This is a genomic window from Bacillus cereus group sp. BceL062 (assembly GCF_051780025.1).
Taxonomy (GTDB): domain Bacteria; phylum Bacillota; class Bacilli; order Bacillales; family Bacillaceae_G; genus Bacillus_A; species Bacillus_A toyonensis.
Genome location: NZ_JBPWGY010000021.1, coordinates 1 through 44,420, shown reverse-complemented (window position 1 = coordinate 44,420; position 44,420 = coordinate 1). Strand labels below are relative to the sequence as shown.

Here is a 44,420-nt window from a genome sequence, read left to right as displayed (position 1 = left end):
GTGTAAAGAAAAAACTTACACTATAAAAGCATTATATCACTTATACCGCAGGGTTTAACCTTCTTGTTTTTCTTCATTGACCACTTTTTGACCACTTCGACCACTTTTTAGTACATTTCCGAGCATTTCAGTTACTTCAATTTGACGTTCTTCATAAACATCAGTATAAATATTTAAAGTTGTAGAAACATTTGTATGACCAAGTAATTTCGAAACAACCTTTGCATTTGCACCAGAATCGATTAAAATAGTTGTAAACGTTCTTCGGATATCGTGGAATCTAATATACGGTACGTCAATTGCTTCGCACAAAGCTTTCATTTGATAGCGTATCGTATATGGATGCACGATTTTTTTATTTCTTGTACAAATTAATAGGTCTAAAGAATTTTCTTTTTTGTGATTTTGATATTCTAACAACTCTCCCATTAAATCTTCTGTCATTGGAATCATGCGATTAGATGCTTCGGTTTTTGTTTCACCTAGCTCATATTTACCATCCACAAGCGTTAATGTTCTTTGTACATGAATAGTCTTGTTTTCGAAATTAATATCATCCCACTGTAAAGCTAATACTTCACCGATACGCATACCTGTATGCAAAGCTAAAATGAATGTAATATAATAGCTTCCTTGTATTTTTGCATACTCCATAAACTTCATTGCTTCTTCAACTGTCCAACTAGCTTGCGCTTTCTTTTTAACCTTTGGCCGCTTTGCTTTCTTAGCAGGGTTAGAGTTAATCATTTCTAATTCTACGCCTTTATCTAGGATTTGTTTTAACATAACATCAACGGATGAAATGTATTTCGTTGTTAGACCCTCTTTAAGTAGCTTCTGATGAAAATTATGCACAGTCAGAGGTTTTATATCTGATAACCTCTTCTCGCCGAATTCAGGGTTGACACGCGAGCGTAGAATACGTTTATATTGATACAACGTCGATGGTCTACATGATGATTCTTTCTCTTGCATCCAGATTTCTACGAGTTGAGAGAAGAGAATATCACTATTCTCATAATCCCCATTTGCTAAATCATTTGTTACTCTAGCTACTTCTTCTTGAGCAGCTTTCTTTGTTTTAAAACCACCTTTAGTGATTTGTTTTCGTTTACCTGTGAGCGGGTCTTTGCCGACATCCATAGTAAAAGACCACTTCTCACCACGTTTACGAAAGTATGCCATGATTCTCACCTCGTCATAATTATTTTCTAGATACAAGCTGTGATATGTGGTAGTGGTATAAAAAATGATAGCATAGATAATTAGTTTTTTGTAAAAATATAGCGGGATTTGAATAAAAGTACTCTACATATTAGTACAAAATGGATATAATGGATTATATATATAATTGCGGATGAAATAAAATAGACAATAAAGTTAATTAGAGTGCAAGAAAATTTTGTAAAACTCCCATTACTACGCGTTTTAAATCAAAAACTAATTAGCATTATATATAAAAAGGAGAATACAGAATGAGAAAATAATTATGATCGACATGCAAAAGGGGACATCGTTAAATGGAAATCGTGACAGCAAAAATAGCACACAAAGAAATCACCAATGGCGTTACAAAACCATATATTATTACATGTGATAATAGTGAACAGTACGTTGTTAAGTTCAAAGAAAATCCAGAGGGAAAAAGAATATTAGCAAATGAATATGTATGTGCGAAGATAGCAGAAATTCTTGAGTTGCCCCTTGCTTCTCCGTCTTTGGTACAAGTTAATGAAGAATTTATTGAAGATTTCGGTGAACAAATTTCAGAGCATACAGAAGATGATGTAACTGCAGGGCTTCATTTTGGAACTAAAAGAATAAAAAAGGCATTCCAAATTTCTTCAGCAGGGATGCTGGAATTAGCGAAGAATATTGAGTGTATACCAGGTATAATTTTATTCGACCAGTTAGTTTGTAATTGCGATAGAGAGTGTAATGGTGGTAATCTATTGTTTGACCAATCGAAAATGGAAATCGTAGTTCTGGATCATACGCACGCATTCGATATAGGACCATTGTGGGATGAACATAATTTGAACTTTAAAATTGGGGAAGATTTCAAACCCCTTCAACCAGATGGGTATGTATATAGAAAATTAATCCCCCATGTAAAGGGTCATAATCCGTTTAACTCAATTTTAGAGAAAATGGGAAGACTAGATAATAATTCTTTGTGGAATATTATAAATAATATTCCACAAGAATGGGGCGTTACTGGTGCCCAAAAAGAAAAGTTACTTGAATATATAGGGGATAGGCTGAATAGAATTGAAACAGCTTTACCTATATTAAAACCAGGATTACCTTATTGGAAAGGAGGGTCATAGATGGAAAGTATGTGTAAGTACGCTGTTCTTAGATATGTGCCAGATGATATTAGAGAAGAATTTATCAATATCGGTTTAGTTTTCCATTCTCCAGAACATAAATATGTTAATTTACAATTGACGACTAACTTTAGTCGTGTTAGTCAATTTGATGATGAATCAGATGTTAAGTTTTTAAAACTGGTACTAGAAGGAGTAAAAGACGATTTTACACAGTCCATTACCGACGGTCCTTCTCTTCAACAGGCAAAAGATCCTAAATTTCTAGAAAAGGCAACATCCATATATGTAAATCAACTTCAATTTTCTCCAATTAGAACTATTAGAAGTCGTGATTATTTAAAAGACGAAATAGACCTTTTTAGAACATATGTATATTTTGATCCTCATAAATCCAAACGTATAACAGATACAGAAGTTAAAAGTATTATGAGTCGAGTATTTAGAAACCATGGAAAGAATATATCTGGAAATTTAGAGCGTAATGTTGAAGTGGATATTGGGGCTGAAGATATAAAGTTAGATTTTGCTTTTAAAAAGAATTGCAAAGCTCAATTTGTAAAAACACTATCTTTTGACTATGCTTTAAAAAATAGTAAAAAAGCTACACAATTAGCAAAAGAATGGGCATGGAATTATGAGAAAATGTTACAGGATAAATACAAAATAAATAGTAACTTAATAACTGAAGATGAATTTGATATTGTGACAGTCATTTATTTTAAATCCGAGAATAAAAACATTAAAGCTGCTTTAGATATATTAAGTGAAGTTTCTCATATTGTAGAGGCAACGAATGAAGAAAAAATTATGGCTTTTGCTGATGAAATTATAGGGAATATTTCAACACCGGTTATTAACTAATAAAAAAGAGCCATGTGGCTCTTTTTATTTTGCATAATTTACAGTTGCAAAGAAGATAAGCTACAATATTCATATATTAAGCAAGAGGGGGAAGAACATGGAAGAATTCACAAAGGACCCTGGTGGGCATAAAGTTGCTTATCCAGGGGGTGGAGTTAGATACACTGATCCTGGTGTAGGTTGGCATAATGAACCGGGCGGTGGAATGGGTATGTATGACCCTGGTGCAGGCAGAGGATACATGAAAGACCCAGGAACGGGAATATAAAAAAGGGAAAAAGCACAGTGCATATTTCACTGTGCTTTTTATTGTAAGTTTGTATTTTTAATCATATTAATTTAGTTATTTTGTTTTTTAAATATCTATCTCTGTATCTACTCCAATCTCTTCTAGGAATTTTAGATAATTATCAATATGTTTTGGACTTAAATAGACTATAATTTCAGCTAGTCCTCCCGTACAAAGTGCCCTTATTGGTGATGTATCGGTTGGATGAATGTTGTATGTAATTGATTTAAGCAAAAGTGGCTTATCAATTAATGTAAGGTAATTTGTGTCTTTTAACGAATTGTATCCATGCGCTTCTTTAGATAATGAGCCGTAGTATGTGGAAATTAATGTGTCTTTTGTAATTAAACTTAATGCTAATTGGTTTATATTTGGTGGACCATCAAATAATGAATGCCATTTGGGATTAATTTCTTTTCCTTTTTTTCGATTTCTGTTAATTTTTTCTCGTTTATTATCCCATTCATTTAGAACTTGTTTAAAGACCGTGTTATCTAAAATAATTGAAATATGTTTTAAATCTTTTTCAATATCTTCTTTAAGTGATTTATCTACTGAAGAAGATTTCGCCCAATCATATGTTTCTGTTTGTATATTTTGAAGGAAACCGATGTAATAACTATAGGCTCTTTCTTGTATTAATGTGTCTTCTTGTAAGATGTACTTTAGGGCTAAGTATGTTTCAAAGGCAGATCTCTCCATTATTTTTAAAGGCCCGCCTAGTTTATTAATTGCTAAAGTATATCCACCACAAGTTTGTTCTAATAATTGTCTATAAAGTGAAATTACTATTTTGTGCTCTAGTTTTAAGCTACTGCACTGTGTTAACTCGATAAGAATTTCTTCTGCAAAAGCTATACTCTTTTTTAAATTTTGTAAGTTTTCTTCCATATGTATCTCCTTTACTCTTTAGCACATAAGGTATGCGTTAGTATATTTGATAATATAAGTTATGTAAAATTAAAAAAGAGAGTATTATACTCTCTTTTTTTGTTGATAAAAATTTGTTGATTTTTACCGTTGCGATTGGAAATGTTTTCTACTACAATCTACTCATAACAATTCTTTTTTCTCGTTTAAAAATTGCGTGTAAAACTTGAGTTGTTTACAGAACTGTTCTCGTTGGGATTCATTCAGGCCTGCGAAAACCGTTTGAATTTCATCGAGAACATTTTCTAAGTTCTTTTCACTGGTTGTGAACTTTCGACCCATTAGTGTATCAACAGAGATATCAAAGAATGTAGCGATACGATCTAACGAATCCAAGTCGGGCTCATTGAAGCTTGTTTCCAGATTGCTAATCTGACTACGGCTTAATTGAACTTTATCGCCTAATTCAGCTTGTGTTAAAGAACGAGTATTTCTAAACTTTTTTAAATGTTCTCCAAATGTATTCATGCCTTTATTATAAATAAGGCATTATTTTTAGACTATATATACCAAATAATTTGGCTTAAATATCATTTTAGCTTAATTATTTGGTTCTAAATCGAAAATGAACTAGAACAAGTGTTCCTTTGATGGTAAAATATTCTTAGTGAAAAAATGGACTTTTTGAAAAAACTTTCTCAACATGATTTGACTTTAAACGGAATGAAGATTCTTAATCTTGTGATAAACTGATTTTAAAGATGAAAATTTAAGAACAAAAAAGACCCATAGCGCAGCAAAAGTAGTGTGCAGCCACTCTTATGCTGTTCCCCTAATACGGTAGGGAAAACACTTGCCATGAGTCAGCACAAGTATAACACATTAAATATAAAAAAACTTAGATGGTATAGTTTTTCTATTGAGAAAATTCAGGGAAGGTGTCTCGCGTTCAAAGGAGGCTTCATTATGAATAAAGTAGCTAGTTTAGGCGGTATTGTTTCAGGTGATGAGTTAAATTCGGTAAAGCTTTCAAGAATAACAAATTTATCACAGTCAAATTTGTGGAAGACACTGAATGGAAAAGTGCCAATGACTTTTGCAAAGTTAGTTAAAATATTAAGTGGACTTGATTCTGAAGAGCAGAAAATGGAAGTGGTTCAAGAATTCTTAAAGTATACAGATAAAGAAGCAGATATAAGAATTGCAATGTATTATTTATATCTTTCAGGCTATACAGAGTTACTTCATGATCTTGTTGAGAAAGAATATAGACAATCAGTAACTAATAATTACAGAGATATATTCCGTGTCTGTTTAGATAGACAAACTCATTTATTAAGATCAGGAGCATTCCTTAAAGAGATTGAAAAATTACGCACAAAGATAAATTTAAACAAGACAGGTGTGAATATACTTGTAAACACGTTAAGTATATATGGTTATTTTGATTTAGGTGCATATAATGTTTTAACGGTTTTACAAGGAATGATACAAGAAAAAATTAATGAAATGCCTAAAGGTCTGGAAAAGACATTAAACGAAGCAGAATTAAATATAATCTGTGCATATGCAAAATTAATGCAAGACGAAGTAACAATGGCTAGAGAATTATTGCAGAATGTGCTAGAAAAACAAGAGATTCCATGTTTATTGAAAGCTACAGCACTTAGCATATTTGCTGAAAGTTATATTTTCAGTGAGCCGAATAAAGCATTGTATTTTTTCGAACTCTCACTTTCAGAATTAAGGAAGATTGAAAATAACAAATCATTACTAAAAAGAAAATTAGTGGAAAATACAGTTGCTTTTTGTTGTATTATTCATAATATTCCTGTAAAATCAGAATATATACATGATGATGCTGAAAGGGCGTTACAGTATATTCGCCAAAACAAGAACAGTGATGCTTGCGAAATATTAAATCAAATCAGTAATCGAACTGCAATTCAAGATTTTTATTTATCTATCGCAACGAAGGATGAAGAGTTGCGCAGAAAAGCATATCATCGATTCTTGAAAGACGGAAATTTATTTTACATAAAAATTTTTGATATCTTAAAGTGAGGGACAGTGAGAATGAAAAAAATAGTTGCTAGTGTAGTTATTGCATGTACGCTCGCATTATCAGTGTTATCGATCGGTTCGGTATCAACTAAAGATAATCAAGCTGCAGTAAAAGTAAAAGAAGTACAACTAATGAAAATGGACCCAGGTACTTTAGGATAATAAATAAATTTAAATGCCATTGCATCTTAGGATGCGATGGCATTTCGTACGTTTAAGGGGTTATTCATTTTCTGCATTTTGGTATTTTTGAATAATAAAGGGTGATGGGGGAAGGGCTAGATGGGGAATCTAATAAAAGAAAACAACGATATGATTATAGTTGAAAGCAAGATAGAAGCAACATTAGAAAAAATATATAAAGGCGATAAAGAAGCAATGAAAAAACTTGAGAGAATAAAAAAAGCGATGGTTAGCAAATAAGCTATCTATCGCTTTTTTCTTATAACTCACCCTTAATCATAGCTATTATTTCTTCACGCTTTTTTGGATCAAGGTCATTAATTTGTAGCATTATTTCTTTAAGTTCGTCTTTTAAGTCTTTTGAATCATTTGAGTTCAAACTTTTATATTCAGAAATTCCCATGATGTAATCTGCTGAAACACCAGATAAACGAGACATCTTTTCAACTGTCTCTCTTGATGGATTTCTACGACCGTTTTCATATAAAGAAATCATAGTCTTCTTTGCATCTAGAGCTTCAGCGAATTCACGTTGGCTCATCTTGAGAAGTTCTACTCGTATTTCTTTAATTCTAATACCAATTACATTTTCACCCATATTAAAAATTCCTCCCCTAAAATCCATTAACTATAGTTTATGAACCCTCTATATAGAATGTATCAAAAAGGTTTGCTACAAGACAACTAATTTTTTTGAATAAAAGGGTTGCTTGAAGCAAACCCTTAGTATATAATCAAATTAACCAAACAAGATGAAGGTGATAAAACATGATGATACTTGATACTGACAAAGTTAAAGCCTTAAGGACACAGCTGGGATATAGTCAAAGTGATGTTGCTGAAAGCATCGGTTATCGAAACAAATCAATTTACTGCAACTTGGAATTAGGAAACAGACAACCAAGTATTACTAAATTAGTTAAGTTAGCAAAATTTTTAAATGTAACGACAGAAGAGATTTTGAAGGAGTCAGTATAAGATGACTTATTTTTTTACCTATAGGTTTGCTTGAAGCAAACGTATAGGTGTTGTTACTTATCATGTAGTATCCCGATTAAATAAAGCACTATGCACTAAATATAAAGGAGTGAAAATCATGTACCAAATTAAACAACTACCATTCTCACTTAAGGCGGAGGATATACAGGAAGTTTTAAACATTTCCAGATCAGCCGCATACGCACTTATGAAGAGAAAGGATTTCCCAACAATCGTAATTGGAAAAAGTAAACGTGTTAAAGCTGAAGATTTTCTAAAATGGGTTGATGCACAAAAGGTGGAATCAAACGTTGGTTGAAAGTACATTTAGTCTTTGCATTGTAGCGGTTGTTATAGTGTCATTTGTGGGTGGCGGAACGCTATTAGGTACTTTTATTGAAAAAATTATCAACGAGAACGAACAGCTGGATAAGGAAAATGAACAATTAAGGAAGGTGAAAAGAATATGAGCATGACAGCACCAGTTCTATCAAAAGACATGCAAAAGAAACAAGTGCTAGATGAGTTCTTAAAGTATTGTGAAACGATGCAAATCGAAGCGTTAAAGCAACATGATTCAATTGCATTTTGCACATGGATTAAAGAAGCACGTTTGGCAAGACGAGAACTCGCAGCACTATATCGAGCAAAAGAAAAGCATGATGTAGAATGCGAAAGGGACCGTGAAAATATCCTTGGAGTCATTCAGCGGTTAAGAAGTCAGGGTGTTGACGCAAGTGTGGTGGAAAGAGCTCATTACATAACTCTTTCAGAGGAGGTGAGTTAGTTGGAAAGCATAACAAACCGCCCTACCCCTAGAACGGTTTGCAAAAAAATGACGCAGCACTATTATATCATATCGCTTACTTCCTATGAAACAAGCATATGTGGCTGTTTGTACGAGGAGGCAAATTAATGGCTAAATACAGACATGTTCAAACTACGTTTTGGTCAGACCCAAAGGTTACTGAAGAGATGACACCAGAGGATAGATATTTTTATCTGTACCTAATGACAAATGAACATACAACTCAAATCGGTGTATATCAGATTACAAGGAAACAAATGGCTTTCGAATTAGGTTATTCCATAGAAAGTGCTAAAGCTTTGCTAGATCGTTTTACAAAACATCATGGATTAATAGTGTACAACGAAGAAACCAGAGAAATATGCATACTTAACTGGGGGAAATATAACTTAATTAAAGGCGGAAAGCCCATCGAGGATTGTATTCAAAAAGAGTTAAAAACAATTAAAGATTTATCTTTAGTTAAACTTATATTAGATAGAACCAAAAACGAGAAATTGGTTCAAAGAATTAGTGTTTTTGCAGGATTCGACGATACGTCTAACGATACGTCCACGATACGTGGACAAAAAGAAAAAGAAAAAGAAAAAGAAAAAGAAAAAGAAAAAGAAAAAGAAAAAGAAAAAGAAAAATTACAACAAGAAGGTCCGCTAGTAGTAGAAAATCTCGCAATTGATTTTTATATGAAGAATTTCGGACATATATCTCCATTCATGGGGGAAGAAATTAATCAATGGATAGATGATCTTAATCAATCGTTAGTAGTTGAAGCAATGAAAATCACATTAGAAAACAATAAACGTAATTGGTCTTATACAAAAGGGATTCTAAAAGATTGGCATCAACAAGGCTATAAAACAATTCAAGATGTAGAAGCAGCACAAGCGGAATTCCGAAGACAGCAACAAAGTAAAAAACGTACTGGTAAAGGCTACGGAAAACGAACAGAAATAGTACCTGATTGGTTACGTGAGCAGGAAGAACCTGAGCCAACACAACAATTACAGCAAACTCAAAGTGATAATCCTGAAGATAACCAAAAACGTTTAGATGAGCTATTAAATAAATATAAAAATACCAAAGGGGAGTAAGGTATGAAAAACACAGGTGTTGCAAGAAAAGTGGACGAGCTAGGGCGTGTAGTAATTCCAGTAGAGTTACGCAGAACTATGGGGATTGCTGAAGGTACAGCATTAGGCTTTCATGTTGAAGGGGAAAACATCGTTTTAAGAAAGCAAGAAAAGTCATGTTTGGTAACGGGTGAAGTTTCTGAATCAAATATGGAATTACTGGGCGGTCGAATGTTTTTGAGCAAGGAAGGCGCAAGAGAATTGCTGGACATTCTTCAAAAGAGTGAAAAGGCTCATGCCTAAGCAATTAAATATTTTTGATGTAGAGCCAGCAATTTGTGAGTTTGATGTAATGAAAGCCAATATTAAGAAAGGAACTGGACGCGTTACATATGCAGATGTACGTGTCCAAGTTCCAAGAAATGCAAAGGGTACAGATGAATTACCACGCACAACTAAACAAGATGATCGTTATGACATCTTTGAACAATATGCAATGGCAATTTGGAGATTTCAAAGAGCTGTAGATAAATTTTTTAACTGGGAAACAGCGGAAGAATTGTGTAAGGCAGCAAGGGATAAAAAAGAAATAATTCCGATACGGATTTACTTAGGAAGTGGATTTAAACCTGATGTTGTCGAGTACATGAAGTGAGAAAAGGGAGAGGAACTTATGAAAAAAGAAATTGATGTAACAAACAATAAACTCCTTGTGGTAAAGGATGGCGAAGTCCTTTCATTTAATCCGCCAGCCAGCGGTTTTGGTGAACAAGTTGTAATTTGGGTTAATGGTAAGGTTGGTCATGTTAAAACTACTTCTAATGAAATGATAAAGTAATTAGTTTTTAAAAGGAGTGTGTGAAATGTCGGCTTTTAAAGTTCATGTTGCTTTAGAGGAAGTTAATTTCTTATGGGACCAAAGAGAGGTATTTCAATTTCGAGAGCTTTGGAATAGTAACTATACTCTTTTAGAGATTTCCAAAAGATTTAAAAGAAAACAAATAGAAGTAGCGGCACTTATTGTTGATCAAGTCGATAAGTTAAAAATCCATAATCGGAAAATGGGTTTAGGAGAAATTGGCGACAAGAGTATTCGGAATAAAAAGAAAAAAGAAATACCGCCTTACGTTTATATCGCCTTAGAAGAAGTAAATTTTATTTGGAATGAGGATGAAATAGAACGTTTTAAAGATTTATGGAAAAAACGATTTAATGCTGAAGATATAGCAAACAGGTTGGGAAGGCATCAAGTTGAAGTAGCAACATTAATAATGGATCAATTTGGCTTAGAATACATGCTTAATTGTTTAATAGATACGGAAAAAAGAGTTGCTTAATTAAATTATTGAGGGAGCGAATGAAAATGAACTTAGCTAGAATATTCGAAATGCAAAAGGTGTTAGATACAAGGATTGTTAAGGAGCATGGATTGGAAGGGCAAAATTTATTTTATAATATGATCCTTGCTTTACAGGTTGAAATTGGAGAGCTTGCAAATGAAACGAGATGTTTTAAGCATTGGAGCAATAAAGGCCCTAGCGAAAAAGAAGTCATTTTAATGGAATATGTAGACGGGTTGCACTTTGTAGCATCATTAGGAAATGGTATTGGATTTAACCCTAAAAAGTATAACTTAGCAATGTTGGAGCTTAAATCAAGAGTTTACGCATCAAATTCGCTAGTCAATCAATTTAACAATGTATATGAAGCTGTATCGGAATTTCGTGCAACTCAAGATATCGAACTATATGAAGAGTTATTATACTCCTTCTTAGGATTAGGTAGGGAATTAGGATTTACATTCGAAGAAATTGAACAAGGCTATTACAAGAAGAACGAAGTAAACCATCAACGTCAGAATCATGGGTATTAGGCAATGAAAGGTATATGCATAGATGTAGACCATTCAGCGCTACTGGGAATAAATGAAGAATATTTTTTATTCTCAGCAAAGCCCAATCATTATTTTGTCAGCAAATTTGATTGTAAAGAATCGCATTTTGGATGTTATCCAGCGGAGAGATTTCAAGTGGTGGAAAAAGAGGTTTGGACAACAGAACCGCAAGATAATACACCTAAATTAGACAAAAGTTTATTTTATAGAGCGCAACTGATTTGGCGAACAAAAGGTTATAAAAATAAACCGCTTAAGGATTACATTATAAAGCCTAAAGGTAATCATTGTTTCTTCTGGCATGATCGTGAACGCAAAAAATTATGTGGATGTTTTCCAATACATTGGTTTGCTAATTTTGAGGAATTAGCAGCAGAGAAAGAAGAAATAAAAGAAACACCAGAGCAGGAACTTGTTTCATTGTTAGAAAGACCGGGTGGTCAACTAGCATTCTTTTAAAATTTGAATTTTATTAAGAAATGGGGAACGAGAAATGGCTATTGAAGCACATAAATGTAACGTTAAAGGATGTAATGGTCTTGTAGTTTTTGAAAATGCTGATTTTGATTTGCAAAATCCTGACACAATTAAAGGAGTTTATGCACTTGATGATCCTACTTGTAACGTTTGCGGAAAAGAATTTTTAGTAGTACCTAGCTATTCTGTCATTGATCTTGATGTAGAAACACAAGAATTTGAAGAAATTGAACCAGCTTGTATTACTGAATGGCAGAATCAAAGATTTTAACCAAAGCGTTATTTTATTAGAAAATGAGGGGGAAAGAGGAATGCAGTTGGATTTATTTCGCGAAATCATAGTCGACAACTTCGCTGGGGGTGGCGGAGCAAGCACTGGAATTGAACTTGCTACAGGTCTTTCGGTAGATATTGCTATCAATCATGATCCGGCTGCCATTGCGATGCATAAAGCAAATCATCCTGATACAGAACATTATTGTGAGAGTGTTTGGGAAGTTAATCCGGTAGACGCTGTTAAGGGGAGAAAAGTAGGACTTGCCTGGTTCTCCCCAGACTGTAAACACTTTAGTAAGGCTAAAGGTGGTAAACCTGTAGAAAAGAAAATAAGAGGACTAGCATGGGTTGCTGTTAAGTGGGCAATCGCTGTTAAACCGAGAGTTATTATGTTGGAAAACGTAGAGGAATTTAAAACATGGGGACCTTTAAAAAACGGTTATCCTGATGAAGATAAAAAAGGTCTTACTTTTATATCATTTGTAAAATCTTTAGAAGCATTGGGATATGAGGTCCAATTTAAAGAATTGAGAGCATGTGATTACGGAGCACCTACAATAAGAAAAAGGTTCTTTTTAATAGCACGATGTGACGGTCATCCGATTGTATGGCCAAAGCAAACTCATGGCGATCCAAAAAGTGAAGATGTGCGGAAAGGGAAATTAAAACCATGGAGAACAGCAGCCGAAGTAATAGATTGGTCGATAGAGTGTCCTTCAATTTTTAGTCGTAAAAAGCCACTTTCTGATAATACATTACGAAGAATAGCTAGAGGGATTCAGAGATTTGTAGTTGAAAATCCAAGCCCTTTCATTGTGAGGATAGGGCATACAGGATTCGGTGGAGATAGGCTGCAATACTCATTAAATAAACCATTAACAACAATCACAACTAAAGCAGAACATTGCTTAATTAGTCCTACAGTTGCTCAAATTGGAGACGGTAATGTAGATGTTACAACTGCATTTGTAGCGCAGCACTTTGGCACTTCAACTGGTCATGTTTTAGAAAAGCCATTAAATACAGTTACAGCTGTAAATAAAGCTAGTATAGTAACTACATTTTTAACTAAGTATTATGGTTCAGATACAGGACAGCAAATAGATCAGCCTTTACATACAGTTACTACAAAAGACAGGTTTGGGATTGTAACTGTAAAAGGACAAGATTATCGGATTGTTGATATTGGAATGAGGATGTTGCAGCCACACGAGTTATTTGCAGCTCAAGGTTTTCCAGAGAACTATGTGATTGATACAGATTATAAAGGGAACCGATATTCAAAAAAGGACCAGGTAGCGAGATGTGGAAATGCAGTACCACCACCATTTGCAGAACAATTAGTAAGGGCGAATTTACCGGAAATGTGTGTAGCAGTAGAAGACAATAAATTTAAACGTGCAATGGCAATATAAATTTGAATAAAAACTTCATTTTAGTAAAAAGCGAGGTGAAAAGATGAGTCTTACTTTTATAGACTTATTCGCAGGAATCGGAACGTTCCGGATAGGAATGGAGAAAGCCGGACATAAATGCATCGGTTGGGTTGAGTGGAATAAATCTGCAAGAAAAAGTTATGGAGCTATGCATGATACGAAGGGAGAATGGACCGAAAATGACATTAGAAACGTTACAGGAGCAGGAATACCAGCAGCCGATGTGTGGTGTGCAGGATTCCCATGTCAAGACATTTCAAAGAACGGAAAGCAAGAAGGACTTGCAGGAGAAAAATCAGGACTCTTTAGAGAAGTTATACGAATCATTAGGGAAACAGAAGAAGCTAAAAAACCCTCAAGATTATTCCTTGAAAACGTTGAGAACTTGCTATCAGTCAATAAAGGATGGGACCTCTTCCGTATTTTCGATTACTTGGATGAAGTCGGGTATGATCCAGAATGGAAAACTATCAATTCTACCGAATGTGGAGTGGACCAAAATAGAACGAGAGTCTTCATTGTTGGACATCTTAGAGGACGAAACACCAGACGAGTATTTAGTTGATTTAGAGAAATATAAGGATTGTGTAATTGGTATCTGTGAAGGAAAAGTGTTCGTTCGCGAAGCTACAAAGCAAGGATATAACGTTGCGTATCGTGGTGACACAGTGAATTTGGCTCAACCTAAAAGCAAAACGAGAAGAGGGCGTGTTGGTAGGGGAGTAGCAAATACTCTTCTCACATCTAGAGAACAAGCTGTCTTAACTAGTGATGATAAGCTGCGGTGGCTCACTGAAAGAGAATCATGGCGCTTACAAAGTATACCGGATTCATATTTCGAAAAGGCAGCTGCAGTTACTACAAAGAATCAGCTTTATAAGCAAGCTGGTAATGGCGTAACAGTAGATGTGGTGTATGAGATAGCAAAGCGATTTTAATAAAAATTTCATTTTGTAGAAAAGGGGAATGGATATGAAATACGGAGTTTATTTAGATGGGGAAGTAATGACAACTAATGAGGACTATTTCAAGGCACTTGAGGAGGCAGAATATTTAACGAAGGATACTGGTGTAGTTCATTGGGTTATGCCGATTAAGGAAGAAGCTAAGTGGGATGAGCAAAGAGTTAAAGCGTATATGCGATATGTAGAAAATAGCGAAAAGAAAATAATGAAGTTAGAAAGTGATTATATAAATGCACAGAAAGAGCTTAGAGGGATCTTAGAACGTATTGAAAGCGAAAAGCGAAGCAAGGAGAACTCACAAAAAGAATTGTACGTTCATGGCGGTTGGATGTTATATGACGGCGAATGGGTTGAAGTGGACAAGCAATAAAAGAGCAGCTAGCAAAAGCTAACTGCTCAGGTAATGGAATATGGTTCGAAATGGGTTGTCTACAGTATTGACGGAATATTGAGTTTTATTCGGGGGAGGAAGGGGAAAATGGTTCAAATTTGTCCGATGTGCAAAAAGGAAACGGTTGATCCAAATAATGAAGAAATTGATGTGGATTTCTGTAATGAATGTGAAACGAAAATAATATTTGATGGTACAGGTGGTGAAGCGTGAAAAAGTTTATTTCTTAATAAAATAATCCTTTGAATAGAAAGTGAGGTTAGGAGAATGAAATCTTTGAAGAAAAGAAAAATTAGAAAAGCAATTGCTCGTCGTACAAAAGAGGTGGAGAAGTATCAAGTTAATAAAGCGTGGAGAAACATCTTTGTACGAGCTGGTATCTTAAAGTGAAAGAAAAGTAAATATCGTCCGGCTAGAAAACTAGAGGACACCAATTCATTAAAGCAGCCATTAAAGCTGTTTTAGGAATAGGTGTCCTTTTTAATTTAAAAAGGGAGATGGGGAAATGAAGGTGTTAAAGGATCAGCTACGTGAGTGGAAAAAGCAATCAAAACAAGCAAAGAAGAAAGGCAAGAAAAAGCGAAAAGAAAAATTTAGTACTCGTGAAATTGAAGAGTTAATGGGAGTTCATGGACCACGTTATGAACGTAGACGTGGAGCATTAAGACAAAAATAATAACAATGGAGGAATTTAATATGAATAAACAATTATCATTTAAAATGCCTGTTTTAGATGAAGAAGAGACAAAAAATGAAGTTGAAAAAGTGTTTGAGGAGTATCGTATGTATTTATCTCAAATGCCAAGTGATATTTTACCTAAAGTAACTGCATCTTATTCAATTGTTCCTCCATCTGTAACGAATGAATTCAACAGTTCTACCGAAAACATAGCAATTGAAAGGGTACAATATGAGATGGCTAGAGATAAATTTATGAATTGGGTTCATAGAGCTGTCAACAGGCTACCCAAAAGAGAAAGACAGATTATTCATATGTATTATATGGAGGAAGAGAAGGGTTACGATCCAGACATTATGGATGAAGTGAGATTAGGTAGAACCACGTATTATAAAGTGAAAGGAAAAGCTTTATTACGTTTAGCTTTCAGTCTGCGAAAAGAAGTGTTTAAACAAAAGGCGCAAGCTGAAGAGGTAGAAATAGTATGAACATTGTACAGCCGATTCGAAATAAAGAAATCATACAAGAAATAAAAGAATTCTATAAGAAGCAGAATGAAAGAAACTACATTCTGTTTCTTCTTGGTATTAATACTGGATTTAGGATATCAGATATATTGCGTTTACGTGTTCGTGATGTAGAGGGTTGGAATATTGTTATACGTGAAAAGAAAACAAGAAAAATAAAAGATATTAAGATGCCATCAGAATTAAAGAAGGCGATTCGTGATTATACAAAAGGGAAACCTAAAAATGAGTATTTGATTAAAAGTAGGAATGGGAAAAACAAACCGATTACAAGGGCAATGGCTTATGTGATATTGAATCAAGCAGCACAAGAGTTTGGATTAGAACGTATTGGGACACATTCTTTACGTAAAACGTACGGATATCATCATTATCAACAGTTTAGAGATGTAGCAGTTTTACAACAAATGCTAAATCATACAGAGCAAAAAGAAACATTGAGATATATCGGAATCGAACAAGATACATTAAACGATTATCAAAGGAAATTTAAAATCTAATTTCTTTCTTTTTTTATCGATTTTTGAATTAGCTACAAACTGAACGTGTCAAATTCATTTCTGTAATAATACATAAAGGCTTGATACATATGAGGTAAATGCGTACAGATGAGTTTAACACACTCTAGGTTATAGCTAATTCATTTTAAGAGATTAAAGACTATATTTGATGAAAACTATGTGAAATAGGTTGAAAAATGAAACAGCATTAATTCGTTTTATAGTATTTGAAATGATATATGAGATTTTATTTGACACAAAAATTAGTTGTACAGATAATTAGAAAGGTTAATATTGGAAGGAGGGCATAAAAATGAAGGATTTCAAAGTTACATTTTATTTTGAGAAAGAACATTCAAGAAGTGTATTACTAGGTGCAGATAATCGTAACGTCATAATCCAAGAGATTAAAAAGAGCAATTGGTTTGGAAACGATGAAACTCAAGTTAATTTGGCGAATGTAACAGCCTACAAAATCGAAGAAATGTGATGAGTTATATTTTAAAAAGCTACTTGTATAAAGTAGCTTTTTTCTTTTTATAAAACGCGAACTATTCGCGGACTATTTGCGAACTATTTACGGACACGTTTTGGTTTTTAACGTGATATATTTGTAGTGTGAGAAGTGGCGGAAAACACAACTCACTATGTTGTTTCTAAATTTCTAAACGGCTTTATATTTGCGGCACATAAAATCCGAAACCAGCAGATGGTACTGATTGGATGTTACCGTTAATAAGGAGAGCTTTTGCTCTTCTTTGAGCTAACAACATCCTAGGTAGATGGAATGAGGGAAACCTGATAAGTTTGCCAATAGTGTCTGTCGTGGTTGTTAGCTGAACGAAGAATAAAACTTCACATACCGTAATTAAAAGATAAATAAGTAAACGTTAGCAAAGCATCCATTCGGGTGCTTTTTTATGTTGAGGAGGATGAATGATGGAGTTATTCGGACTGAATCTATTAACTGAAAAGCAACTGAACAAGTTACTAACTGAAGCGCATGATAAAGGATTTGATGCAGGTAAAAACTTAGGGTATGAGCGTGGATATGCGGATGGGCATCACAAAGGGATGACAACAGACAAAAAAGGAACAATGCTTACTCATTCTGGAATTTATGTATTCGCGGATGAAAAATGTGTTGGTGCTATTGATATCGATAAGTCAGTAAAGAATGAGATGGAACAACTGAAGGCGATGTGGAACGATAAGGAGTGAGGATAGATGGATGGTGTATATGAACAGAAGGCTGAATTTAAAAGTGTAATAGAATTGTTATCTAAGTTCTCAACTGAAGAATTAATTGAAGCCTTAAAGCTAAAGCAAGATGTGCAAATCAATGACACAACAGAAGAAACATGGGCTATTAAATATGATTTAACTAAAGTGAAAAAGTATTGTTTGCTAATTAATAATTGCAATCCTGCTTACATTGAGAGTTATAAAAGATCTTTAGAGTTTGATCAGCGTATGCTTGAACGCATATATGATGGTGGTTGTTGTGAATGATGAATACAAAACTAAGCAACAACGTAAGTTCTACGATAAATATAAACGAGACAAAGAAGCGAAGAAGTTCTATGATAGCACAGCTTGGCGAAGGTGTAGAGAGCTCGCACTGATACGAGACAGCTACCGTTGCCAAGAGTGTATGAAGCATGAACCATTGATACCTGTACCTGCTGATATGGTCCATCATATCAAAGAGAGAAGTGAATATCCTGAACTTGCATTAACTTTAGATAACTTAATTAGTTTATGTAATGCATGTCATAACAAAGAACATCCTGAAAAAGGTGGAGGGAAAAAGAAGGAAAAAAGAAAGATATCAATTGTAAAAGCAAAAGCAAATACAGAATTGATATAGCCCCCCACCTTTTAAAGTACAAAGTCATTTTCACCCAGACCGGATGCCACCTTCGTGCGTAGCGCAAGTGGTTTTTCTAAAGGGGGGTAAACCCTAAAAACAGAGGACTTTTATTTTTGAGACAACACTTTTTATCCATAAAATGTAAGTGAGGTGATATCGTGGATAAAGGATTGAATGAGAGAAAACCACCTACCCATTTAAAAAAGGTAGGAAAAGATACTTGGATTCGTATTTGGTCTGTTTTAGAAGGTGAAGGGAAGGCTGATATCAATGATCCTATTGTAGTTGAAACGATTGCTTTCAGTTATCAAATGTTTAGAGAGATGGCAGCTAATGTTAAAAAAGAAGGGCTGACAATGGAGCATACAAATAAAGCTAATGCTACAAATCTGACTAAGCACCCTTTGATATCAGAGATACCTAAGTATTTACAGCAGATACGTCAATATTTAGGGGAGCTAGGGTTGACTGGGGCAAGCCGTAAAAAGCTTCAGGAAGAGCTAACTGGAGACTCTGATGATGATTTCGACGACTTCTAAGCCATCTGAAATATCCAAGTGGTATAAAAATTGGCGAAATGAACAGATAAAGCATTTTTATATTTTGGTAGATCCCTCTCCTGAACTAAGAACAACTTGGTATGCAGAACAAGTTGTGAAGGGAAATATAAAAGCTAGTAAGAAAAATATCTTGTCTTGTCAACGTCATCTAAATGATTTGAAGAGACAGGGTACTGAGGAGTTTCCTTGGATATTCGATGAAGAAAAAGCTCATCGACCTATAAGATATATTGAAAAGTTCTGTCGTCCGTCAAAAGGTGACTATAAAAGGCTAGTTCTACAACCGTGGCAGCACTTTGTTATAGGTTCTTTGTATGGATGGATTCATAAAGATGCAGGTTATAGGCGCTTTCGTGAGGGCCTTATTTTTATTGGTCGTAAAAACGGAAAAACAACAATGATTTCTGGTTTGTCTAATTATGCTGTAGCTAAAGATAATGAGCCGGGTGCTCGTGTTTATGTTTTGGCAAATACAAAACAACAAGCTGGAGAACTATTTGATGAAAGTCGTGCAATGGTTCAAAAATCACCCTTTCTTCGGAAACATTTACGCGAAAATCAGAAAGGGATTTTTCATGATAAAACTCATTCTAAAATTGAACCTCGTGCATCAGATAGTAAGAAATTAGACGGATTAAATACACACCTTGGTATTTTTGATGAAATACATGAATTTAAAAACTTTAAGTTAATTAATGTTATTAAAAAATCACGTGGCGCACGTAAACAGCCAATGATTGTTTACATCACTACAGCAGGATATCAGCTTGAAGGACCGCTTGTTCAATACTATGAAATTGCAACTGATGTTTTGGAAGGAGTTATCGACCAAGATAGAAAGTTTTATTTCATGGCTGAAATGGATAGCGTGGAGGAAATTGAGAATCCTGAACTATGGATTAAAGCAAATCCTAATATGGGAGTTTCGCTAGATCTTCCATCGCTTATTGATGATTGGAATACAGACAAGCATACGGATGCTGAAAAGAATGACTGGATTACAAAACAATTTAATCTCTTTGTTGATAATGATGAAATGTCCTTTGTTGGCATTGAGATATTAAAAAGAAATGAGGAAGTTATTGATATAAAGGGATTAGCTGGTAAAGAATGTGTTGCAGGTTATGATTTGTCTGCAACAGAGGATTTTACAAGCGCTTGTTTAGAGTTTCCTTTAGATGACGGAAAGGTTTTTGTATTATCTCATAGTTGGGTTCCGCAGGCTAAAGTTGATCGTGATAACGAGAATATTAGCTTTAAAGAGTTTAAAGACAAGGGTTGGCTCACTATTATACCTGGTGAGTATGTGAAATATGAGTATGTTTATGATTGGTTTGTTAAGCAATCTGAACAATATTTCATAAAGAAAATCACTTATGATCCAGCTAATGCTTACCGTTTAAATGAAGATTTGAAAGCGTATGGTTTTAAAACCGAGACAGTTCGACAAGGACATTTAACTTTAAGTCCAGCATTAAAGGATGTAAAAGAGTTGTTGTTGGATGGAAAAATAATCAGTAATAAAAACCGTCTTTTCCGTTGGTATATGAATAATGTAAAGCTTGTGGAAGACAGAAACGGGAACTTTTTACCATCTAAACAGAGTAAATATCGAAAGATTGATGGCTTTGCAGCATTTCTAAATGCTCATACAGAAGTAATCCCGATGTTAACTCAATTACAAGGTGATGGAAATATTGAATTTATATCAGTTAATGATCTTTTTAAATAGAAAGGCGGTGAGAAATTGAATTTGATTAATCGTGTTAAAGGAGCGATTAAGGGAGCATCATTAGGATGGAAAGGGGCTGGATATAACTTCACTTCATGGTTTGGAAGGAAGTTTTGGGGTATTGATAATGCAAAGCTAGCTACAAATGAGACGATTTTTAGTGTGATTAGCAGATTATCTAATACGGTCGCATCTTTGCCATTAAAGCTTTATAAGGATTATGACACTGTTGTTAATCAAGTGTCTGATGTTGTAATGAATGAACCTAATCCAAACATGACCGGATTTGAATGGATAAATAAAATTGAAGTTTCAAGAAATGAAACTGGAAATGGATATGCAGCTATCATTCGTGATATCCGGTTTCAAGTGGAATCATTAATCCCTATTGAATCCGCTTATGTAACACCTTTTTTGAATAAGGATGATAATAATTTGTGGTATGAGGTACGTGGGATTGAAGGTACGTATTACATCCACAATATGAACATATTTCATGTCAAACACATCACAGGTATTTCAAGATGGAAAGGTATTTGTCCAATTGATGTTTTGCGAAATACTCTTGAATATGATAAGGCAGTACAAGAATTTAGTTTGTCAGAAATGCAGAAGAAAGATAGTTTTATTTTGGATTATGCGACGCAGGTAGATAGTGATAAGAGGCAAAAAATCATTGATGATTTTAAACGATTTTATCAAGAAAATGGTGGCATTTTATTTAGAGAACCCGGTGTAAATATTGAAGAAATGGAGCGGAAATATTTCGCTTCAGACACGTTAGCATCAGAACGAATTACACGTTCACGAGTTGCTAACGTTTTTAATGTTCCGGTTACATTTTTAAATGACACTGAAGGCCAGAGTTATAGCAGTAATGAACAGTTGATGATTCAGTTTGTTCAAATGACTCTAACTCCTATTGTTCGTCAGTATGAGCAAGAAATGAACCGTAAGTTGTTAAATAAAAAAGAACGGCAAGAGGGATATTATTTTAAATTTAACCTTGGAGGGCTGTTAAGAGGTGATACAGCTTCAAGAACAGCTTATTATCAAGCCGCAATTAGGAGTGGTTGGTTATCACAAGATGATGTGCGCCAAAAAGAAGACGAGCCACCTGTTGGTGGTAATGCTTCGAAACTTTGGGTAAGTGGTGATCTATATCCAATTGACATGGAGCCAACTCAACGGAAGGGGGTGAAAAACGGTGGCAAAGAACAAACAGAATAAGTTTTTCCAAATGAAAGCATCCGCCAATGGTAAAACGGCTGATGTTTTTATTTATGGAGAAATTACAAAGTATGCATGGGAAGAGTATGGCGAGATATCGTCTATTACTTTTAAAAATGAACTCGATGAATTAGGTGACGGCATTGAAACGATTAACCTTTACATCAATAGTCCAGGTGGATCTGTCTTTGAAACAATGGCTATTATCGCAATGTTACAGCGACATCCAGCGAAGGTTATTTCCTATATTGATGGCATAGGTGCTTCTTGCGCATCAGTATTACCTATGATTTCAGACAAAATCATTATGTATGCTAATTCAATGTTAATGGTACACAATGCGTGGACATATGCATCAGGAAATGCTGATCAGCTACGTAAAGCAGCGGATGACATTGAACGTATTAACCAATCGATGGTGCAACACTATTTAACTCGTGCTGGTGATAAGTTAGATGAAGATATATTAAAACAATTACTAGATGCAGAGACGTGGTTATCAGCTGAGGAAGCGATGGAGTATGGACTTTGTGATGAAATTATCTCAGCAAATAATGCCGCAGCATGTCTAGATGAAAAGTGGAGGAAGGAATACAAAAATGTTCCACAACAATTAGTAAATACACAAGCAAACATATCACCAAACGAAATGTTAGAACGACAAAAAATTGCCGAAGAAGCGAAAGCTAACGCGGACTATATAAACACAATTTTAGGGGGAATTCATTAATGAAAAATAAATTTCGATTATCTATTGGTAACATTCAATACTTCTCAAAAAATACATTGTTTGAACTAAAACAAAATTTATCTACTATTGGTCAACAGCTACAAAAAGTAGAGAGTGAGCTTTCTCAGAAGGCGATTGATCCATCCGCAACCATGGAGAGTCTTCAAGTGTTACAGCAATCCAAGAAAGACCTTCAAATGCGTTTCAATGTAATTAAAGAACAACATGACACGATGGAAGCTGAACAAAAAGCACAATTTCAAACTCAAACTGGTTTGCAATCTATTGAAGATCCAAAACAAAAGGTAGTTGCAGCGAAAGCGGAGTTGGTTCGAGCTACGATTCGTGGAGGTACCTTATCACAAGAAGCACGAGCAGTTCTTGGGGATAAAAATTCAACAGGCGGAGAAAAGATTCTCCCAACTACAATGACGAATGAATTATTACATGAACCATTTGTTAAAAACCCATTAAGAGACGTATCTACATTTACAAGTGTAACGAATCTCGAAATCCCTAAAGTTACATTTACATTAGATGACGATGATTTTATTGCTGATACAGCAACAGCAAAAGAATTAAAAGCGGAAGGTGATGTTGTAACCTTCGGACGTAATAAATTTAAGGTGTTTGTACCTATTTCAGAGACTGTTTTAGCAGCAACTGATACAAACTTAGTACAAACTGTAGATCAAGCGTTAGAAAGTGGTTTAGCAGCAAAAGAGAAGAAAGTAGCGTTTGCTACAACACCTAAAACTGGGGAAGAATCTATGTCATTCTATAAAGCTGGCATTAAATCTGTTAATGGTCAGAATTTATATGAAGCTATTACAGCAGCGGTTGCAGATTTGCACGAGGATTTTCGTGAAAATGCAACAATTGAAATGCGTTATGCTGATTACATGGCAATCATTAAAACACTGGCTAATGGTAGTGCTACGTTATATAATGCACAACCAGAACAAGTTTTAGGAAAACCAGTTAAATTCTGTGACTCGGCAGTAAATCCTGTTGTTGGTGATTTCAGATATTCTCACTTTAACTATGATCCTAATATGATTTATGATCGCGATAAAGATGTGAAAACAGGCATTGAACTATTTGTTTTAACTGCTTGGTTTGACCATAAGATTAAACTAAAATCAGCATTCCGTATCGCAGAAGTCAAAGTTACACCCTAATCCACCCCAAGCGCCAACAGGGTTAAAAGTTGATTCTACAACAGTAACAACGGCCAATATTAGTTGGTCTCCTGTTGTGTATGATGGGGGCATTAAAGAGTATCAAATACTTCGCAATGGAAAACAAGTAGGGACATCAGTAACAGCGACCTATAAAGACACAGGCCTAACTGGTGATACAACATATTCTTATCAAGTGAAAGCAGTTGGAAATAACGGATCAAATTCTCCGTTAAGCGTTGAGTTATCAGTGAAAACCAATGCTTCAGGATCATAGGTGATTATATGTTAGAACTATTAAAAAGAAAAATGAAAATCGATGGAAATGAAGAGGATACAGATATTCAACTTCTAATCGATGGAGCAAAAGAATCCTTATTACAATCTGGTGTTCCTGAAAGTGAAAAGGCACTATATAAAATTGCGGTAATAACGCATGTTTTATTAAACTATGAGAATCAAGATAAATCATTAAATGTCCCGGCATTAAAGCATTCATTGGAAACAACCATATTACAATTAAGGGACTATAATTACGGTGATAATCATGAATCCAAGTAAATTAAATAAACGAATAACAATTCAGCAAGAAATCACAAATAAAAAAGATGAAGAAGGGAATCCAGTTCCGTCAGAATGGAAAGATGTTGTCACTGTTTGGGCAAGAGCAAAAACACCATTCGGAAAAGGATTCAATTATGAAATATTCACTGGAAACACAGAAAATGCGGTGCGCACAGTGAATTTTTTTATGCGATTTCGTAGAGGGATTGATACGAAAATGCGCGTCTTATATGACGGGCGTTTATTTGAAATTAGAGCTGTTATAGATGTTGATGAACAGCATAAAGAAATCTGTTTAGTGTGCGAGGAGAGATCCATATGGCAGAAATAACGACCTTTGGGATCCAGGAAGCTATTCAGCGTTTCGAAGCATTGGGAAGAAACGTAAAAACAGTTGAAAATACGGCGTTAAAAAAGGGCGCTGAAGTAGTGAAAGATGCATTAGAGGTAGAAAGTCCAGCTAGTGCATCGCCTAAACCACCTTCACCTAAAGAATCTTGGCGAACAGGGAAGCATGCAAAAGATGAAGTACTTGTTGGTAAAGTGAAGAATCGAAATGGAGTCAAATCTATTAGTGTGGGATGGGAAAAAGATGATAATTCTCCACACTTTTATATGAAATTCCAAAACTGGGGAACCAGTAAAATGCCACATCCACCGCACAAAGGATTCATAGAAAAGACCGTAACCCATACAGAAATAAAGGCAGTTCATGAAATGAGAAATGTCTTTGCAGCGGCGTTGCATATCGTATGAGATTTCTAGAAAAAGATGTGTTGCGTGCTCTTACGACTCCTTTTATTGTGGAAAAGCTAGGCGGAGAATACATTTATAACATGGTTCGTGGAGATGACAACGGCAAAACATGGATCACTTATTCTGAATTAGATAATGGTGCTGGAAGATACGCTGAAGGAGCGGAATCTACCAGTACTATTTTATTTCAAGTTGATATTTGGTCTTTCATGCCAGTTAAGGGTGATTTAAAAGAAGCGGTAAATAGTTCTATGAAAAATATAGGTCTTAAGCGTATTACAACAGCAAATTTATATGAAGCTGATACGAAAATATATCATTACGGTATGAGGTTTCGTACAGAATTAAAAGTATAGGAGGAAGATATATGATTATAGATTTTAGGGATTTACATTTTTCGATTTTAACAGAGAAAGACGATGAAACGTTTGATTACGGTCCAATCGAGAGAATTGGTAAAACAGTAAGTGGTAAAGCAGATACAAAATCTGAATCAGGGACTTTCTTTGCAGAAGGTGGACCAAGTGCAACAGCGTCTTCCTTTGGTGGTACTGAAATTGAATTAGAAGTGGATAAACTCCCTTTACAAGTTTACGCAAAATTATTAGGTAAAAAAGTCGTTAAAGGACAAGTTATCGATAATGTTAACGATATTGCTCCATATGTAGCGTTATTATATCGCCTACCTTATCTCAGTGGAAAGAATCTATATGTATGCTATTACAAAATGAAATTTGAGATTCCGAGTGATGAACATAAAACAGCTGAAGATAAACCGAATTTCCAATCGGCTAAAATAAAAGGAAAAGCAATTCAACGTTCTGATGGGAATTGGAGAAATCGTTTGGATGAAGAAGATCCAGAACACGATAAAACAGTTGCGGCAAATTGGTTTAAAAAAGTTCCAGCCCCACCTACAGTAACAACAGCCCCAACTGGTCAATAAAAAAATAGAGAAGGTACAGCGTAATGCTGTGCCTTTTATTTATGGGAGGAGAATCAATTATGCAAGAAACACAAAAAACAGAAACGTTTAAATTGGTTTTAAATTTATCTACTGGTAAAAAAACTTTCTTTTTACCTAATTTTATTTCAGCTACTGATGCCTTTGCAGCAGCGGAGTGGACAGAAAAGTTAAATGCTGAAACTGTTCAATTTGATTTATTAAAAGAAGCTACTCAATTTGTTGTTAAATTGTTTGGTAATCGTTTTACGGTAGAGGATTTCCTTAATGGTATACATGCTTGGTTTTTAACTTCAACTATTTACTCTATTTGTTTAGCGATTATAGGGCGTATTGCTGAAGCTGTTGCTATTATCAATGCTATTGATTCAAAGACAAATTCATCAAAAAAAAAGAAACAGAGAAACAGAAGGAATCATTCAAACCAACAGAAATGATGTTGGGTATTTATAGCATGCTTCAAGATGCTGGTATATCTCAAGCAGATATAAACCAAATGGATTTAGTCCTCTTTTTTAAAACATTAGGGTACAAACAACAGCAAGAAGATAAGAAAGTTGTTCGAACAGCAGATCAAGCGCCAGCTTGGTTATAAAGGTAGGTGAGATAAATGGCTGGAGATATGGAAATTGGTGCCCGAGTCACACTTGACACCCAACGTTTTGAAAATGGAGTTGCAGGAATTAATCGTGGTTTACGCTTAATAGACTCAGAGTTTAATTTAACGAGTGAGCGTGCTAGGTTACTTGGGAATTCTGTAGAGCAGTTACAAAATAAATTAACGTATTTGAATGAAAAGTTCACTCTACAAGGACAAAAAGTAGAGCATTACCGTCAAAAAATTGAACAAGCAAGACAAAAGCAAGAACAATTACAAGCATCCAATTTAACATTGGCAGCATCGATGGAACGCCTTGAAACACAGTATAACCAAGCTGTACAAAACTTCGGACGTAATTCACAAGAAGCTAAACAATTGAAGCAAGAATTAAAGCAGCTTCAAGCTGAATATACATCAAACGGCCAGGCATTACAGCGATTAAATACGCAAATCGATAACAATACAATTGCTATGAATCGTGCTGAAACAGCTCAAGAGCGTATTCAAAATGAGATAAGAGAAACAAACCGCGAATTAGCGGAACAACAGAATCGCCTGCATCGTACTGGGGAACGGATGCGTGATACAGGGAACAAAATGCAGGACGTTGGCGGTCAAGTCGGAACAACCTTTGCAGCAATGACTGGTGTTATCGGAGCTGGGCTTGCGGTGGCTGTGAAAGAATCGATGAACTTTGAGCAGAAGATGGCGGATATTCAAGCAGTTTCTGGTGCAACTGGCGATGAAATGAAAAAGATTAGTGAACTTGCTGTAGAAATGGGAGAAAAAACAAAATATTCTTCTGTACAAGCAGGACAAGGGATTGAAGAGTTAATTAAAGCTGGGGTAAGTCTAACTGACATTATTAATGGTGGTTTAGAAGGCGCTCTTAACCTAGCGACAGCTGGGGAATTGGAATTGGGAGATGCAGCAGAAATTGCTTCGACAGCTCTAAATGCGTTCAAGGATGATAATTTATCAGTAGCTCAAGCAGCTGATCTATTGGCTGGTGCGGCAAATGCTTCCGCAACGAATGTTAGTGAATTGAAATTTGGCTTATCGATGGTTTCAGCGGTGGCAGCGGGTGTAGGACTAAGTTTTAAAGATACTACAACAGCCTTAGCTTTATTTGCACAGAACGGTTTAAAAGGTTCTGATGCAGGTACTTCACTGAAAACAATGCTGGCAAACTTAATTCCTAAATCTAACGAAGCATATGAAATGTTTAGCGAGTTGGGATTAATAACAATTGATACTGGAAAGGCAATGCAGTTTCTTGGAGAAAAAGGTATTAAGCCAACTTCAACGTCATTTCAAGATGTAACTGGATCTTTATCTGAATACGCAGCTAATCAAGCTGGTGTAAAAGTTGGTTCTGAAAAAGCTGAGAAAGCATTTCAGAAGTTAACCTTCTCAACTGGTATCATGACAAACGCCTTTTTTGATTCAAATGGAAACTTAAAAAACATGTCCGATATTGCTGAAGTTCTCCAAATGGCAATGCAAGGGTTAACGGCTGAACAAAGACAATCTTACATGTATACGTTATTTGGATCTGATGCTATTCGTGCCGCTAACATCCTTTATAAAGAGGGCGCAAATGGTGTGAAAAATATGTATACGGAAATGTCAAAGGTAACAGCATTAGAAGTTGCTGAGACGAAGATGAACACGACTAAAGGTAAAATGGAGCAGCTAAGTGGTGCTGTAGATACACTGAAAAAATCATTCGGTGATGCTTTGTTGCCAATATTAGTTGATGTGGTAGAAGGTGTTCAAGGTGTAGTAGATTGGTTTAATAATTTAGATGAATCCACACAAAGCACGATTGCTAAAAGTGCATTATTAGCTTTTGGGATAGCTGGTGTAACTACAGCGTTAGGCTTTCTTGCTATGGGCGTAGGAGCTTTATTGGCAAATCCAATTGCTTTAGCGATTACAGGAGCAGTCCTTGCTGTAGGAGCGCTTGGTATAGCAATAGTGGACCTAAATGAAAAATCAAATCAAGCTCAAACAAATATGTCTAAGTTTGGTCAGAATGTAAGTGAAGCAACAAGTAAAGCAGCTAGCGCTTATGTAGATTTAAAAGATAAAGCTATTAATAATATGATGGATTTGAAACTTAAAACAGGAGAAGAAGCAAATAAAGCAGCTGATGAAACAATTAAAGCTTTCCAACGTATGACGAATGAAGTCATTAAAGAATTAGAAGGAAAGAAAAGCGAGTTTAATAAGATGTTTAGTCAGTTGATGGGAACAGTTCCTGAAAGTGCAAAACAAACTTTGGAACAAGTTAAGAATAATGTGATTGAATCCATCAATAAAGAAATCGAAGTTGCTACACAGGCTGAAAAGATTTTGGAAGAAGGTATTAAAAGGTATCAAGGCGATACTATGAAAATGCCAAAAGATTTTGCTCAAAAATTTGAACAAGCATTACAGGTTGCAGACAAGAATGTTCAACAATTCTATACAAAAGCGAAAGAAATAACGTCAATTTCAAAAGAAATCGAATCTGGTGGGATGCTCTCATTAGATGCTGGTAAAAAGCGTTTCGAAAGCATCATAAAAGTATATGAAGATGGCGTTAAATCTTTAGAAAAACAAACTAAAGGATGGCGTGAAAATGTAGAGAAGGCTTTTAAACTGGGTGAAATTAAACCAGAGGAAAGAAAAGCTACATTAGATGCTATTGCACTTTACGAATCAAAACATGTGAATGATCTACAAGGAATCAGGAACGATGGATTTAAAGTGTTACAGCAACATATGAAGGACGAAGATGCAGAAGTCTTAGCATCACAGGCTAAGCGAATTGAAGCAGAAGATAAGGGATGGGGCGAACGTATTAAAGCGGCCTGGGGTTATCGAGAGAAATCTACAGATTTAGAGAATCGATTCAGAAGTGATCAAGAAAAAGCGGAAAAAGATTATCAGGATAAATTACTTAAATATGAGTTGCAATATGGTAAATCTAAGATTGAAAGTATTGGAATGTATCTTTCCGAACTTCAAAAAGGAACTGAGTCATCTAGGTTGTTAGCTGAATCAATGGCAAAAGAAATTGACGGTAAAATGAAAATTGATTTAGGGCCAGCAGGACAATTCACGATAGATACATTCTTACAAAAACTTCAAAAAGGTGAATTAGATTCTTCAGCTGTAGCAACCGCAAATGCCAATAAATTAAAAGATGTATATAAAGTAGACCTTTCACAAAGTGGTATTGAGTCTATGCAAAAGTGGATTGAAGGCATCAAAACTAAGGACACTGGAGAAGTAAGAGAATTCTTAAGTGAAAATATGCAAGGTAATACCACAATTGACCTTGGCATCTATGGGAAAATGACAATGGATTCGTGGATAACAGGACTTCAGACTGGAACATTGTCATTTGATACAGTATTCCAATTCTTCCAACAAAACGTTAAAAATGGAATGAAAGTTGATGCCACTCAAGAAGGTCAAAATAACATACAAACTTTAATTAATGGAATGCAAATTGGAGCATTACCATTACAACAAGTCGCACAGACTATGGGATTAGATATTAAAAGTAATGTTCAAGTTGATCTTGGAGAAGCAGGGAATTTCAATGTGCAAACGCTGGTACAAGGTATGCAAAATGGTTCCATTAACGCTGAACTAGCAGCAAAGGCAATCGCATTGCTAGTTGAAAATGGAGCGAAATTAGATTTAACACAAGTTGGATTTGATATAAGTCAAACACAAGCTAATGGTATATCTACTAACACGGCTCCTGAAACCGCGGCGACAGGGAAGAAACAAGCAGTTGAAGGGATTTTAGGTAGTACGACGGATGGTGGTGGCGGTAATAAAAGTGGTAGCGAACTAGGACAAGGCATAATTAGCCAAGATGGCTATATTAGAGGAAGTGCTTTGCAAGTAGTCGCTAGTGCTCATGGTGCTTTTAACACGATTAATGGAAACCCGGCAGGTAATCAAGGGGGCCAAGGTTTTGCAGGTGGTATCGTCAATCAAAATGGTTATATCCGAGGGAGTGCTCTTGAAGCTGTAGCCTCAGCTCATGCTGGCTTTAATAACGTTAATGGTACGCCACACGGTCAAAAAGGTGGCAATGAGTTCGCTCAAGGTATGGAGAATACCCAGGGACGAGTAAGATCAAGTGGTTCTAATGTAGCAGAGAGTGGAAATTCTGGATTAAAAAGCGTTAGTTCTGTTAGCCCTGGTGAAGCATTTTCAAGTGGATTTGCTAGTGGTATTTCTAATGGGAAATGGAATGTGCAAAATGTAGCGTCTAGTTTAGCTAGAGGTGCATTTGAAGCGTTAAAAGCTACACTTAATGTGAACTCGCCCTCACGATTGACACGTGATCAAGGGGGGAAACCTTTTAGTGAAGGTTTTGCGCTGGGGATTCAAAAAACATCTTATATGGCAGAAAATGAAAGCCACACTCTTGGTACAAATGCTTATAAGTCTCTTGTAAATACGCTAAAATCCAATAATTTAGCATTTGCAGGTGTTCAAATGGCGCAAGGACTTGCAACCGGGATTAAGAGTCAATATTCTGTAGTACGAGATGCTTTGCAAGATACAGTAACAGGCGCTATTGATGGTATTCGTTCTATTAAACCAGAAGAAATATTTAGTTTTAAAGGTGACGATCCGTTAACCAAATATTTTAATGCGATTTTTGAGGATGGAGATTGGCAAAACGATTGGATTACTCATATTCCTGAGAGTATGCGCGATATGGTTAGAGAAATTGGACGTCAAATGGAACGTTTTGAAGGGCTTTCAATTCATGATGTTGGTAATCTTTCTAGATGGAGAGAAGTGTTATCTGATAATCCTAATGTTATACAGTATCGACCAGACAATGATAATCCAGATAAGGGACAATATATGCCATATAGTAACAAAGACCTTGCACAACAAAGACCATTACAAATTGTAATAGATAGAATGGTTCTTGCAGAATTATTAATATCTCCATTGGAGCTATTGCAAGGACAGAAATTCGAGACAGATTTATACAATGCAGGGGTGAGACGATGACAAATCAAACTCTTACAATTATTCAGGGAGATGGTTCTAAGTTTGTTATTTCATCTAATGACAAACTTACTGTTTTAAACTTTCTTCCTAATTCCCCTTTCTATAACACTGGATACGAAAAGTTAGATGGGAGACATGGAGAAATTGATTTAGGTGGAAGTTTTAATTCAAGGGACGATATTAAATCTTTATTTCTCGCAGAACCACATGGGATAGATGACTTTTATAAAGTTCGTAATTTTATGTTCCGTCTTTTCGCTTCGCAATCTCCGTTTTATATTGTTTCAAATAGAGAGCCTGAAAAGCGATGGAAAGTACGAGTGTCAAGTAAATATGAAGTAGAACCGCAGGCGAACGGAAACTACAGCCTTATAGAAATTCAGTATAAATCAGCGAATGCTTTTGCTGAGTCCGTACAATCGACGTTAGAAAAGATGCAAGCAGAGTATACAAGAACAACAGCTACATTCTCTATTGATAATAAAGGTGATGTAGAAATCGATCCAAGACAGATGCCTTTACGAATTACCTTTAAAGGGGCTTCTGAGAATCTTAAGATTAAAAACAAAACAACGAAAGAAGAATGGAGTTATACTGGCACAACAATAGATAGAGATACAATTGTGATAGATCAAGTGAAAAGTACGAAAAACAGCTTGTCCATTGTTCGAGACACAAATAAAAAAGTAATATCTTTAAGGGAAGGAATAAATGAATTTGAAATTACAGGCGCTAAAGGCGCTTTTTCTATTTCATTTGATTTTCGTTTCCAATACTTATAGAAAGGAGGTGTGATATTGGAATTAGTTACAGTAACTGATATAGCAGGAAATACAGAGATACTAACAGGGTTTCCAACTATCACTAGAGTTCGTAGGGTGAATGGGGAAAAAGGAATCAGTTTTCTACTATATCCTACGGAAGAAAATACACATTCTTTTCCATTGGTACAAGAAGAAAGCAAAATTGAATTTGATGGTGAAGTTTATATTGTAAAGCATTTAGCAGAAAGAACAATTGAAAGTAAGTTTTATAAAAGAGTTGAATGTATTCATGAATTTTACGTGAATATGCTGAATAAGCAACAATATAAAGTTCATAACGGTAGCATGACTTTTCGTGATGCGGTTGATTTTGTCTTTGAAGGGACAGGATATCAAACAGTAATTATTGATCAGTTTTACGCACAAGATTTTCAAGAGTTTGGAAAAGAAAATCGACTGGCATTACTAAAAAAGAAATTAGAGCGCTATAAGGCAGAAATATCGATTCGTGGAAATCTCGCCAGCTTTAAAGAGAAAATAGGGGAAGATACTGATTTTCAGTTTAGGTACAATTTCAATATTAAAACATTTGAAAGAGAAATTGATACAAAGCCCCTTGCGACTTATATTCGTGGATATGGTAAAGACGGGTTAGAGAGAGAATACACCAGTCCAAATGTACATAAATTTGGGCTAATTGAAGCGGATTCCATAGATGACGAACGTTTTACAACAATAGATGGATTAGACAAGGCATTAAAAGAAAACCTACAGGACACGCCAGTTGTTAGTATGACAATTGACTTTATAGATTTGAGAAAAGCCGGATACCCTTACAATGTGCCGAATGAAGGGGATCGGGTTCTTTTAATTTATGAGCCAATGGATATTGATATTGAAACCAGAATTATGGAGATTGAGGAAGTATTTAATGCGAAGTTAGAGCCGATTGCATGTAGGGTTACACTAGCTAACTATAAAAAATCTTTTGGGGGGACACTTTTTCAAACCGTACAGAAGGCAATGAGTGGCGTTGTAAATGAAGATGGGAAAATTAAATACAATGCCTTAGATGAAGGGGTTAAACGTGCAAGTGAAGCGATTAAGAATGCTCAAACAGAATTAATATTCGAGAATGGCATACTTGGTGTTAATCCTAAAAATCCAAATAACCTTGTTGCTCTGAACAGCGCTGGGTTTGGTGTTAGTCGAGATGGTGGGAAAACCTTTAAGGAAGCTATTACTTATGAGGGGATTGTTGCTTCAGTAGGTGTTGTTGGTCAATTTGATGCAAATAACATTAAAGTTGGACCGGGTACATTTTTTGAAGAAGGTTATGATCCTTTTAAAGTTTCTAATAGGCTAGATACTTTGATTGATAATTTATCAGAAGATAATGTAATTACAGTGATTGAAAAACAATTTCTAAGTGCAGAGTGGGTAAAGATTCAAAATGAGTATAGTTCCACCATGCAAATTGCGGCAGGGTATTGGAAACCGGAAGAAAAGATTTTCGAAAGAGATATGTATACACAAAGATATGAAGAACTGAAAAACTTTTTAACCGTAGAACATGATGAGAATAATCAGGCAGCCATTTTATCACCGAGTAATATGATAAAAGATTCAGTTATCAATGGCGACAGATATAAAAGTTGTTTAAAGAATTATTTTGAATCTAGGAATAAGATGAACGAGTTAATCTTGTTTCGTACAAAAGAGATTGCTGATACAGCTCAAAACAATGTAGATGAAGTAACAAATCATATTGTATATAAGGTTGAGATTCGAAGTACGAACGGAACTACATTTAAGAATGGTCAAATTAGTACAGAACTTGAAGCGCGTGTGTATCACGGAGCAACAGACGTTACGAATACAATTGATTTTATATATAAATGGACAAGAAAGTCCGCTGATTCGCTAGGGGATAACACATGGAATAAGGCACATGAAAATGCTGGTAAGAAAGTTACTATTACGAATTTGGATGTAGATATACGGGCTACATTTACATGTGAAGTAAACAAGTAGAAAAAGAAAGGGAGAGATCAAATGGGACCTATAGCAACTGGTCAGATTACTTTAATTGATATAAATGATGCAAGAAGTGTAACGGGATATATTGGATCGAATCAAGCGAAAGTACAAATCTTTAATCCGAATGGAAATACTTATACGCCTAACTGGGCAACAAATAATATGATATTAACTCCGTCTTTATTTGTTTCAGGTACAGCAACAGATATTATCGGACAAGTAAAGAGCATTATCTGGTATGAGCAAGGTAATAATACTCCAATTGCAAATGATACAAATTATTCAATCGGTACTGGAGCTGGAAAACCACTCACAATTAAAACGAATATTTTAGCATCTAAAAATCAACAAGTATATCTTTGTGAAGTGGTGTGGACTGATCCAACCACAGGATTGGATATCACATCTAAACTGGATATTGAATTAGTAAAGGTGACAAACGGAACGAATGGAACAAATGGTAGTAATGGTGCGAACGGTCAAAACGCTATTGCTGCATATGTATGGGCGCCAAATGGAAACATTTTTAGAAATAGTGCAGGCAGTCTTATCGCTGAATGTGATGTCTTTAATGGTTCGACGCAGCAAACAACAGGCGTTACTTATCAATGGTATAAACAAGATGCTTCCGTTTCTACGGATCAAGGTGGAGGTATCGGATGGTTAAAACTTACTGCCACAGCAACAGGTGGAGGAACAAGTGGATATACCACTGATAAATTAACAATTCCAGCCGGAGCTGTAGCCGGGATGGCATCTTTTAAATGTATTGCCACTTATAGTTCTAAAACGTATGTGGATGTTGTTACGTTTGCAGACCAAACAGACCCATTGCAAGTTACACCAATAGCGCTAACAGGAAATGTCTTTAAAAACGGACAAGGTACGGTACAAGTTATTGCGAAAGTGTACCAAGCAGGTGCAGAAGTAGATGCAGCTGGAACAAAATATCAATACAGATGGTACTTATATAACGCAGGTGGAACGATGGTTCCAAATTGGGGCGGAACAACAAATTACAAAACAGGAAAAACACTTACGGTGCAAGCATCAGAAATTACGGGTAAAGGCACTGTGATTTGTGAGATTGAGTAGGTGATAGTGTGCCAAAAGCAGCAGGTTTTATAACGTTACTTGATTTAAACGATGCATTAATTAGTGGTTCAGCCCCTAGTAATCCGACTACAGGAACACTATGGATAGATTCATCTGTTAAACCCAACGTTTTGAAAATGTGGGATGGGAAGAGTTGGGTAGTTCAATCCCTAGACTTAGCATCGTTGGATAAGGATGCAAATGACAAAATCGAAAATGCAACTACTACTCTTTCAAATCTTGCCGACGATTCGAAGATTGATATTACAGAAAGAAGTTACGTGAAAGATAAACTAGCAAATATAATCGGATCTGTTTTGCCTGATACAGCAAACACCTTGCCAGTCGCTAATGCTTTAGACAGTGGAGGTAAAGGTGAGTTCTCCTCTGTCCGCAAACAGGCAATCAATATTGGAATACCAACTTCAAATACAAACTATATAGCCGTAGCAACTCAATACACAAATTTAAAAACGTATTTAGAAGCTCTTACACCGATTGATGCATGGGATACATCCATTGGTAATAAAGACAAGGTAATCCCGATCAATCCCACCGTGTGGCGTGATACATGGCTCAAATACTATCAATCTGTGGACGCTTTAAGCGAATTGATTCAAGCAAAAGCAAAAGAAAACGTGGATAATCAAATGCCCGGCGGAAGAAATATGCTTAAAAATACAGCCGATTTTATTGCAAATAGAATGTGGGCTGATAATGGTTCAGGACCAGCCTATCCAGACACTTCCGTTCTTTATAACGGTAAAACAACATTAAAGGTTCCAATGCCTAATGGTGTGAAGTACCTTGACAGGAACATGCCTTTAAAGCGGGATATGTATTATACGTATACAGTTATGGTATATGGATCAGCAGCAGGAGCAGGGGGGAACGTATCACCTTTACATTTTTGGGCGCACACATCAAAAGATACTTCTGGGCAGCAAGTGGAGATTATTAAATATGATCAGTCTTTTCCGGCTAAACAATGGAAACGTATTTATGTCACATTTTTAACACCAAAAGACAAAGATTTATTCTTCACACCTTTTATATTTGGAGGATTAGGAACAGGTGGTACCTTAAATGTAATAGAGTTTATGCTTCAAGAGGGAAACATGGTAGGAGATTGGACTGAAAACCCTGATGAGGTACAAGCTAGAATTGATAAAATTCAAGGGGATTTACGTTTAACGAGTCCACTTCCAACTACAATATCGCTGGATTCAAGTGGTATAACAGCTAATACCGCAAAGGCTGATTCTTTTGCCAGAATGGATTATCGAGGGGTGTACTGTAAAAAAGGTGCGATACAAATAGAACGTCCAGACGGATACAATTTAATCATAGATGGCACAGCGAATTTTGATATGGGTGTTAGTTCTCACGAACCTCCATTTATGTCACCGGGTGTGAATTTTAATGCCTATTGGTACGCAACACGAAATACGACATGGAGTAATTGTAATTATTTCACGTTTAAACATACAGGTAGGTACCTTGTTTTTGCATTGAGTCTTGCAATTGATCCAGGTTCAGCAGCTCAAGTGAAAATTAGAGATATTTATGGGGCAGATTTATGGTATACCATGCATAGTAAAACAATCGCAGACGATTATTATGTAAATGCAACCATTGATTTAGGTGTACCAACAGGGCAAATGAGATACGTCTATTTAATGTTAGCATCGAATAGTGCGAACCATACAGCATACGCAAGGGTATTGAGTAAATGGCTAGAGAGGTGATACCAATGGAATTGAAAGAAAAGTATGAGCTTCATGAACGGTATAAAACGTGTATTTATGGTGATTCGGATGATGCAGGGAATATAACGCGGTTAGAATGTGGTCAACATATTATACCAAGTAGTGATTATATGCATTTCTTCCGAGTTGATCGTTATGTAACCGACACTATACAAAACTATAAGGTTGTCTGGAATGGAAGGGTTGCAGAGTTACAGGCAATTGATTTAGAAATAGAAAAATCAGTAAAAGCAATATATTTCGCCCCTACAAAAGAAGAATTAGAACGAGAAAAGGCAGAGATGGAAGCGAAAATTAAAATGCTTGAAGAACAAATAGCAGCACAACAAGTCGCACCAATCGAAAAAGAATAAGCCAAAGAGGGACAGTTAAATATGTCGCTCTTTTTTATTGCCTAAAAAGGGGTGGTCAAAGTGGAAGGGTTACAAGATGTAAGAAATGATGTTCAAGAAATAAAGCAAGATATCAAGGACATTCGTTTGGAAATTAAAAGTTTAGAGATGCGAACAACTGGTAACGAAAAAGACATTATTAATATCACTAAACAGTTAGATAAGATCGGTGCCAATACTACCTGGATCTTACGTTTAATTGTTGGAGGAATCGTTGGAGGTATCCTCACTCTTTTAATGAAAGGAGGTGGTATGTAATGATTAGTTTAACAGTAATGATTGGAATTGTAGTTGGTCTGTCACAAATCGCCAAAACAATTGGATTACAAACAAAATATGTTCCGTTATTAAATTTAACGCTTGGCATTGTGCTAGGCGTTTTATTTTTGGACGGAGATATCAAAACAAATGTATTTCAAGGAATCATCATTGGATTGTCAGCAAGTGGATTATTTGACCACACAAAAATTATAAAAAAGGATGTTGATGCTAAATGAAAAAGACAATGAAACATATTACCTCGTTTCTTATGATTCTAGTGCTTGCTGGCTCGTTTGCTACAAGCGCTTTTGCTGATAGAACGCTTATTATTTCTGATTTACCTAAACAACCATACCGTTATGGCGTGGGTGCATATGAGGGAGTTGTAGCTCATAGTACAGCGACTCCTGAAGCTCCGGCTATTAATATCCAAAAATATGAGTCTCGTACATGGAGAAACGCATTTGTTCACTATGCGGTTGACTGGAATGAAACAATCCAAATCGCGGATACAAAGTACATTGCTTACGGTGGAGGTCCTTCAGCTAATAAACGCTTTGTACATGTTGAACTTTGCGAAACAGCGGATTACGATAAATTCAAACGCAGCTATGATAAATACGTGAAGTTACTTGCTAAAATCCTACGTGATCGCGGTTTATCTGTAGATAAAGGATTATGGACTCACTATGATGTAACAAAATACCTTGGTGGAACAGATCATGAAGATCCACTTGATTACTTAAAGTCTCATGGCGTTTCAGAAGCTCAATTTAGAGCAGATGTACAACGAGCATATAACAATTCTAATGTGGATGTTTCTGTGCCTGAAAAGCCATCTAAACCGGGAGAGGTACCGACAGCGGTAACAGATGGTATTGCTTATATTGAAGGATACAACGTTAATTTACGTAAAGGACCAGATACAAGTTATTCTAAGATTCGTCAGCTAAATAAACCAGAATCTTATGTTGTATGGGCTGAAAAGGATGGTTGGTTAAATCTTGGTGGAAATCAGTGGATTAAGAACGATCCATCTTATGTGAAGTTTAGTAAGAAGAGTACAGTGGATTCCTCTATTGTAGGAAAACGCGTTGTATCTAAAGTTAACAATCTACGTTTCTATGATGCTCCATCTTGGCAAGATAAAGATGTTGCTGGTTCTGTAGATGCAGGTTTAGGATTCACAATTGATGTAAAAGTAAATGTAAATGGTTCACCACAATATAAAGTACACAATAGCAAAGGTAAAACATACTATGTAACAGCAAATGAAGCCTATGTGTATGTGAAGTGAAAAAGAGCCGTCCTTAATTGGGCGGCTTTTTTTATTTATTCCGTATTAAATGGGGTCAACTGGCATAAGCGGATCACCTGGGGAAAACTGATCGTTCACCACTGTATTTCCTTGCTGTATCACACCCGCAAAGTTAATGCCCCATGTGTTTATAGTAACTGGGCGGTAAGGGTCTTGCGGTCGAATAGGGTCTTGGGGTGAGTAGGGGTCTGTTGGTATTGTCACTCGAACTACGTATGTCGGTTCTTGTGGTCGGATAGGGTCTTGTGGGTAAAACACCCTTACGCTAAACAATTGCCGTGCTGGAATCGTAAATGTTACTGGACCAATAAACGGGATTACCCCTTCAGGCTCGCAATAGATACATCCGCCGTTTCCGTTACCATTCCCGTTGCTTAATTCCTCATCTGAACCACCGTTATCGTCGTTAATTAACTCCCCACAAAGATAACCATATGAAGGGAATGTATCACCATCACAAGTATCTTGATAATTCTGTACCGCTATAGTTACCGTTTGCGGTTCGTCTGTTTGATTAAGTGCAGAAACTTGAATGAAGTCCGTGTCCGCATTACGGAATAAAGGACCTGATGTATAGGTTTGGTAGCGAGGCTCACAATGACATTCACAATCGTATTTTTTACGTTTTTTCCGGTAGCACTTATGTGATCGGTCGTAATAATAGTTTGACATATTAAGCGTGTACCTCCTTTTTAATACATGCTATGTGAAGAATAAGAGTAATGATTGGACAAGAAATTCTGTACCTGTGGAAAAGGAATTTCGTGAGGGAAATAGAAAAAGCCATCTTATAAAAAGGTGGCTTTTTTTTAATTTATATTCACTAATTCATCAAATTTAAATTCTGCATTTAGTCCAAATGCATCCGTACAATAAATAGTTTTTAGCATTGGCTCTATATGTTGAACATTTATGTACATGTCATGAATCAAACCATCGCGGTAATAAGAAATTAGAATCTCTTCATGAGTTTGCATTGATTGGATAAGTCCACGTTCTATTTGTTCCCGCATATCTTCACTGACAATAGGTTTAGGAAGTTTATTTAAATCGTTAAGCATTTCATTAATTCCTATGAACTGTTCCGGAAGTGAAGCAAACGGTCTCCACTTTACCATCCCGCGTCCTTTTAAAGTAGGTGTTCCCCAGTTTTCATTTTCCATGATGATCCCCCGATTTGTGTAATTTATAATCATTATACACGAACATTTGTTCTTTTCGAAGCGTGATTTTATATGAATGTGTTTATGTATTTTTAAATTCTTCTTCAATCCAAATATCTTCTACTCTCATATCAAGAACTTTAGCAATTCTAATAGCGACTAAAAGTGTCGGTGTTCCTCCTTGAAGTAGGTTGGTCATTGTAGAATTAGCTATACCAACTTTTTTAGCCACAAATCCGTAACGTAACCCTTTTTCATCTACAATATGTTTTAAATTGCTACGTAGCATATTTACACCCCCTATTTGTATATTCTTGTGAAATTATTTTTGTCCTTTTAAAAAATAAATTTCAGGTGGACAGGCAATGTATTTCATTCTAGTTCATATACCTATATCAAGACCACGAGGAATACCAAGTGGAACTAAGGACATCAAGATGGGAGAGGGTTACATGCGTTGGCAGTATAATCACTTGAACACAACTCCATATTTACATCCTTCAAAAGAATTACGTCAAATGTATAACGAATCAAGGTCCATAAAAGAAACGGAATCAATTAGAAATCACATGATTAATCACAAAGTCTATGATCAAAAAGAATATAAAGAGTATTTCAGTTTGTCACAGGTATTAGAAGAAGATCTATATGGTGAGGAAGAAGAGGTATTTAATTGGGAGATTCTAATGGATTGTTATGATGTCGTCCGTACAAGAAAAGGTATTACATTTCGTGAAAAGGAAGAGGAGGAATAAACATGACACTAGCAGGGGAAGCGGTAATTATTTGGACGGCAACAGGCTTGTCAGTAGTTGCAATGAAGGCAGCAGAAAAAATGGGGAAGAGTATTCCTCATTTGCTTCCACGAATAACCTTGTACACAACGCTCACAGGCTCGTTCTTATATCTTCTACGTTATGTTCTAATTATGTTTCTATGAAGGAATACAATGTGGAAGGTCGGGACAACAGGAAGGCCATAAGAAAATGCTTGTCCTGTTATATTCCAAAATAGTGCAATGTTATCCTTATAGGATATCTAAGGGGGAAATGTTTATGCTGGAGTTACTAATGATCCCTATAGCAGCATTAACTTATGCATTAGTGAGTGATAAGTTCAAACGAAAAGATGTTGATAAAAAGAAGATTCAAGTCTTTTTTGAAGTGAGTGGAATCGCTATTAAAAGAGAAGATAAGCTACATTATCCAAAGTTTCAAAAGCAAGTTGATGATGATCGTAGTACAACATACATTTACACATTACCTGTAGGTATGCCGAGTAAAATTATTCAGAAGGTAGAGGATGTTGTGAGTGAGGGGTTAAATAAACCTGTTCGGATCCATTATGATAACTATAAATTAAGTATTCGAGTATTTCATAAAGACATACCTAATAAGTGGGAATGGTCAAAAACATTAGTTGAACAAGGGAAATGGCTTGTACCTATAGGGCAAAGCTTAGAAGAGTTAATTTACCATAATTTTGATAAAACGCCACACATGACTTTAGGTGGCCTAACACGTATGGGGAAAACCGTATTTTTAAAAAATGTAATGACATCTCTTATTACGGCACAATCAGATCATACTTATTTATACATTGTCGATTTAAAAGGCGGTTTAGAGTTTGGGCCATATCAAAATTTGAAGCAAGTTGAATCTATAGCAGAAAAGCCGATTCAAGCATTTCAAGTTTTAAATACAATTCTTGAAAAGATGGAAGAGAAAATGTGCTATATGAAGGAAAGGCATTATACAAACGTTGTGGAAACAAATATAAAAGAACGACATTTCATAATAGTTGATGAAGGGGCTGAGCTTTGTCCTGATAAGAGCATGAGTAAAGAACAGCAAAAATTATTAATTGCATGCCAAAGGATGCTTTCTTATATAGCAAGGATTGGTGGGGCACTTGGTTTCAGATTGATTTTTTGTACACAGTACCCAACAGGAGATACATTACCGCGACAAGTTAAGCAAAATTCAGATGCAAAGCTCGGTTTCAGACTACCAACACAAACAGCTTCCCAAGTGGTTATAGATGAATGCGGACTAGAATCGATTAAAAGTATACCGGGACGCGCGTTATTTAAAACGGATAGGTTAACAGAGATACAAGTACCTTATATTTCAAATGAAACGATGTGGAATGTACTAAAACAATATGAGGTGGAGAAACATGAATATACAAACACACATCAAATTGAATCGTCAGATGATGATTCTGACCTCGATTAGAAAGCTGAAATTTGCTACACGTAGACATTTAATGGCCATACATGATTTAGGTGGTATAAGAAATGCAAACCGTATATTAAAGGATTTAAGCTCTTTTGTTAATAGTACAGTGTATAAAAAAGAATTTGTATATTACTTAAATAAAAAAGGACGCGCGCTATTCGATGATACAGAAAAAATAGTACCAACAATTCGATTAGCGCACAGCCTTATGAGAAATGAAGCGTGGCTCTATCTGTTTTGTCCGGATGACTGGCAGATAGAAACACCTATACGTTATAAAGTAAATGATAATAAGAAGACAATTATTCCAGATGTGAAATTTCGAGATGAAGAAGACATATTAAATGCTGTAGAAATAGATCGGACCCAGATGATGAACATTAACAGTGAGAAAATGAGTAGATATGGTGAATTTACAGCATATTACAAAAATAAATACAATGGGAAAGTACCAATCATTCATTTTTTTACAGTGACAGAACACAGACAGAAAGCATTAGAAAAATTCGCAATGAAGCATGATGTATTTATAAAAGTTTATGTTGTACCAGAATTTCAATAAAAAAGAGCCAAATATGAATTCAGCTCTTTTTTTAAAAATTATTTTTCTCGAATTTGAAATTCAATAATGCTGTTGGACTATTCGGGTCATAGGTAAAAGAAACTTGATATTTTTTTGTAATCGCTCCAGATTCTACTTTTGGATCCTTGCGATCAATTTTGATGCGGATATCTTCTAGCATGTTTTTTACTTCTTGAGTCGCATCAATTTTTAACGATTCAAGTGAGAATAAGAATGTGTTCGGATCGTCACCTAAATAAGTAATTCTTTTTATTTCCTTTTGTTTATCATCTAAAATAATTCGGAAATTGTTCATATTCCCTAATTCAATGTTTCCATCTTTTATATTTTGGTGATCGATTAACGAAATAACATATAAAGCTTTATCTTGATACCCTTGCTCCTTTTCAATCTTTAATTCCTGAGAAAGTTTCGCTGTGTTAGTAGAACTACCTTTTTCATCTAAAACTTTATTAAAATTAGTAACAAAACTCGTTGCTTCCGTTGGGACATTTTTAACTTCAGTCTTATTGGCGTGTTTTGATACAGTAGAGTTATTTGAAGAACAAGCTGATAAAGTAAATGTGAATAAAACAGCAAAGATAACTAACGGTATTTTTTTAAACATAACTTTCCCCCTGTAAGAATCCATAATTGTTAAATCAAGAATAGCAGATGTGAATATTTTATATGTGTCATCTTTTGTCGATGATAAATAAAAGAGAAAAAAGCGCGGATATTAAAGGTGAGTGGCCGTGGTCATAAACAGATCCAAAAATAATAATGGTCATATATATAAGAAGAGAGTGGCATATAAAATGCTCACTCTCTTTTGACCACATAAACCACATTGACCACAACTCGTACCACATTTATTATTTACTTTATGTCCATTTTGTCTAAAATAGAAAATATAGCTGGACAAAAACACACGTTTTAACACATAATGGACACAATGCTTCTTTAGAGGTGTAAAGAAAAAAC

General features: G+C 35.5%; 62 protein-coding genes and 2 pseudogenes. 56 read left to right on the top strand and 8 right to left on the bottom strand.

Translation table 11 applies throughout. From position 1 onward, the window contains the following. Positions 1–54 precede the first annotated feature (54 nt). A complete protein-coding gene (locus tag ACS2MN_RS29625; RefSeq protein ID WP_438894891.1) occupies positions 55–1,185 on the bottom strand; it encodes a tyrosine-type recombinase/integrase in 1,131 nt (376 codons plus the stop codon). Positions 1,186–1,520: 335 nt separating this feature from the next. Here ACS2MN_RS29625 and ACS2MN_RS29620 point away from each other — a divergent pair, with 335 nt between their 5' ends. The 3 genes from ACS2MN_RS29620 (at position 1,521) to ACS2MN_RS29610 (ending at position 3,462) form a co-directional block, all read left to right on the top strand. Then, the gene (locus tag ACS2MN_RS29620; protein WP_438894890.1) at positions 1,521–2,330 is read left to right on the top strand and encodes a HipA family kinase; all 810 of its coding nucleotides are present in this window, start codon (positions 1,521–1,523) and stop codon (positions 2,328–2,330) included. Continuing rightward, positions 2,331–3,194 carry a DUF3037 domain-containing protein gene (locus ACS2MN_RS29615; RefSeq protein WP_438894889.1) on the top strand — a complete coding sequence of 288 codons (864 nt, stop codon included), beginning with the start codon at positions 2,331–2,333 and terminating at the stop codon, positions 3,192–3,194. Between the two features lie 97 nt (positions 3,195–3,291). Continuing rightward, the gene (locus ACS2MN_RS29610) at positions 3,292–3,462 is read left to right on the top strand and encodes a hypothetical protein (protein WP_438894888.1); all 171 of its coding nucleotides are present in this window, start codon (positions 3,292–3,294) and stop codon (positions 3,460–3,462) included. Positions 3,463–3,549: 87 nt separating this feature from the next. On the opposite strand, the gene ACS2MN_RS29605 is transcribed toward ACS2MN_RS29610, so the two are convergent. Both ACS2MN_RS29605 and ACS2MN_RS29600 read right to left on the bottom strand, forming a co-directional pair. Then, positions 3,550–4,374 carry a DUF5677 domain-containing protein gene (locus ACS2MN_RS29605; protein WP_438894887.1) on the bottom strand — a complete coding sequence of 275 codons (825 nt, stop codon included), beginning with the start codon at positions 4,372–4,374 and terminating at the stop codon, positions 3,550–3,552. 162 nt (positions 4,375–4,536) lie between these two features. Further along, positions 4,537–4,881: a helix-turn-helix domain-containing protein gene (locus ACS2MN_RS29600; protein ID WP_438894886.1), complete on the bottom strand. Its 345-nt coding sequence runs from the start codon at positions 4,879–4,881 to the stop codon at positions 4,537–4,539. Positions 4,882–5,319: 438 nt separating this feature from the next. On the opposite strand from ACS2MN_RS29600, the gene ACS2MN_RS29595 reads away from it, so the two are divergent. The 3 genes from ACS2MN_RS29595 (at position 5,320) to ACS2MN_RS29585 (ending at position 6,840) form a co-directional block, all read left to right on the top strand. Beyond that, positions 5,320–6,417 carry an AimR family lysis-lysogeny pheromone receptor gene (locus tag ACS2MN_RS29595; protein WP_438894885.1) on the top strand — a complete coding sequence of 366 codons (1,098 nt, stop codon included), beginning with the start codon at positions 5,320–5,322 and terminating at the stop codon, positions 6,415–6,417. A 12-nt stretch (positions 6,418–6,429) separates the two neighbouring features. Beyond that, positions 6,430–6,579: a hypothetical protein gene (locus ACS2MN_RS29590; protein ID WP_438894884.1), complete on the top strand. Its 150-nt coding sequence runs from the start codon at positions 6,430–6,432 to the stop codon at positions 6,577–6,579. Between the two features lie 120 nt (positions 6,580–6,699). Further along, positions 6,700–6,840 (top strand): hypothetical protein, encoded by a 141-nt coding sequence (locus ACS2MN_RS29585; protein WP_180231036.1) that lies wholly within the window; start codon positions 6,700–6,702, stop codon positions 6,838–6,840. 19 nt (positions 6,841–6,859) lie between these two features. On the opposite strand, the gene ACS2MN_RS29580 is transcribed toward ACS2MN_RS29585, so the two are convergent. After that, positions 6,860–7,198, bottom strand: coding sequence for a helix-turn-helix domain-containing protein (locus tag ACS2MN_RS29580; protein ID WP_098713018.1), 339 nt, complete (start codon positions 7,196–7,198; stop codon positions 6,860–6,862). 170 nt (positions 7,199–7,368) lie between these two features. Between ACS2MN_RS29580 and ACS2MN_RS29575 the strand changes: the two genes are divergently transcribed. The 46 genes and pseudogenes from ACS2MN_RS29575 (at position 7,369) to ACS2MN_RS29350 (ending at position 39,450) form a co-directional block, all read left to right on the top strand. After that, entirely contained in the window at positions 7,369–7,578 is a 210-nt protein-coding gene (locus ACS2MN_RS29575) for a helix-turn-helix domain-containing protein (protein WP_098713017.1), read from the top strand. A 118-nt stretch (positions 7,579–7,696) separates the two neighbouring features. Then, positions 7,697–7,897 carry a helix-turn-helix transcriptional regulator gene (locus ACS2MN_RS29570; RefSeq protein WP_438894883.1) on the top strand — a complete coding sequence of 67 codons (201 nt, stop codon included), beginning with the start codon at positions 7,697–7,699 and terminating at the stop codon, positions 7,895–7,897. Next, positions 7,890–8,048 carry a hypothetical protein gene (locus ACS2MN_RS29565; protein ID WP_257152370.1) on the top strand — a complete coding sequence of 53 codons (159 nt, stop codon included), beginning with the start codon at positions 7,890–7,892 and terminating at the stop codon, positions 8,046–8,048. The genes ACS2MN_RS29570 and ACS2MN_RS29565 overlap by 8 nt, the downstream gene beginning before the upstream one ends. Before the next feature lie 2 nt (positions 8,049–8,050). Next, positions 8,051–8,365, top strand: coding sequence for a hypothetical protein (locus tag ACS2MN_RS29560; RefSeq protein ID WP_180231038.1), 315 nt, complete (start codon positions 8,051–8,053; stop codon positions 8,363–8,365). A 128-nt stretch (positions 8,366–8,493) separates the two neighbouring features. Continuing rightward, on the top strand, positions 8,494–9,477 hold the full coding sequence (locus ACS2MN_RS29555) for a DnaD domain-containing protein (RefSeq protein WP_438894882.1): 984 nt from the start codon (positions 8,494–8,496) through the stop codon (positions 9,475–9,477). 3 nt (positions 9,478–9,480) lie between these two features. Next, a complete protein-coding gene (locus tag ACS2MN_RS29550; protein ID WP_438894881.1) occupies positions 9,481–9,759 on the top strand; it encodes an AbrB/MazE/SpoVT family DNA-binding domain-containing protein in 279 nt (92 codons plus the stop codon). Continuing rightward, positions 9,752–10,111: a cell division protein SepF gene (locus tag ACS2MN_RS29545; protein ID WP_438894880.1), complete on the top strand. Its 360-nt coding sequence runs from the start codon at positions 9,752–9,754 to the stop codon at positions 10,109–10,111. The genes ACS2MN_RS29550 and ACS2MN_RS29545 overlap by 8 nt, the downstream gene beginning before the upstream one ends. Before the next feature lie 18 nt (positions 10,112–10,129). Next, positions 10,130–10,294: a DUF3954 domain-containing protein gene (locus ACS2MN_RS29540; RefSeq protein ID WP_098804750.1), complete on the top strand. Its 165-nt coding sequence runs from the start codon at positions 10,130–10,132 to the stop codon at positions 10,292–10,294. 25 nt (positions 10,295–10,319) lie between these two features. Continuing rightward, on the top strand, positions 10,320–10,793 hold the full coding sequence (locus ACS2MN_RS29535) for a sugar ABC transporter substrate-binding protein (protein ID WP_438894879.1): 474 nt from the start codon (positions 10,320–10,322) through the stop codon (positions 10,791–10,793). 20 nt (positions 10,794–10,813) lie between these two features. Further along, positions 10,814–11,329, top strand: a complete 516-nt coding sequence (locus ACS2MN_RS29530; protein WP_438894878.1) for a dUTP diphosphatase — start codon at positions 10,814–10,816, stop codon at positions 11,327–11,329. A gap of 3 nt (positions 11,330–11,332) precedes the next feature. Then, entirely contained in the window at positions 11,333–11,809 is a 477-nt protein-coding gene (locus tag ACS2MN_RS29525) for a hypothetical protein (RefSeq protein ID WP_438894877.1), read from the top strand. Positions 11,810–11,843: 34 nt separating this feature from the next. Continuing rightward, a complete protein-coding gene (locus tag ACS2MN_RS29520; protein WP_050822240.1) occupies positions 11,844–12,098 on the top strand; it encodes a hypothetical protein in 255 nt (84 codons plus the stop codon). A 40-nt stretch (positions 12,099–12,138) separates the two neighbouring features. Further along, complete coding sequence (locus tag ACS2MN_RS29515) at positions 12,139–13,518, top strand: DNA cytosine methyltransferase (RefSeq protein WP_438894876.1); 1,380 nt, start codon at positions 12,139–12,141, stop codon at positions 13,516–13,518. A 43-nt stretch (positions 13,519–13,561) separates the two neighbouring features. Beyond that, a pseudogene (locus tag ACS2MN_RS29510) lies at positions 13,562–14,477 on the top strand (DNA cytosine methyltransferase). Positions 14,478–14,511: 34 nt separating this feature from the next. Then, positions 14,512–14,874, top strand: coding sequence for a hypothetical protein (locus ACS2MN_RS29505; protein WP_438894875.1), 363 nt, complete (start codon positions 14,512–14,514; stop codon positions 14,872–14,874). A 108-nt stretch (positions 14,875–14,982) separates the two neighbouring features. Then, complete coding sequence (locus ACS2MN_RS29500; RefSeq protein WP_438894874.1) at positions 14,983–15,108, top strand: hypothetical protein; 126 nt, start codon at positions 14,983–14,985, stop codon at positions 15,106–15,108. Between the two features lie 54 nt (positions 15,109–15,162). Continuing rightward, the gene (locus ACS2MN_RS29495) at positions 15,163–15,285 is read left to right on the top strand and encodes a DUF3983 domain-containing protein (protein WP_438894873.1); all 123 of its coding nucleotides are present in this window, start codon (positions 15,163–15,165) and stop codon (positions 15,283–15,285) included. Positions 15,286–15,400: 115 nt separating this feature from the next. Then, complete coding sequence (locus tag ACS2MN_RS29490; protein ID WP_000866146.1) at positions 15,401–15,571, top strand: hypothetical protein; 171 nt, start codon at positions 15,401–15,403, stop codon at positions 15,569–15,571. Positions 15,572–15,591: 20 nt separating this feature from the next. Then, positions 15,592–16,062, top strand: coding sequence for an ArpU family phage packaging/lysis transcriptional regulator (locus ACS2MN_RS29485; RefSeq protein WP_438894872.1), 471 nt, complete (start codon positions 15,592–15,594; stop codon positions 16,060–16,062). Next, positions 16,059–16,601 carry a tyrosine-type recombinase/integrase gene (locus ACS2MN_RS29480; RefSeq protein ID WP_001028529.1) on the top strand — a complete coding sequence of 181 codons (543 nt, stop codon included), beginning with the start codon at positions 16,059–16,061 and terminating at the stop codon, positions 16,599–16,601. The genes ACS2MN_RS29485 and ACS2MN_RS29480 overlap by 4 nt, the downstream gene beginning before the upstream one ends. Positions 16,602–16,914: 313 nt before the next feature. Further along, the gene (locus tag ACS2MN_RS29475; protein WP_327971937.1) at positions 16,915–17,091 is read left to right on the top strand and encodes a hypothetical protein; all 177 of its coding nucleotides are present in this window, start codon (positions 16,915–16,917) and stop codon (positions 17,089–17,091) included. A 446-nt stretch (positions 17,092–17,537) separates the two neighbouring features. Beyond that, entirely contained in the window at positions 17,538–17,822 is a 285-nt protein-coding gene (locus ACS2MN_RS29470) for a flagellar assembly protein FliH (protein ID WP_438894871.1), read from the top strand. Between the two features lie 6 nt (positions 17,823–17,828). Beyond that, complete coding sequence (locus ACS2MN_RS29465; RefSeq protein WP_000349240.1) at positions 17,829–18,113, top strand: hypothetical protein; 285 nt, start codon at positions 17,829–17,831, stop codon at positions 18,111–18,113. After that, entirely contained in the window at positions 18,094–18,471 is a 378-nt protein-coding gene (locus ACS2MN_RS29460; RefSeq protein ID WP_438894894.1) for an HNH endonuclease, read from the top strand. Before ACS2MN_RS29465 ends, ACS2MN_RS29460 begins: the two co-directional genes overlap by 20 nt. 161 nt (positions 18,472–18,632) lie before the next feature. Beyond that, the gene (locus ACS2MN_RS29455; RefSeq protein WP_000357496.1) at positions 18,633–19,013 is read left to right on the top strand and encodes a phage terminase small subunit P27 family; all 381 of its coding nucleotides are present in this window, start codon (positions 18,633–18,635) and stop codon (positions 19,011–19,013) included. Further along, positions 18,994–20,766: a terminase large subunit gene (locus tag ACS2MN_RS29450; protein WP_438894893.1), complete on the top strand. Its 1,773-nt coding sequence runs from the start codon at positions 18,994–18,996 to the stop codon at positions 20,764–20,766. The genes ACS2MN_RS29455 and ACS2MN_RS29450 overlap by 20 nt, the downstream gene beginning before the upstream one ends. 15 nt (positions 20,767–20,781) lie before the next feature. After that, positions 20,782–21,996, top strand: a complete 1,215-nt coding sequence (locus ACS2MN_RS29445) for a phage portal protein (RefSeq protein WP_438894870.1) — start codon at positions 20,782–20,784, stop codon at positions 21,994–21,996. Continuing rightward, on the top strand, positions 21,974–22,726 hold the full coding sequence (locus ACS2MN_RS29440; protein ID WP_438894869.1) for a head maturation protease, ClpP-related: 753 nt from the start codon (positions 21,974–21,976) through the stop codon (positions 22,724–22,726). The genes ACS2MN_RS29445 and ACS2MN_RS29440 overlap by 23 nt, the downstream gene beginning before the upstream one ends. Next, a complete protein-coding gene (locus tag ACS2MN_RS29435) occupies positions 22,726–23,907 on the top strand; it encodes a phage major capsid protein (RefSeq protein WP_438894868.1) in 1,182 nt (393 codons plus the stop codon). Before ACS2MN_RS29440 ends, ACS2MN_RS29435 begins: the two co-directional genes overlap by 1 nt. 22 nt (positions 23,908–23,929) lie before the next feature. Beyond that, positions 23,930–24,184, top strand: a pseudogene (locus tag ACS2MN_RS29430) (fibronectin type III domain-containing protein); the annotation flags it as partial. Between the two features lie 8 nt (positions 24,185–24,192). After that, positions 24,193–24,468: a head-tail connector protein gene (locus ACS2MN_RS29425; RefSeq protein ID WP_000891458.1), complete on the top strand. Its 276-nt coding sequence runs from the start codon at positions 24,193–24,195 to the stop codon at positions 24,466–24,468. Further along, entirely contained in the window at positions 24,455–24,802 is a 348-nt protein-coding gene (locus ACS2MN_RS29420; protein ID WP_438894867.1) for a phage head closure protein, read from the top strand. Before ACS2MN_RS29425 ends, ACS2MN_RS29420 begins: the two co-directional genes overlap by 14 nt. Next, entirely contained in the window at positions 24,790–25,227 is a 438-nt protein-coding gene (locus tag ACS2MN_RS29415) for an HK97-gp10 family putative phage morphogenesis protein (protein ID WP_438894866.1), read from the top strand. The genes ACS2MN_RS29420 and ACS2MN_RS29415 overlap by 13 nt, the downstream gene beginning before the upstream one ends. After that, positions 25,224–25,583, top strand: coding sequence for a structural protein (locus tag ACS2MN_RS29410; RefSeq protein ID WP_438894865.1), 360 nt, complete (start codon positions 25,224–25,226; stop codon positions 25,581–25,583). The genes ACS2MN_RS29415 and ACS2MN_RS29410 overlap by 4 nt, the downstream gene beginning before the upstream one ends. 11 nt (positions 25,584–25,594) lie before the next feature. After that, the gene (locus ACS2MN_RS29405) at positions 25,595–26,173 is read left to right on the top strand and encodes a major tail protein (RefSeq protein WP_438894864.1); all 579 of its coding nucleotides are present in this window, start codon (positions 25,595–25,597) and stop codon (positions 26,171–26,173) included. 59 nt (positions 26,174–26,232) lie between these two features. Next, positions 26,233–26,628: a phage tail assembly chaperone G gene (gene gpG, locus ACS2MN_RS29400; RefSeq protein WP_001158462.1), complete on the top strand. Its 396-nt coding sequence runs from the start codon at positions 26,233–26,235 to the stop codon at positions 26,626–26,628. A gap of 17 nt (positions 26,629–26,645) precedes the next feature. After that, positions 26,646–26,786 carry a LysR family transcriptional regulator gene (locus tag ACS2MN_RS29395; RefSeq protein ID WP_097935863.1) on the top strand — a complete coding sequence of 47 codons (141 nt, stop codon included), beginning with the start codon at positions 26,646–26,648 and terminating at the stop codon, positions 26,784–26,786. A 15-nt stretch (positions 26,787–26,801) separates the two neighbouring features. Next, positions 26,802–31,832, top strand: a complete 5,031-nt coding sequence (locus ACS2MN_RS29390; RefSeq protein WP_438894863.1) for a phage tail tape measure protein — start codon at positions 26,802–26,804, stop codon at positions 31,830–31,832. Continuing rightward, entirely contained in the window at positions 31,829–32,614 is a 786-nt protein-coding gene (locus tag ACS2MN_RS29385) for a phage tail domain-containing protein (RefSeq protein WP_438894862.1), read from the top strand. The genes ACS2MN_RS29390 and ACS2MN_RS29385 overlap by 4 nt, the downstream gene beginning before the upstream one ends. A gap of 12 nt (positions 32,615–32,626) precedes the next feature. Continuing rightward, entirely contained in the window at positions 32,627–34,630 is a 2,004-nt protein-coding gene (locus ACS2MN_RS29380; protein WP_438894892.1) for a phage tail protein, read from the top strand. 21 nt (positions 34,631–34,651) lie between these two features. Beyond that, positions 34,652–35,731, top strand: a complete 1,080-nt coding sequence (locus ACS2MN_RS29375) for a hypothetical protein (protein WP_438894861.1) — start codon at positions 34,652–34,654, stop codon at positions 35,729–35,731. Between the two features lie 8 nt (positions 35,732–35,739). After that, positions 35,740–37,479 carry a carbohydrate-binding protein CenC gene (locus ACS2MN_RS29370; protein ID WP_438894860.1) on the top strand — a complete coding sequence of 580 codons (1,740 nt, stop codon included), beginning with the start codon at positions 35,740–35,742 and terminating at the stop codon, positions 37,477–37,479. A gap of 5 nt (positions 37,480–37,484) precedes the next feature. Continuing rightward, the gene (locus ACS2MN_RS29365) at positions 37,485–37,853 is read left to right on the top strand and encodes a phosphodiesterase (RefSeq protein WP_438894859.1); all 369 of its coding nucleotides are present in this window, start codon (positions 37,485–37,487) and stop codon (positions 37,851–37,853) included. 60 nt (positions 37,854–37,913) lie between these two features. Further along, a complete protein-coding gene (locus ACS2MN_RS29360) occupies positions 37,914–38,150 on the top strand; it encodes a hemolysin XhlA family protein (RefSeq protein ID WP_098885954.1) in 237 nt (78 codons plus the stop codon). Beyond that, positions 38,150–38,389, top strand: a complete 240-nt coding sequence (locus ACS2MN_RS29355) for a holin (protein ID WP_438894858.1) — start codon at positions 38,150–38,152, stop codon at positions 38,387–38,389. Before ACS2MN_RS29360 ends, ACS2MN_RS29355 begins: the two co-directional genes overlap by 1 nt. Continuing rightward, entirely contained in the window at positions 38,386–39,450 is a 1,065-nt protein-coding gene (locus ACS2MN_RS29350) for an N-acetylmuramoyl-L-alanine amidase (RefSeq protein WP_438894857.1), read from the top strand. The genes ACS2MN_RS29355 and ACS2MN_RS29350 overlap by 4 nt, the downstream gene beginning before the upstream one ends. Positions 39,451–39,495: 45 nt before the next feature. On the opposite strand, the gene ACS2MN_RS29345 is transcribed toward ACS2MN_RS29350, so the two are convergent. From ACS2MN_RS29345 to ACS2MN_RS29335, 3 genes are all read right to left on the bottom strand, one after another. Further along, a complete protein-coding gene (locus ACS2MN_RS29345; RefSeq protein ID WP_438894856.1) occupies positions 39,496–40,143 on the bottom strand; it encodes a sodium:proton exchanger in 648 nt (215 codons plus the stop codon). Positions 40,144–40,280: 137 nt separating this feature from the next. Then, positions 40,281–40,634, bottom strand: coding sequence for a YolD-like family protein (locus ACS2MN_RS29340; protein WP_438894855.1), 354 nt, complete (start codon positions 40,632–40,634; stop codon positions 40,281–40,283). 82 nt (positions 40,635–40,716) lie between these two features. Further along, complete coding sequence (locus ACS2MN_RS29335; RefSeq protein WP_438894854.1) at positions 40,717–40,923, bottom strand: helix-turn-helix transcriptional regulator; 207 nt, start codon at positions 40,921–40,923, stop codon at positions 40,717–40,719. 163 nt (positions 40,924–41,086) lie between these two features. On the opposite strand from ACS2MN_RS29335, the gene ACS2MN_RS29330 reads away from it, so the two are divergent. The 4 genes from ACS2MN_RS29330 (at position 41,087) to ACS2MN_RS29315 (ending at position 43,436) form a co-directional block, all read left to right on the top strand. Then, on the top strand, positions 41,087–41,389 hold the full coding sequence (locus ACS2MN_RS29330) for a hypothetical protein (RefSeq protein ID WP_438894853.1): 303 nt from the start codon (positions 41,087–41,089) through the stop codon (positions 41,387–41,389). Between the two features lie 2 nt (positions 41,390–41,391). Further along, on the top strand, positions 41,392–41,574 hold the full coding sequence (locus tag ACS2MN_RS29325; RefSeq protein WP_438894852.1) for a hypothetical protein: 183 nt from the start codon (positions 41,392–41,394) through the stop codon (positions 41,572–41,574). A 115-nt stretch (positions 41,575–41,689) separates the two neighbouring features. Beyond that, positions 41,690–42,871 (top strand): FtsK/SpoIIIE domain-containing protein, encoded by a 1,182-nt coding sequence (locus tag ACS2MN_RS29320; protein WP_438894851.1) that lies wholly within the window; start codon positions 41,690–41,692, stop codon positions 42,869–42,871. Then, entirely contained in the window at positions 42,813–43,436 is a 624-nt protein-coding gene (locus ACS2MN_RS29315) for a replication-relaxation family protein (RefSeq protein WP_438894850.1), read from the top strand. Before ACS2MN_RS29320 ends, ACS2MN_RS29315 begins: the two co-directional genes overlap by 59 nt. Positions 43,437–43,467: 31 nt before the next feature. Here ACS2MN_RS29315 and ACS2MN_RS29310 read toward each other — a convergent pair whose 3' ends face one another. Then, the gene (locus ACS2MN_RS29310) at positions 43,468–44,064 is read right to left on the bottom strand and encodes a hypothetical protein (RefSeq protein ID WP_438894849.1); all 597 of its coding nucleotides are present in this window, start codon (positions 44,062–44,064) and stop codon (positions 43,468–43,470) included. Between the last annotated feature and the right edge of the window lie 356 nt (positions 44,065–44,420).

Bases quoted from the DNA above. Each gene is read 5' to 3' on its own strand.
- ACS2MN_RS29625 (WP_438894891.1), bottom strand. From the start codon at position 1,185: ATGGCATACTTTCGTAAACGTGGTGAGAAGTGGTCTTTTACTATGGAT.
- ACS2MN_RS29620 (WP_438894890.1), top strand. From the start codon at position 1,521: ATGGAAATCGTGACAGCAAAAATAGCACACAAAGAAATCACCAATGGC.
- ACS2MN_RS29615 (WP_438894889.1), top strand. From the start codon at position 2,331: ATGGAAAGTATGTGTAAGTACGCTGTTCTTAGATATGTGCCAGATGAT.
- ACS2MN_RS29610 (WP_438894888.1), top strand. From the start codon at position 3,292: ATGGAAGAATTCACAAAGGACCCTGGTGGGCATAAAGTTGCTTATCCA.
- ACS2MN_RS29605 (WP_438894887.1), bottom strand. From the start codon at position 4,374: ATGGAAGAAAACTTACAAAATTTAAAAAAGAGTATAGCTTTTGCAGAA.
- ACS2MN_RS29600 (WP_438894886.1), bottom strand. From the start codon at position 4,881: ATGAATACATTTGGAGAACATTTAAAAAAGTTTAGAAATACTCGTTCT.
- ACS2MN_RS29595 (WP_438894885.1), top strand. From the start codon at position 5,320: ATGAATAAAGTAGCTAGTTTAGGCGGTATTGTTTCAGGTGATGAGTTA.
- ACS2MN_RS29590 (WP_438894884.1), top strand. From the start codon at position 6,430: ATGAAAAAAATAGTTGCTAGTGTAGTTATTGCATGTACGCTCGCATTA.
- ACS2MN_RS29585 (WP_180231036.1), top strand. From the start codon at position 6,700: ATGGGGAATCTAATAAAAGAAAACAACGATATGATTATAGTTGAAAGC.
- ACS2MN_RS29580 (WP_098713018.1), bottom strand. From the start codon at position 7,198: ATGGGTGAAAATGTAATTGGTATTAGAATTAAAGAAATACGAGTAGAA.
- ACS2MN_RS29575 (WP_098713017.1), top strand. From the start codon at position 7,369: ATGATGATACTTGATACTGACAAAGTTAAAGCCTTAAGGACACAGCTG.
- ACS2MN_RS29570 (WP_438894883.1), top strand. From the start codon at position 7,697: ATGTACCAAATTAAACAACTACCATTCTCACTTAAGGCGGAGGATATA.
- ACS2MN_RS29560 (WP_180231038.1), top strand. From the start codon at position 8,051: ATGACAGCACCAGTTCTATCAAAAGACATGCAAAAGAAACAAGTGCTA.
- ACS2MN_RS29555 (WP_438894882.1), top strand. From the start codon at position 8,494: ATGGCTAAATACAGACATGTTCAAACTACGTTTTGGTCAGACCCAAAG.
- ACS2MN_RS29550 (WP_438894881.1), top strand. From the start codon at position 9,481: ATGAAAAACACAGGTGTTGCAAGAAAAGTGGACGAGCTAGGGCGTGTA.
- ACS2MN_RS29545 (WP_438894880.1), top strand. From the start codon at position 9,752: ATGCCTAAGCAATTAAATATTTTTGATGTAGAGCCAGCAATTTGTGAG.
- ACS2MN_RS29540 (WP_098804750.1), top strand. From the start codon at position 10,130: ATGAAAAAAGAAATTGATGTAACAAACAATAAACTCCTTGTGGTAAAG.
- ACS2MN_RS29535 (WP_438894879.1), top strand. From the start codon at position 10,320: ATGTCGGCTTTTAAAGTTCATGTTGCTTTAGAGGAAGTTAATTTCTTA.
- ACS2MN_RS29530 (WP_438894878.1), top strand. From the start codon at position 10,814: ATGAAAATGAACTTAGCTAGAATATTCGAAATGCAAAAGGTGTTAGAT.
- ACS2MN_RS29525 (WP_438894877.1), top strand. From the start codon at position 11,333: ATGAAAGGTATATGCATAGATGTAGACCATTCAGCGCTACTGGGAATA.
- ACS2MN_RS29520 (WP_050822240.1), top strand. From the start codon at position 11,844: ATGGCTATTGAAGCACATAAATGTAACGTTAAAGGATGTAATGGTCTT.
- ACS2MN_RS29515 (WP_438894876.1), top strand. From the start codon at position 12,139: ATGCAGTTGGATTTATTTCGCGAAATCATAGTCGACAACTTCGCTGGG.
- ACS2MN_RS29505 (WP_438894875.1), top strand. From the start codon at position 14,512: ATGAAATACGGAGTTTATTTAGATGGGGAAGTAATGACAACTAATGAG.
- ACS2MN_RS29500 (WP_438894874.1), top strand. From the start codon at position 14,983: ATGGTTCAAATTTGTCCGATGTGCAAAAAGGAAACGGTTGATCCAAAT.
- ACS2MN_RS29495 (WP_438894873.1), top strand. From the start codon at position 15,163: ATGAAATCTTTGAAGAAAAGAAAAATTAGAAAAGCAATTGCTCGTCGT.
- ACS2MN_RS29490 (WP_000866146.1), top strand. From the start codon at position 15,401: ATGAAGGTGTTAAAGGATCAGCTACGTGAGTGGAAAAAGCAATCAAAA.
- ACS2MN_RS29485 (WP_438894872.1), top strand. From the start codon at position 15,592: ATGAATAAACAATTATCATTTAAAATGCCTGTTTTAGATGAAGAAGAG.
- ACS2MN_RS29480 (WP_001028529.1), top strand. From the start codon at position 16,059: ATGAACATTGTACAGCCGATTCGAAATAAAGAAATCATACAAGAAATA.
- ACS2MN_RS29475 (WP_327971937.1), top strand. From the start codon at position 16,915: ATGAAGGATTTCAAAGTTACATTTTATTTTGAGAAAGAACATTCAAGA.
- ACS2MN_RS29470 (WP_438894871.1), top strand. From the start codon at position 17,538: ATGATGGAGTTATTCGGACTGAATCTATTAACTGAAAAGCAACTGAAC.
- ACS2MN_RS29465 (WP_000349240.1), top strand. From the start codon at position 17,829: ATGGATGGTGTATATGAACAGAAGGCTGAATTTAAAAGTGTAATAGAA.
- ACS2MN_RS29460 (WP_438894894.1), top strand. From the start codon at position 18,094: ATGGTGGTTGTTGTGAATGATGAATACAAAACTAAGCAACAACGTAAG.
- ACS2MN_RS29450 (WP_438894893.1), top strand. From the start codon at position 18,994: ATGATTTCGACGACTTCTAAGCCATCTGAAATATCCAAGTGGTATAAA.
- ACS2MN_RS29435 (WP_438894868.1), top strand. From the start codon at position 22,726: ATGAAAAATAAATTTCGATTATCTATTGGTAACATTCAATACTTCTCA.
- ACS2MN_RS29425 (WP_000891458.1), top strand. From the start codon at position 24,193: ATGTTAGAACTATTAAAAAGAAAAATGAAAATCGATGGAAATGAAGAG.
- ACS2MN_RS29420 (WP_438894867.1), top strand. From the start codon at position 24,455: ATGAATCCAAGTAAATTAAATAAACGAATAACAATTCAGCAAGAAATC.
- ACS2MN_RS29415 (WP_438894866.1), top strand. From the start codon at position 24,790: ATGGCAGAAATAACGACCTTTGGGATCCAGGAAGCTATTCAGCGTTTC.
- ACS2MN_RS29410 (WP_438894865.1), top strand. From the start codon at position 25,224: ATGAGATTTCTAGAAAAAGATGTGTTGCGTGCTCTTACGACTCCTTTT.
- ACS2MN_RS29405 (WP_438894864.1), top strand. From the start codon at position 25,595: ATGATTATAGATTTTAGGGATTTACATTTTTCGATTTTAACAGAGAAA.
- gpG (WP_001158462.1), top strand. From the start codon at position 26,233: ATGCAAGAAACACAAAAAACAGAAACGTTTAAATTGGTTTTAAATTTA.
- ACS2MN_RS29395 (WP_097935863.1), top strand. From the start codon at position 26,646: ATGCTTCAAGATGCTGGTATATCTCAAGCAGATATAAACCAAATGGAT.
- ACS2MN_RS29390 (WP_438894863.1), top strand. From the start codon at position 26,802: ATGGCTGGAGATATGGAAATTGGTGCCCGAGTCACACTTGACACCCAA.
- ACS2MN_RS29385 (WP_438894862.1), top strand. From the start codon at position 31,829: ATGACAAATCAAACTCTTACAATTATTCAGGGAGATGGTTCTAAGTTT.
- ACS2MN_RS29375 (WP_438894861.1), top strand. From the start codon at position 34,652: ATGGGACCTATAGCAACTGGTCAGATTACTTTAATTGATATAAATGAT.
- ACS2MN_RS29365 (WP_438894859.1), top strand. From the start codon at position 37,485: ATGGAATTGAAAGAAAAGTATGAGCTTCATGAACGGTATAAAACGTGT.
- ACS2MN_RS29355 (WP_438894858.1), top strand. From the start codon at position 38,150: ATGATTAGTTTAACAGTAATGATTGGAATTGTAGTTGGTCTGTCACAA.
- ACS2MN_RS29350 (WP_438894857.1), top strand. From the start codon at position 38,386: ATGAAAAAGACAATGAAACATATTACCTCGTTTCTTATGATTCTAGTG.
- ACS2MN_RS29345 (WP_438894856.1), bottom strand. From the start codon at position 40,143: ATGTCAAACTATTATTACGACCGATCACATAAGTGCTACCGGAAAAAA.
- ACS2MN_RS29340 (WP_438894855.1), bottom strand. From the start codon at position 40,634: ATGGAAAATGAAAACTGGGGAACACCTACTTTAAAAGGACGCGGGATG.
- ACS2MN_RS29335 (WP_438894854.1), bottom strand. From the start codon at position 40,923: ATGCTACGTAGCAATTTAAAACATATTGTAGATGAAAAAGGGTTACGT.
- ACS2MN_RS29330 (WP_438894853.1), top strand. From the start codon at position 41,087: ATGCGTTGGCAGTATAATCACTTGAACACAACTCCATATTTACATCCT.
- ACS2MN_RS29325 (WP_438894852.1), top strand. From the start codon at position 41,392: ATGACACTAGCAGGGGAAGCGGTAATTATTTGGACGGCAACAGGCTTG.
- ACS2MN_RS29320 (WP_438894851.1), top strand. From the start codon at position 41,690: ATGCTGGAGTTACTAATGATCCCTATAGCAGCATTAACTTATGCATTA.
- ACS2MN_RS29315 (WP_438894850.1), top strand. From the start codon at position 42,813: ATGAATATACAAACACACATCAAATTGAATCGTCAGATGATGATTCTG.
- ACS2MN_RS29310 (WP_438894849.1), bottom strand. From the start codon at position 44,064: ATGTTTAAAAAAATACCGTTAGTTATCTTTGCTGTTTTATTCACATTT.